62 protein-coding genes, 1 pseudogene and 1 riboswitch (1 of these 64 only partly in view) are annotated in these 57,371 nt (G+C 37.2%); of the genes and pseudogenes, 15 read left to right on the top strand and 48 right to left on the bottom strand.

The features are described from left to right. Positions 1 to 270 precede the first annotated feature (270 nt). From IGL90_RS03605 to IGL90_RS03535, 15 genes and pseudogenes are all read right to left on the bottom strand, one after another. On the bottom strand, positions 271 to 1,326 hold the full coding sequence (locus tag IGL90_RS03605; protein WP_010824482.1) for a lipoprotein: 1,056 nt from the start codon (positions 1,324 to 1,326) through the stop codon (positions 271 to 273). A gap of 177 nt (positions 1,327 to 1,503) precedes the next feature. Then, on the bottom strand, positions 1,504 to 1,809 hold the full coding sequence (locus tag IGL90_RS03600; RefSeq protein WP_002388873.1) for a hypothetical protein: 306 nt from the start codon (positions 1,807 to 1,809) through the stop codon (positions 1,504 to 1,506). A gap of 7 nt (positions 1,810 to 1,816) precedes the next feature. Beyond that, complete coding sequence (locus tag IGL90_RS03595; protein ID WP_016617980.1) at positions 1,817 to 2,101, bottom strand: hypothetical protein; 285 nt, start codon at positions 2,099 to 2,101, stop codon at positions 1,817 to 1,819. A gap of 19 nt (positions 2,102 to 2,120) precedes the next feature. Next, complete coding sequence (locus IGL90_RS03590) at positions 2,121 to 3,683, bottom strand: cutinase family protein (protein ID WP_048738197.1); 1,563 nt, start codon at positions 3,681 to 3,683, stop codon at positions 2,121 to 2,123. A gap of 24 nt (positions 3,684 to 3,707) precedes the next feature. Continuing rightward, complete coding sequence (locus IGL90_RS03585) at positions 3,708 to 4,103, bottom strand: hypothetical protein (RefSeq protein WP_048738194.1); 396 nt, start codon at positions 4,101 to 4,103, stop codon at positions 3,708 to 3,710. A gap of 35 nt (positions 4,104 to 4,138) precedes the next feature. Next, positions 4,139 to 4,322: pseudogene (locus tag IGL90_RS03580) on the bottom strand (hypothetical protein). Positions 4,323 to 4,397: 75 nt separating this feature from the next. Then, positions 4,398 to 4,778, bottom strand: a complete 381-nt coding sequence (locus tag IGL90_RS03575) for a hypothetical protein (RefSeq protein ID WP_048738191.1) — start codon at positions 4,776 to 4,778, stop codon at positions 4,398 to 4,400. A 12-nt stretch (positions 4,779 to 4,790) separates the two neighbouring features. Next, a complete protein-coding gene (locus IGL90_RS03570) occupies positions 4,791 to 5,075 on the bottom strand; it encodes a hypothetical protein (RefSeq protein ID WP_048738188.1) in 285 nt (94 codons plus the stop codon). Beyond that, entirely contained in the window at positions 5,068 to 5,478 is a 411-nt protein-coding gene (locus tag IGL90_RS03565; protein WP_048738186.1) for a hypothetical protein, read from the bottom strand. Before IGL90_RS03565 ends, IGL90_RS03570 begins: the two co-directional genes overlap by 8 nt. A gap of 78 nt (positions 5,479 to 5,556) precedes the next feature. Continuing rightward, a complete protein-coding gene (locus IGL90_RS03560; RefSeq protein WP_065420471.1) occupies positions 5,557 to 5,838 on the bottom strand; it encodes a hypothetical protein in 282 nt (93 codons plus the stop codon). Further along, positions 5,831 to 6,235 (bottom strand): hypothetical protein, encoded by a 405-nt coding sequence (locus IGL90_RS03555; RefSeq protein ID WP_048738183.1) that lies wholly within the window; start codon positions 6,233 to 6,235, stop codon positions 5,831 to 5,833. Before IGL90_RS03555 ends, IGL90_RS03560 begins: the two co-directional genes overlap by 8 nt. A 306-nt stretch (positions 6,236 to 6,541) precedes the next feature. Further along, positions 6,542 to 6,973, bottom strand: a complete 432-nt coding sequence (locus IGL90_RS03550; RefSeq protein WP_002355856.1) for a VOC family protein — start codon at positions 6,971 to 6,973, stop codon at positions 6,542 to 6,544. 144 nt (positions 6,974 to 7,117) lie between these two features. After that, positions 7,118 to 7,435, bottom strand: coding sequence for a nucleotide pyrophosphohydrolase (locus tag IGL90_RS03545; protein WP_002403727.1), 318 nt, complete (start codon positions 7,433 to 7,435; stop codon positions 7,118 to 7,120). Next, the gene (locus IGL90_RS03540; RefSeq protein WP_002358867.1) at positions 7,428 to 7,727 is read right to left on the bottom strand and encodes a hypothetical protein; all 300 of its coding nucleotides are present in this window, start codon (positions 7,725 to 7,727) and stop codon (positions 7,428 to 7,430) included. The genes IGL90_RS03545 and IGL90_RS03540 overlap by 8 nt, the downstream gene beginning before the upstream one ends. After that, the gene (locus tag IGL90_RS03535) at positions 7,708 to 8,670 is read right to left on the bottom strand and encodes a helix-turn-helix domain-containing protein (RefSeq protein ID WP_048738181.1); all 963 of its coding nucleotides are present in this window, start codon (positions 8,668 to 8,670) and stop codon (positions 7,708 to 7,710) included. The genes IGL90_RS03540 and IGL90_RS03535 overlap by 20 nt, the downstream gene beginning before the upstream one ends. A gap of 126 nt (positions 8,671 to 8,796) precedes the next feature. Between IGL90_RS03535 and proC the strand changes: the two genes are divergently transcribed. Next, entirely contained in the window at positions 8,797 to 9,612 is an 816-nt protein-coding gene (gene proC, locus IGL90_RS03530) for a pyrroline-5-carboxylate reductase (protein WP_002355848.1), read from the top strand. Between the two features lie 59 nt (positions 9,613 to 9,671). Here the strand turns inward: proC and mapP are convergent, their stop codons facing one another. After that, positions 9,672 to 10,496, bottom strand: a complete 825-nt coding sequence (gene mapP / locus IGL90_RS03525) for a maltose 6'-phosphate phosphatase (RefSeq protein ID WP_010777463.1) — start codon at positions 10,494 to 10,496, stop codon at positions 9,672 to 9,674. Between the two features lie 214 nt (positions 10,497 to 10,710). Then, entirely contained in the window at positions 10,711 to 12,879 is a 2,169-nt protein-coding gene (locus tag IGL90_RS03520; protein ID WP_048738179.1) for a PTS transporter subunit IIBC, read from the bottom strand. A 280-nt stretch (positions 12,880 to 13,159) separates the two neighbouring features. Between IGL90_RS03520 and IGL90_RS03515 the strand changes: the two genes are divergently transcribed. The 4 genes from IGL90_RS03515 to bopD are packed head-to-tail and all read left to right on the top strand — an operon-like array spanning position 13,160 to position 18,146. Then, complete coding sequence (locus IGL90_RS03515) at positions 13,160 to 15,454, top strand: glycoside hydrolase family 65 protein (protein WP_010707761.1); 2,295 nt, start codon at positions 13,160 to 13,162, stop codon at positions 15,452 to 15,454. Beyond that, entirely contained in the window at positions 15,447 to 16,115 is a 669-nt protein-coding gene (pgmB, locus tag IGL90_RS03510) for a beta-phosphoglucomutase (RefSeq protein ID WP_002355844.1), read from the top strand. The genes IGL90_RS03515 and pgmB overlap by 8 nt, the downstream gene beginning before the upstream one ends. Continuing rightward, entirely contained in the window at positions 16,105 to 17,112 is a 1,008-nt protein-coding gene (locus tag IGL90_RS03505) for an aldose epimerase family protein (RefSeq protein WP_002396469.1), read from the top strand. Before pgmB ends, IGL90_RS03505 begins: the two co-directional genes overlap by 11 nt. 23 nt (positions 17,113 to 17,135) lie before the next feature. Next, a complete protein-coding gene (gene bopD, locus IGL90_RS03500) occupies positions 17,136 to 18,146 on the top strand; it encodes a LacI family transcriptional regulator BopD (protein ID WP_048738178.1) in 1,011 nt (336 codons plus the stop codon). Between the two features lie 73 nt (positions 18,147 to 18,219). Here the strand turns inward: bopD and IGL90_RS03495 are convergent, their stop codons facing one another. From IGL90_RS03495 to IGL90_RS03475, 5 genes are all read right to left on the bottom strand, one after another. Then, complete coding sequence (locus tag IGL90_RS03495; RefSeq protein ID WP_002355840.1) at positions 18,220 to 18,429, bottom strand: hypothetical protein; 210 nt, start codon at positions 18,427 to 18,429, stop codon at positions 18,220 to 18,222. A 169-nt stretch (positions 18,430 to 18,598) separates the two neighbouring features. Continuing rightward, positions 18,599 to 19,120 carry a GNAT family N-acetyltransferase gene (locus tag IGL90_RS03490; protein ID WP_048738175.1) on the bottom strand — a complete coding sequence of 174 codons (522 nt, stop codon included), beginning with the start codon at positions 19,118 to 19,120 and terminating at the stop codon, positions 18,599 to 18,601. Beyond that, a complete protein-coding gene (tsaE, locus tag IGL90_RS03485; protein ID WP_002387026.1) occupies positions 19,113 to 19,607 on the bottom strand; it encodes a tRNA (adenosine(37)-N6)-threonylcarbamoyltransferase complex ATPase subunit type 1 TsaE in 495 nt (164 codons plus the stop codon). Before tsaE ends, IGL90_RS03490 begins: the two co-directional genes overlap by 8 nt. A gap of 141 nt (positions 19,608 to 19,748) precedes the next feature. Next, positions 19,749 to 20,732 (bottom strand): phosphate acetyltransferase, encoded by a 984-nt coding sequence (gene pta, locus IGL90_RS03480; RefSeq protein WP_002355836.1) that lies wholly within the window; start codon positions 20,730 to 20,732, stop codon positions 19,749 to 19,751. Between the two features lie 155 nt (positions 20,733 to 20,887). Continuing rightward, positions 20,888 to 21,568 (bottom strand): uracil-DNA glycosylase, encoded by a 681-nt coding sequence (locus IGL90_RS03475; protein WP_002363309.1) that lies wholly within the window; start codon positions 21,566 to 21,568, stop codon positions 20,888 to 20,890. A 133-nt stretch (positions 21,569 to 21,701) separates the two neighbouring features. Here IGL90_RS03475 and IGL90_RS03470 point away from each other — a divergent pair, with 133 nt between their 5' ends. Both IGL90_RS03470 and IGL90_RS03465 read left to right on the top strand, forming a co-directional pair. After that, positions 21,702 to 22,571 (top strand): Cof-type HAD-IIB family hydrolase, encoded by an 870-nt coding sequence (locus IGL90_RS03470; RefSeq protein ID WP_002383369.1) that lies wholly within the window; start codon positions 21,702 to 21,704, stop codon positions 22,569 to 22,571. A gap of 51 nt (positions 22,572 to 22,622) precedes the next feature. Beyond that, entirely contained in the window at positions 22,623 to 23,147 is a 525-nt protein-coding gene (locus IGL90_RS03465; protein ID WP_002355833.1) for an LURP-one-related/scramblase family protein, read from the top strand. A 184-nt stretch (positions 23,148 to 23,331) separates the two neighbouring features. Here IGL90_RS03465 and IGL90_RS03460 read toward each other — a convergent pair whose 3' ends face one another. The 3 genes from IGL90_RS03460 to IGL90_RS03450 all read right to left on the bottom strand — a co-directional run bounded on the left by IGL90_RS03460 (position 23,332) and on the right by IGL90_RS03450 (position 26,228). Further along, positions 23,332 to 23,895, bottom strand: a complete 564-nt coding sequence (locus IGL90_RS03460) for a GNAT family N-acetyltransferase (RefSeq protein WP_010825082.1) — start codon at positions 23,893 to 23,895, stop codon at positions 23,332 to 23,334. A gap of 96 nt (positions 23,896 to 23,991) precedes the next feature. Then, on the bottom strand, positions 23,992 to 25,212 hold the full coding sequence (locus IGL90_RS03455) for a 3D domain-containing protein (protein WP_161796755.1): 1,221 nt from the start codon (positions 25,210 to 25,212) through the stop codon (positions 23,992 to 23,994). A 248-nt stretch (positions 25,213 to 25,460) separates the two neighbouring features. Beyond that, a complete protein-coding gene (locus IGL90_RS03450) occupies positions 25,461 to 26,228 on the bottom strand; it encodes a putative ABC transporter permease (protein ID WP_002387023.1) in 768 nt (255 codons plus the stop codon). Positions 26,229 to 26,353: 125 nt separating this feature from the next. Here IGL90_RS03450 and IGL90_RS03445 point away from each other — a divergent pair, with 125 nt between their 5' ends. Beyond that, complete coding sequence (locus IGL90_RS03445) at positions 26,354 to 28,081, top strand: ABC transporter ATP-binding protein (RefSeq protein ID WP_002363303.1); 1,728 nt, start codon at positions 26,354 to 26,356, stop codon at positions 28,079 to 28,081. Continuing rightward, the gene (locus IGL90_RS03440; RefSeq protein WP_002355825.1) at positions 28,071 to 29,837 is read left to right on the top strand and encodes an ABC transporter ATP-binding protein; all 1,767 of its coding nucleotides are present in this window, start codon (positions 28,071 to 28,073) and stop codon (positions 29,835 to 29,837) included. Before IGL90_RS03445 ends, IGL90_RS03440 begins: the two co-directional genes overlap by 11 nt. Before the next feature lie 51 nt (positions 29,838 to 29,888). Here IGL90_RS03440 and IGL90_RS03435 read toward each other — a convergent pair whose 3' ends face one another. Both IGL90_RS03435 and mgsA read right to left on the bottom strand, forming a co-directional pair. Continuing rightward, on the bottom strand, positions 29,889 to 30,437 hold the full coding sequence (locus IGL90_RS03435; protein WP_048738172.1) for a folate family ECF transporter S component: 549 nt from the start codon (positions 30,435 to 30,437) through the stop codon (positions 29,889 to 29,891). 30 nt (positions 30,438 to 30,467) lie between these two features. Beyond that, positions 30,468 to 30,635: riboswitch (THF riboswitch) on the bottom strand. 66 nt (positions 30,636 to 30,701) lie between these two features. Further along, positions 30,702 to 31,124, bottom strand: coding sequence for a methylglyoxal synthase (gene mgsA, locus IGL90_RS03430; protein WP_002355823.1), 423 nt, complete (start codon positions 31,122 to 31,124; stop codon positions 30,702 to 30,704). A 185-nt stretch (positions 31,125 to 31,309) separates the two neighbouring features. On the opposite strand from mgsA, the gene IGL90_RS03425 reads away from it, so the two are divergent. Continuing rightward, complete coding sequence (locus IGL90_RS03425; protein ID WP_002355822.1) at positions 31,310 to 32,413, top strand: ABC transporter ATP-binding protein; 1,104 nt, start codon at positions 31,310 to 31,312, stop codon at positions 32,411 to 32,413. A 49-nt stretch (positions 32,414 to 32,462) separates the two neighbouring features. On the opposite strand, the gene IGL90_RS03420 is transcribed toward IGL90_RS03425, so the two are convergent. From IGL90_RS03420 to IGL90_RS03405, 4 genes are all read right to left on the bottom strand, one after another. Continuing rightward, entirely contained in the window at positions 32,463 to 33,080 is a 618-nt protein-coding gene (locus tag IGL90_RS03420; protein WP_002355821.1) for a hypothetical protein, read from the bottom strand. 127 nt (positions 33,081 to 33,207) lie between these two features. After that, positions 33,208 to 34,095 (bottom strand): 16S rRNA (adenine(1518)-N(6)/adenine(1519)-N(6))-dimethyltransferase RsmA, encoded by an 888-nt coding sequence (gene rsmA / locus IGL90_RS03415; protein ID WP_048738166.1) that lies wholly within the window; start codon positions 34,093 to 34,095, stop codon positions 33,208 to 33,210. A gap of 18 nt (positions 34,096 to 34,113) precedes the next feature. Further along, positions 34,114 to 34,698 carry a ribonuclease M5 gene (gene rnmV, locus IGL90_RS03410; protein WP_002368172.1) on the bottom strand — a complete coding sequence of 195 codons (585 nt, stop codon included), beginning with the start codon at positions 34,696 to 34,698 and terminating at the stop codon, positions 34,114 to 34,116. Further along, complete coding sequence (locus IGL90_RS03405; protein WP_002358846.1) at positions 34,695 to 35,465, bottom strand: TatD family hydrolase; 771 nt, start codon at positions 35,463 to 35,465, stop codon at positions 34,695 to 34,697. Before IGL90_RS03405 ends, rnmV begins: the two co-directional genes overlap by 4 nt. Positions 35,466 to 35,599: 134 nt before the next feature. On the opposite strand from IGL90_RS03405, the gene IGL90_RS03400 reads away from it, so the two are divergent. Together IGL90_RS03400 and IGL90_RS03395 are read left to right on the top strand one after the other, a co-directional pair. Then, positions 35,600 to 37,822 carry a HelD family protein gene (locus IGL90_RS03400; protein WP_048738164.1) on the top strand — a complete coding sequence of 741 codons (2,223 nt, stop codon included), beginning with the start codon at positions 35,600 to 35,602 and terminating at the stop codon, positions 37,820 to 37,822. Positions 37,823 to 37,942: 120 nt separating this feature from the next. Next, complete coding sequence (locus IGL90_RS03395; protein WP_002383359.1) at positions 37,943 to 38,548, top strand: hypothetical protein; 606 nt, start codon at positions 37,943 to 37,945, stop codon at positions 38,546 to 38,548. A 58-nt stretch (positions 38,549 to 38,606) separates the two neighbouring features. Here IGL90_RS03395 and IGL90_RS03390 read toward each other — a convergent pair whose 3' ends face one another. The 9 genes from IGL90_RS03390 to IGL90_RS03350 all read right to left on the bottom strand — a co-directional run bounded on the left by IGL90_RS03390 (position 38,607) and on the right by IGL90_RS03350 (position 47,690). Then, positions 38,607 to 38,882: a hypothetical protein gene (locus IGL90_RS03390; RefSeq protein ID WP_002361374.1), complete on the bottom strand. Its 276-nt coding sequence runs from the start codon at positions 38,880 to 38,882 to the stop codon at positions 38,607 to 38,609. Between the two features lie 99 nt (positions 38,883 to 38,981). Then, positions 38,982 to 40,991 (bottom strand): methionine--tRNA ligase, encoded by a 2,010-nt coding sequence (metG, locus tag IGL90_RS03385; protein WP_002355813.1) that lies wholly within the window; start codon positions 40,989 to 40,991, stop codon positions 38,982 to 38,984. A gap of 187 nt (positions 40,992 to 41,178) precedes the next feature. Next, positions 41,179 to 42,570 (bottom strand): amino acid permease, encoded by a 1,392-nt coding sequence (locus IGL90_RS03380; protein WP_002364708.1) that lies wholly within the window; start codon positions 42,568 to 42,570, stop codon positions 41,179 to 41,181. Between the two features lie 40 nt (positions 42,571 to 42,610). After that, a complete protein-coding gene (locus IGL90_RS03375; protein ID WP_002355811.1) occupies positions 42,611 to 43,474 on the bottom strand; it encodes a GRP family sugar transporter in 864 nt (287 codons plus the stop codon). Positions 43,475 to 43,621: 147 nt separating this feature from the next. Next, a complete protein-coding gene (sapS, locus tag IGL90_RS03370) occupies positions 43,622 to 44,647 on the bottom strand; it encodes a two-component system sensor histidine kinase SapS (protein WP_002358842.1) in 1,026 nt (341 codons plus the stop codon). A 13-nt stretch (positions 44,648 to 44,660) separates the two neighbouring features. Beyond that, positions 44,661 to 45,335, bottom strand: a complete 675-nt coding sequence (sapR, locus tag IGL90_RS03365; RefSeq protein WP_002355809.1) for a two-component system response regulator SapR — start codon at positions 45,333 to 45,335, stop codon at positions 44,661 to 44,663. 88 nt (positions 45,336 to 45,423) lie between these two features. Continuing rightward, entirely contained in the window at positions 45,424 to 45,648 is a 225-nt protein-coding gene (locus tag IGL90_RS03360; protein WP_002355808.1) for a hypothetical protein, read from the bottom strand. A gap of 274 nt (positions 45,649 to 45,922) precedes the next feature. Beyond that, entirely contained in the window at positions 45,923 to 46,795 is an 873-nt protein-coding gene (locus IGL90_RS03355) for a VOC family protein (protein ID WP_048738160.1), read from the bottom strand. A gap of 64 nt (positions 46,796 to 46,859) precedes the next feature. Beyond that, positions 46,860 to 47,690, bottom strand: a complete 831-nt coding sequence (locus IGL90_RS03350) for a LysR family transcriptional regulator (RefSeq protein ID WP_002358839.1) — start codon at positions 47,688 to 47,690, stop codon at positions 46,860 to 46,862. A gap of 112 nt (positions 47,691 to 47,802) precedes the next feature. Between IGL90_RS03350 and IGL90_RS03345 the strand changes: the two genes are divergently transcribed. Together IGL90_RS03345 and IGL90_RS03340 are read left to right on the top strand one after the other, a co-directional pair. Then, positions 47,803 to 48,831: a YeiH family protein gene (locus IGL90_RS03345; protein ID WP_002355805.1), complete on the top strand. Its 1,029-nt coding sequence runs from the start codon at positions 47,803 to 47,805 to the stop codon at positions 48,829 to 48,831. A 93-nt stretch (positions 48,832 to 48,924) separates the two neighbouring features. Beyond that, entirely contained in the window at positions 48,925 to 50,100 is a 1,176-nt protein-coding gene (locus tag IGL90_RS03340; protein WP_048738158.1) for a SulP family inorganic anion transporter, read from the top strand. 15 nt (positions 50,101 to 50,115) lie between these two features. Here IGL90_RS03340 and IGL90_RS03335 read toward each other — a convergent pair whose 3' ends face one another. The 3 genes from IGL90_RS03335 to IGL90_RS03325 all read right to left on the bottom strand — a co-directional run bounded on the left by IGL90_RS03335 (position 50,116) and on the right by IGL90_RS03325 (position 51,570). Beyond that, positions 50,116 to 50,631, bottom strand: a complete 516-nt coding sequence (locus IGL90_RS03335) for a GrpB family protein (protein ID WP_048738157.1) — start codon at positions 50,629 to 50,631, stop codon at positions 50,116 to 50,118. 17 nt (positions 50,632 to 50,648) lie between these two features. After that, positions 50,649 to 51,143: a GNAT family N-acetyltransferase gene (locus tag IGL90_RS03330; RefSeq protein WP_002368164.1), complete on the bottom strand. Its 495-nt coding sequence runs from the start codon at positions 51,141 to 51,143 to the stop codon at positions 50,649 to 50,651. Between the two features lie 67 nt (positions 51,144 to 51,210). Next, a complete protein-coding gene (locus tag IGL90_RS03325) occupies positions 51,211 to 51,570 on the bottom strand; it encodes a DUF1304 domain-containing protein (RefSeq protein ID WP_048738155.1) in 360 nt (119 codons plus the stop codon). Between the two features lie 67 nt (positions 51,571 to 51,637). Here IGL90_RS03325 and IGL90_RS03320 point away from each other — a divergent pair, with 67 nt between their 5' ends. After that, complete coding sequence (locus IGL90_RS03320; RefSeq protein ID WP_048738153.1) at positions 51,638 to 52,018, top strand: MmcQ/YjbR family DNA-binding protein; 381 nt, start codon at positions 51,638 to 51,640, stop codon at positions 52,016 to 52,018. Positions 52,019 to 52,161: 143 nt separating this feature from the next. On the opposite strand, the gene IGL90_RS03315 is transcribed toward IGL90_RS03320, so the two are convergent. The 5 genes from IGL90_RS03315 to IGL90_RS03295 all read right to left on the bottom strand — a co-directional run. Further along, positions 52,162 to 52,584 carry a hypothetical protein gene (locus IGL90_RS03315; RefSeq protein ID WP_010824467.1) on the bottom strand — a complete coding sequence of 141 codons (423 nt, stop codon included), beginning with the start codon at positions 52,582 to 52,584 and terminating at the stop codon, positions 52,162 to 52,164. A 114-nt stretch (positions 52,585 to 52,698) separates the two neighbouring features. Beyond that, positions 52,699 to 53,106, bottom strand: a complete 408-nt coding sequence (locus IGL90_RS03310) for a hypothetical protein (protein WP_104859636.1) — start codon at positions 53,104 to 53,106, stop codon at positions 52,699 to 52,701. A 232-nt stretch (positions 53,107 to 53,338) separates the two neighbouring features. Next, complete coding sequence (locus tag IGL90_RS03305) at positions 53,339 to 53,644, bottom strand: DUF6980 family protein (RefSeq protein WP_010824466.1); 306 nt, start codon at positions 53,642 to 53,644, stop codon at positions 53,339 to 53,341. A gap of 16 nt (positions 53,645 to 53,660) precedes the next feature. Next, positions 53,661 to 54,002 carry a hypothetical protein gene (locus IGL90_RS03300; protein ID WP_010824465.1) on the bottom strand — a complete coding sequence of 114 codons (342 nt, stop codon included), beginning with the start codon at positions 54,000 to 54,002 and terminating at the stop codon, positions 53,661 to 53,663. Between the two features lie 19 nt (positions 54,003 to 54,021). Further along, positions 54,022 to 57,371, bottom strand: the 3' portion of a protein-coding gene (locus tag IGL90_RS03295; protein ID WP_240466842.1) for a DUF6531 domain-containing protein. Its footprint extends 6,085 nt past the window's final position; only the last 3,350 of its 9,435 coding nucleotides appear in the window; the start codon falls outside the window, past its right edge; it ends in the stop codon at positions 54,022 to 54,024.

Here is a 57,371-nt window from a genome sequence, read left to right as displayed (position 1 = left end):
GGCGGATACTCTCTCCTAATTTTTCCTCTCTTTTTTTAGCTCAACGAGTCAATCCTTCAAACTATTCACATGAAACATACTAAGATTATTTTTAATTTTGCTTTCACAAACTCTTCCTCGGTAATTATTCCATTTATACGCAGCTTTTCTAATTCATTAATTTTTTTAATCATATCGTTTGGTATTTAGTGGATAAGAAGAAACATGAAAATAGAAGAACCTGAAATCAGGTTCTTCTATCACGATTCACTACTAAGTTAACGACTTCGACTATTTGACTTCCGTATAACCGTATCCTTCATAAAGTTTAATAACTGATTCTAATGAATACGTATCATCTTTTGTCGTAGAAATTTTTTCCATTTCTGCTACATTCACTTCATTTTTATCATTTAAAACAATATCAGAATATCCAATAATTGCTGTGAAGGTATCTCTTAACTTGCTATCCGTTCCTGTAGAATACTCTTTTATAGTATAGATGCCAATTAGATTACCATCTGTATTAGAACTAGAGTACCAACCGTTATCCTCATCTGAATTTTCTTTAGCAAATTGACGATACATTAATTTGTTTAATGTTATTTCATATTTAGAAAAATATTCAGAGTCTTTGTATTGTCTTTTGACTTCTTCATCAATCATCCGTTTAATGTCTTCTAAGTTGGCAATGTCTGTTGCTTCTTCAGCAACCTTTGCTAATCCTTTAACTTCAAATTCAGGGGCAAACTTCTTATCAAGTACATATCCTTCACTACTCAGCGCTTCTTCTAATTCCTTTGTTTTCTCAATTTTAGCTTTGTCACCATTTTTCAGTTTACCATCATTTTCAATCGTAAATGTTATAGTATTTAGTGGCGAATCAAATGTGTTATCAATTTGTGCCACACCTCGTCCGCTTACACCATTAAAATTAATTACTAAGTGTTTTTCTACATCCTCTGATGTTAATTTTTGTGGCTCTTCAAGTCCCTCGACTACAACTTCTTTTTCACCAGATTTTATTTTTTTCGTTTTCTTTTCATTAACTTTAGCTATGACTTTCACTTTATCGCCATTAGATAGCTTATCTGTTTTATCAAGCTTAATTTTAAAAGAATTATAAAAATCAGACATTTCTTCCTGTTCTTTTTCATCTAAAAAATCGGACTCTGAATCATACTTGAAAACATCCTTATTTAATTTTTCTGTATCAATAGTATAAGTAGCTGTTCCTTGAGTATCCATCCCCATAAATTCTACATCCACATACTCTGTTAAATCTTTAGCGGAACCACATCCACTTAATAAAAAAAGACTCCCTAAAAATAAAATTAACTTTTTCATTATTTATTCCCCAATCTAAAAATAATTATACCCTATCAAATATATAAATATTAAATTGTAAAAGCAACTGATTATTCAAAAAATCAGACAGATAAATGATTATGTCTGTTTGTTATTTATCCAAAGATATAAACAAAGACAGAATCACCTTTAAAGGCAATTCTGTCATTATTCTTTTTAGAGTTTATCCAATTCTTTTCGATATGTTCTCGTCCATTCACGTTCTTTTTCCTCTAATTGTTGTCTATAACGATTTCCTTCTTGACGTATCAGATGATCACTTTGTTCCATTGCATGGTAAAATTGCTGTTTGTGCCATTGATCATTTTTCGTTAAATAATTGACTTTATCTACCAATTGTCCAGTTTCTCTTCTAAAGTTTACTAATTGATTACTCAGCACTTCTTGTTGGCGGTGAATTTTATTTTTTTCTTCATAATATTGTTCTTCTAAATATTGCCGTTTTCTTCGCTGTTCATCCATTTGTCGGTCACTCTCCCTTGACAGGTGTTTTTAAATTTGGTCTCTGGCTTCCTTTTAAAAATTTTCCTGCTGATTCTGCACTTTTCCCCTGCAAAGCTCCGTTCAAGGCATTAGGTAGGGCGCTATTTGTTTGTTGAAACATGGCTTCTGAAAGTTCTGTCAAACTTGCGGTTGTGTTTTGTTTGGTTGTAGCAATTCGTGTTTTTTTAGCAGTAATTACTGTCTGGATTGCTACTCGTTCACGAGCTTTTTGTTCTATTTCTAATTTTTCTTGAAATTCTCTTTCATCCATAGGAAAACCCTTTCATTTATTATTTTTGAAATAAACTACTTCTTGCTTGTTGATCGTATGCTTGAATATTTTTAGCAACAGTTGTTAATTTTCCGCTAAAATCAGTTAATTTTTGCTTGTATTGCTTGGCTTGGTTGCTAGTATTTGTTGCTTCAGCGCTATCCCAAAGACGACTTTTTTCGTAAGGAGCAATCATTGCTTGGACTTCTGCATAGGATAGATACTGTCGGATATTCATTGCACTTTCACGAATTTCCTTTGAAACTGTCTGGACTTCATCTTCTGCTTCTTGGAGGATATTTTTCACAAGTAGTTCGTATTCTTTTCCAGCTTGCTGCGCTTGTTTTGCAACTAGTTCTGCTAATTCACTACGTAATTCAATCTTTTGACTACCTGAAGCACTGGCTAAACTTTTCTGAATACGACTCACTTTCCCTTGCCATTGGCTGGCAATTTTTGCTTCGTGAATGATTTTTTCATATTCTTTGATGATTTTCTGGCGATTTTCTTCAGATAGCAGACTTAACAAAAATTGGAGACTGTTTTTAGCTAAGGATTCACCTGAAGCATCCATGATTTTCCCTAAATATTTATCAATAAGTTTGGAAACTTTTACTCCTGCTGCAAAAATATAGCCATGTTCCTTTAGATTGGCTTCTTTGGGCGTACCATCAGGATTTAATTGATACTGACCAAAATCATGACTAGAACCGTATTTGTCCGTCAGATCAAAAGTAGTGGTGAACGTTTTCGGTAATAGATAATGCACCCGACCAATTTCATCTACCCCTTTTTTATTTCGATTCAACATGGAGACAATATCAAACGCATTCACATAATAATCGATTTTCCCTTGTTCTTCTAATTGTTGAAGATTTTCCTGAGCTTGTTGAGACATTTTATTAATGCTTTCTCGCGCATCAGGCCCTTGAAACAATACTACTTTATCAATTTTAGCGAGATCTGCTTGGGGGAGATTGGCCACCGCTTGAATAGAAATCATGGTTCCTAAAGAATGACCTGTAATCGACATAGTCGCATTTGGGGCTTTAACACTCATATCCATTATCTTTTGATGCATGGCTTCATTGGCTAATTTTGCTTGAGGCAAATAGGCATTAAATAACGTAAAGGAACCATTATTATTGACCCAGTCATTCAAATTATTCCCTGACCAACCTTTTTTCACGTCCATTGAAACGCCGTCACTACCGCGAGTGGCAAAATATGTATGCTGCGTTTTTGGACTCAAGGTCGGCGTATCTGTTACATAATAAGAATTATAGCCAGCTTTCTCATCTGTTAATAACCCTTTTTTATAAACCTTTTCCCTGCCTACCCAGTTTTTTTCTTTGATTGTTTTTATAGCGTTGTCGGGTTGGAGATAGACAGTACTGGCGTCATTTCCGTGGGCGTCTTTGGCGTTGGGAAAATGGAATGTAGCATGCTTTTTGGTTTCTATTTCTTTTTTCTTTTCAGGTGTTAATCGGTCATGAGGAAAAGAGTATTTTTGAGGTCTTCCATTATAAGCTCCTTGAGCTAAATCGGCATAGATATTAAAATATTCCTTTAAATTAGCCATTGTTGTCACTCCTTACTTAAATATTTAGTATCTTTCAAAATTTAATATTTTTGTCGGCTTCTTTAATGAGTCAACATCAATTAACAGTTCAAAGATTTCTGTATCATTATACAAACCAGTAATATCAATCGTATAAACTTCATAAGGAATTCCACCTGCATCTCGTTGATACGTACTGTAGTTTTCATAGTCAAAACTCACTTTTTTCACTTCAGGTTGTACTTTTTTATTTTCTGAAGTAATATAGAATTCCTGAGATTTAATGTACTCCGTCATTTCCTCCTCGTGCTCCTTCAAAAAAGCAATTTGTTTTTCTTTTTCTGTTGGTTCGTTCATTTTTTTCACTCCAATCATTCCAATTATGGCTACTGATATTACTGCGATTAAGATACCAAATTTTATTTGCTTTCTATTTTTCACTTTTTCACCTCCTTATTATGTATAGAAAAGAGTTTCTATATGCTTTTTCCGATTTGAATTGTTTTTACAGTATTATCAGGTTGGAGATAGACCGTGCTAGCATCATTTCCATAGGCGTCTTTGGCGTTGGGGAAATGGAATGTAGCATGTTCATTTAGCTTAAGATCTTCTTTTTGAACTTGTCAATTTAGCAAACATCAACCCTTCTTTTCGACCGATTTATGCTCCTTGAGCTAAATCAGCATAAATATTAGTATACTTTTCTAAATTTGCCGTTAAATTTCATCTCCTTAACTATGCAATATTTTTTATCTCAGTCGGATTTTTTACATTATCTGGAAGCACATATATTTCAAACCCATCTAATTTTTTACCAGTACCATCAAAAATAGATACTTCAACAGCTATAGTTTTTGGGCTAAAAGCCATACTTTGAACTTCAATCACTGATTGCCAATTATACGTAACTTCTTTAACATCATATTTTTTTAAAAGTACATGTTCACTGTCATACTTTACATACTCCGTCATCTCTTCTTCATGCTTTTTCAAAAAAGCAATTTGTTTTTCTTTTTCTGTTGGTTCGTTCATTTTTTTCACTCCAATCGTGCCGATTATGGCTACTGATATTACTGCGATTAAGATACCAATTTTTATTCGCTTTCTATTTTTCACTTTTTCACCTCCTTAATATGTATGAGGAAGAGTTTCTATGTGATTTATTTTTTCGATTTGAATTGTTTTTACAGTGTTGTCGGGTTGGAGATAGACTGTGCTAGCATCATTTCCATGGGCGTCTTTGGCGTTGGGAAAATGGAATGGAATAGCTTTATCTTTTTCTAAAACTCTTTTTTGTTTTTTTGTCATACCATTTACAAAGTTGTATCTAACTCCCACACTATTTTTTCGATTATGATATGAACTTTGTGCTAAATCAGCATAAATTTTATATGGACTGTCTAAACTATTCATTTTCTAATCCCTCCAATGCCTCGTCAAAATTATTGGTTGCTATTTCTTCCATTTCAGTAGGTCTTTGTATATTGTTTGGTAAAATTTGAATTGTTCCCCCGTCTATTTCATTGTTAGCTAGGTCATATAGCTCAATATCCACTATATACATGTTTCTAGTGAAAGCGCCACTATCTTCTATCCGAAATGATTTCCAATCATACTTGATAATATTTATATTACTTTTCGGATTTCTCCCTTTAATATACTCCGTCATTTCTTCTTCATGCTCCTTCAAAAAAGCAATTTGTTTTTCTTTTTCTGTTGGTTCATTCATCTTCTTCACTCCAATCGTGCCGATTATGGCTATTGCTGTTATTGTTGCGATTAAGATACCAAATTTTATTCGCTTTTTATTTTTCAATTTTTCACCTCCTTATTATGTATGGGGAAGAGTTGCTATGTGGTTTTTTCTATTTTGATTGTTTTTGATTGACTTTTCCTATGTTGATAATCCTTTTTTATAAACCTTTTCCCTACCTACCCAGTTTTTTTCTTTGATTGTTTTTACAGTGTTGTCGGGTTGGAGGTAGACAATTCCACTATTTGGGAGATTTTGACCTCCTTTAGTTCTATCTCCTTTTTCATCAATTACATCTAAAGAGTAATTAAATTCTTCTTTTTCCTTGCTATTTTGATATTTTGGAAAAGCGTTAGGTCTACCATTATAAGAACTCTCAGATAAACTTGCATAGATACAATTAAAGTTTTCTAAATTATTCATACAACATTCCTCCTATCCTAAAAGAATTATAACTTGTCATACTTTTAATACTTGGTAATTTAGTAGATTTATCAAATTTAAATTGTAAATAAAAGCTAGAATCATAAATACTATTGAATTTTCCATCAATCGTGAGTATTTTTCCAGCTCCTATAGGTGTTCCGTTACCAATAGTTCCAACCTCTACACTTTCCCAATCATATTTAACACTGTAAATCTTTGAATTTTGAGATTTTACATACTCCGTCATTTCTTCTTCATGCTCTTTCAAAAAAGCAATTTGTCTTTCTTTTTCTGTTGGTTCGTTCATTTTTTTCACTCCAATCGTGCCGATTATGGCTATTGCTATTATTGTTGCGATTAAGATACCAAATTTTATCCGCTTTTTGTTTTTCATTCATTTAGTCTCCCTTTGTATCTACATACAAGAATTAATCTTTCGCTTTCTCCTTTCATTCCATTGATTTATCAAGATTTTTACAGCCTGTTTTTCTTTGTTTACAGTTTATCAAAAATCAATCTGGCATTTTCTCAATTTTTTTTACGTTAGAGTAATTATTAGAGAATAATGCTGTATTTCTATGACACACTGACTTTCTATCTCCAATTTTTTACTGTCTTGTTGATCACTACAGGATCATTGGTATTTTACTTCTATTGTAAAATAAAAAAAGTGGTACTCATCTCTGAGCACCACTCCTTACTACATTTCTTTTTCTAAAATTTCTGTTCGCTCTTCAAAATTTAGTTCTTGGTTAATTTGATGTACCATCCACATGTAACCAAATGGATCAACAAATAACGAATTTTGAATAGCTCCTTCCATCATTTCTGTAACTGGTTGCATCTCAATGCACTTATTTGCTAAGGCTTTTTTATGAGTTTGCACAATATCTGCTACCGTGATATTGAACCAAATTGTATTGGGATGTTCTGAATCTGGTGCTTTTAAACCAAATTCTTCATTAGCATCTAACATATGGAACCGAGTATCATATAAGTTAAACACTACTTCATTCCTTCCAACAGGATACTTTGTCGCTTCAACTACATGAACCTCAAAGATTTCTTTATATAAAGCTAATGCCTTTAAACTATCACTAACAATAAAATCAATTTCTGTGCCTGTAATCATTGATTGTTCCTCCTTAAAATTTTTTGCAGCAGAAAGCTACTTTTTATTTCTGTTTTCCGCAAACCCTTCAGAATTTCTTAATACTGGCTATTTTCCACTTCGTTATTCTTTTTTAGAAGTTCTTCGATTCATTTGTTTCAACACTTATTTTTCTGGCACTGGATATTTCACCGCATTTTTCTTCAACTTTTCTTCGATAATTTCGTCCAAATCAAACCCTAAATTATCAGCCATCATGTAGGAGTAAATGAGAACATCAGCCAATTCTTCTTTGATTCGTTCTTCTTGTTTGATGCCTTCTTCTGCTGTTTTCCATTGAAAAAGTTCTAACAATTCTGCTGCTTCTAAACAAATTGAGAGCGCCAAATCTTTTTCATTATGGTGGGGGCGCCAATTTCTTTCATCTCGAAATTGATTAATTTTTGCCATTGTATCCATCTGTTCTCCTGCTTTCTTATTCATTTGATGGCAACTGAAACCCATCGAACGTTTCACCATCATAGTATTTTAATAACTGCTCTGTAGACAATAACGAGGAAGTTATTTCTTCCTCTTCAACAACTGCTTGATTCTCTTCTCTATATAACAAATAAGCCTGTAAAAGCTGTTGGTAAAGTTTTTTTCGTGAAGAGGCTTCCGCTGAAAGAAACGTTAATTCTTTTAAGTGTCCGCGATAGACAGGCAAATCATCAACAAATTCGATTGGTAATTCTACTACAGTTAACTGAAATTCTTCAAAGACTTCTTCGTACATCTGCCATTCCTTCTTTCTGTCGATATTGTTTTGGGGTCATGCCCATTTCTTCTTTAAAACGTTTATAAAAAAAAGCTTTGTCTTGATAGCCGATTCGTTCAACAATCGTTTGAATCGATAAATCTGTTTGCTTCAAGTAGTTTTTCGCCAATTGGATTCGGTAGGCTAAGACAATTTCCGTAAACGTTTTGTTTGTTTTTTCTTTTAAAAAATTCGATAAGTAATTCGGATGAAAATGAAATTTAGCGGCGACTTCTGCTAAAGTGACATGCGCAATCTGTTGCTCAATATACGCTAAAATCACCTCAACACGTTGATGATTCGACAAATAATTATCTTGCATCTTTAAAGCTTCTCTAGGCAGTTGACCTAGTTCCACCACTAGCAAAACAAAGGCCGCTTTGGTCACTTTATTATTAAAATAGGCCATTTTCACAATTTGTTTCAGTAATAATAGCGAATAGACGTGAACATCCGAATTTGGCGGGCTGGCAAAAACGAAATATCGAGGAATGTTTTCAAATTCACTGCTAGCAATTTCTGTAAAAAAACGATACATGACTGGTTCTTCCGCCAGCTGATTTAAGAGCGTATCAAGAAAATAGTGCTTTTTAAAATAAAATATAATCATAGACATTCCTTGCCCCTGATAGCTAACCGAGGTGGCCTCATTGACAATCATGACTTGGCCAGCCGAAAACGAACACCTTTGTTGATCCAAATAAGCATTGCCATCTTGCTCTAAACAATAGAGCATCCGAATAAATCCTTTCGGAACGTCAATGGTTTCCGAAGATGCCAGCATAAAGCCCGCAATTTCTCGATGTGGATTTTCCTTAAATTGCGCTACTTCATTCTCAAGAGCATTGGTAGTGGTTAAATAACAATCTAAGGTCTCTAAAAACTGATAAAATGCTGCATATTGCTCTTCTTTGCTTGCCAATTAATCACCTCATAATCCAACACTTTTTACTTTACTCCCTCTATTTTTTTCTTTGGCGTTTCCTTCTATACTAGATACATGGTAACACGAAAAAAGAGATTCAACAGTTTTTAGGAGGAATTTTTTATGAAAATTAGTTTTATCGGTGCTGGAAATATGGCATCCGCTATTGCCAAAGGTGCGCTAAAAAAGCAATTTATTGCCGCAGAAAACCTTTATTTTTATGATATTCAAGTCGAAAAAACCGCCGCTTTTGCACAAGAAATTGGTGCACACGCGGTTGCTTCACCACAAGAAGCCATTGCAGTAGCTGACTTAGTTATTTTAGCGGTGAAACCGCAATTCGTTCAAGCAGCTTTACTTGAAGCAAAAGAAGCAATTTTAGACAAGCAACCGTTAATTGTTTCCATTGCAGCGGGTACGACTATTGCAGAATTGTATCAACTGTTTGAGACTACCCAACCGCTTCGTCTCGTTCGTGTGATGCCCAATATGAATGCATTGATTGGCGCGGGTGCAGCAGCTGTCTGTGGTAACGCTTTTGCATCCCCTGAAGACATCCAGACTGTTTTATCGTTGTTTCGAGCAGTTGGCCAAGCTTGGGAATTAGAGGAACAGTATTTTTCGATTTTTACTGCTATTGCAGGTAGCACTCCTGCGTATGCTTTCTTATTTATTGATTCGATTGCCCGAGCAGCCGTTAAAAATGGTATGAACAAAGAGTTAGCCTTAGAAATTGCCACACAAGCTGTACTAGGCAGCGCTCAAACTTTGGCAAATAGCACAGAGAATCCTTGGACTTTAATCGACCAAGTCAGTTCTCCTGGTGGAACCACGGTTGCTGGGATTGTCGAATTAGAAAACAATGCGTTTATTTCAACAGTCATCAAAGGGATTGAGGCCACCATCCTTCGGGATCAAGAATTAGCCAAACAAGACTGATAAGAATAATTACATGAGCGAATAAATAAGAAAAAGCGCTGAAAATTCAGCGCTTTTTCTTATTTTAGTTGAATGAGTAAGCCAAAATGATCACTGACTATCGGTGTTTTCCTACCATCAAAAATTACTTCATATTTTCGTACGTGCCACTGTTTTGGAACAAATGCGTAGTCAATCCGCAAGGCTGCTTCATTTTCTTCCCAGCCATCTATTTTTTTCTCTACTGTCGCTTCACCGCTTGTCTCTTCCGCTACCACAAATGCATCTTGAATCGGCAAGTAACTATTTTCCACTAATTGATAGCCAGTTGTACCAGCTGGGTTGTTTAAATCGCCTAAAATGACTAACGGTTGTTGCCCCGTCGCTAAGTATTTCTCTAATTGTAGCCATTCATAGGCAAAACCTGTACAGGGTGTTTCCCACCAAGAAAAGTGACCAGAGACAACAGTAAGCGTACCTTTTGAACTCTCTGTCTCCGCTACTAAGATTTTTCTTGTTCGATAATTCGTTGGTTCTTGGCTTTCTGAAATAAGGAGAGCTTCACTAGTCAACAGACATTTCGAAAGTAGTGCGTTCCCTTCTTCATAAATAGCGTAACCAATGTGGCTCATTTCCCAACTCCAATAATAGTGTTGGCCTTTTTCAGCTAGATATTGAACGATTAGATATGCAAAATTATCTTCATGGACCGGTGTTTGGGTCGCCACGGGACAAAAAGTAGTTAACTGTTCTAACGGCACTTTCTTGGAAGCGACTTTCTGATTCACTTCTTGTAAGGCAATTATTTCACTTTCAGAAGATAAAATCACCTTGGCAATCTCCTCTAATTTTTTTAATGGTTCTTCTTCTAACCAGCTATGAGTATTGATTGTTAAAAGATTCATCTTTTCCCCTTCTCTTACATGTTATTAGGTCTGTGAGTGGGACAAAAATCACTTTGGATTTTTGCTTCACGCGCAAAACCTGATAAACGGCGGGAACAGAACCAACTCCTTCGGAAATAAGCCGAAATTATCCAAAAATTAAAAAGCAATTTCCGGAAATTCCTTCTTATTTCTCGGAGTTAAACGGTTCTGTCCCGACCTCATACCTAATCATTTAAATTTCAATCTGTCCGATCACAGTTCCCGCAGTGGTGGTTCCTAGTTGATTAATAACTACTTGTTCCACTTTGTCGCTGTTTGTAAAGGCGACAATAATCGTTGTTTCTTTGCCAGCTTGTTCAATCACATCCAAATTCATTTTAGCTAGTTTCGTCCCAGCTTTCAATGATTGTCCTTCTTTAACAAAAGATTCAAAAGCAGGTGTTGCCATTTCGACTGTATCAATCCCCATATGGACAAGTACTTCGATACCTTCTTCTGTTTGTAGCCCAATCGCATGTTTGCTTGGGAAAACACTTAGAACTTTCCCCGAAATTGGTGCCACCACCTCTCCTTCTAGCGGCTTAACTGCAAATCCATCCCCCATCATTTTTTGTGAAAAGACAGGATCATTGACTTGCGCCATTGGAATAACTTCCCCTGTCGCTACAGCCACGAAATCTTTTTTCTTACCTAAGAAATTCGTTGTTGGCACTCCTGCTGTACTTTCTGCTATATCTGGTTCTGGAATGTCAACGCCGGAAGCTAGTAAATCTTCAATATCGGATTTTAAAACATCAGCTTTTGGTCCATAAACGGCTTGAACGCCATTATCTTTCACAATCAAGCCCATTGCGCCTGCCCCTTTCCACGCCTCTTCCGAACCGACTTTTTCTCGATCCTTTACACTGACACGTAAGCGTGTCATACACGCATCAACTTCTTTGATATTTTGTTTACCACCAAGTAAGTAGACAATTTGCGCGATTTGCTGATCGACGACGCCTGAACCAGCCGCGCCAGATGCGATTTCTTCGCCGTTATCATTGTCGTAGTTTCCATTTCTTCCAGGTGTTGCGTAATTGAATTTTTTAATTAAGAAATTGGCTAAGAAATAAGTGACAACACCAAAAATGATGACCATTAAAACAAAATTGATTAAATCGCCACCTAAACCAGCTTTTATTGCTAGCGGTGTTCTTGTTAACAATTCAATATTTCCAAACGAATGCACACGCAATGGTAAAATATCAGCCATTGCAAAAGCAGCACCTTGGATCACGGAATAAATCACATAAAGCGGCACTGCAGCAAACATAAACATGAATTCTAGCGGCTCTGTCACACCAGTTAAGAAAACAGCTAAAGCAGCAGAAAAATACATTGATTTATATTTAGCTTTTTTATCTGCATCGACATTACGATACATCGCCAAAGCCATCCCCATTAAAATCCCTGAAGAACCAATCATTTGGCCTACTTTGAATCGAGCTGGTGTCCAATTTTCTAAGACAAACTGATACTTGCTCATATCACCAGCGCCTTTAAGATTCACTAAGTCTGTTGCCCAAGCCAACCATAAAGGATCTTGACCAAAGACTTGGGTTCCAGCTTGTGCGCCAGATAAAATTTCATACGTTCCACCTAATTGTGTATAGTTGATTGGAATCGTCAACATATGATGTAACCCAAAAGGTAATAACAAACGTTCCAACGTTCCATATAAGAATGGCGCTAAAATAGGTGCACTGTCTTGAGATTGCGCAATCCATAACCCAAAATTATTAATTCCCGCTTGAATATTTGGCCAAATAAGTGCTAATGCAATTGAGACAATTGTTGACCATAAAATAACGACAAATGGGACAAACCGTTTACCATTAAAAAATGATAGCGCATCTGGCAATTTCCGATAATTGTAATACTTGTTGTAAGCCATCGCACCGACAAAACCAGCAATAATCCCTACAAAAACACCCATATTTAATGCCGGGGCTTCTAAGACACTTGTAAAGAACCCCTTCACCATAATCTTCGTGCCAAATAAGGTATGCGTGAAAGCTTGTTCATCTGCCAACATTTCATTTGTTACACCAAAAATGGCTCCAGTAATACGGTTGATTAAAACAAAAGAAATCCCCGCTGCAAATGCTCCACCTGCACGATCTTTGGCCCAACTGCCACCTATTGCTAACGCAAATAGTAAATGTAAGTTGCCAATAATTGCCCAACCGATACTCTCTAGAACTCCGCCTGTTGTTACTAACAAGCCTAAATTAGGATCGATTAAAGGAAGCGATTTCCCAATACTAATCATTAAACCCGCTGCGGGCATTACTGCCACAACGACCATTAAAGCTTTCCCGAATTTTTGCCAAAACTCAAAACTAAACATTTTTTTCATTCCTGCCACTCCTTACGCAATCGGTTTCGTTATGTTGCCATTATATACTCCTGTTTCCTTTTTGTAAATGCTTTAATTTCAAAAATATTGTGGAAAACAACTCCCTACTACTTAATCCTTTTTTATTTTGTCTTTTAATAAAGCAAATAAAGCTCCTTCTAACCTACCTTTGTTTCAGCTTTTATTCATAAGATTACACTTTTTAAGCATTGACTATTGACTAATGCAATCGGTTGCGTTTATGATAGACCTATCAATAAAATCACTGAGGGGGATTCTCATGAAACAAATCAAACGTTTATTCCAAATTGATCCTTGGAAAATCCGTACTACACACTTAGATAAAGAAAATTTACGTTTACAAGAATCATTAACAAGCATTGGCAACGGCTATATGGGGATGCGGGGAAATTTTGAAGAACACTATTCTGGCGACCACCATCAAGGAACCTATTTAGCAGGTGTTTGGTATCCAGACAAAACACGTGTTGGTTGGTGGAAAAATGGTTATCCTGAATATTTTGGTAAAGTGATTAACGCAATTAATTTCATCGCAATGGACTTACAAATTGATGGACAAACAATTGATTTAGCCACTACACCTTACGAAGATTTTTCTTTAGAATTAGACATGCAAAATGGGGTCCTTTCTCGGCAATTCACCATCCAAACACCGAAGAACAAAGTGCGCTTCTCTTTTGAACGTTTTTTAAGCTTAGAAAAAAAAGAAGCAGCTTACATCCACTTAACAATTGAAATGCTGGAAGGTACAGGCACAATCACTCTTCACTCAAAATTGGATGGCGATGTTCAAAATGAAGACAGCAATTATGAAGAACATTTTTGGGAAGAAATAGCTATTGAAACACAAGAAACACTTGGTTTTGTTACGACTAAGACCATTCCTAACAACTTTGAAATAGAGCGTTTTACAGTGACTGCAGGCATGCGCCATTTCATCGATGGAGCCTCTGTTGTGCCTACATATACACAACAGCCCTTGGCCTTAACCGCAGAATTGACAGTGTCTTTAAACGAAGGCGAAACGACCGCCATCACAAAAGAAGTGCTTGTCGTTACCAGTCGTGATGTGCCAGAAACGCAACAAATCACACGAGTAAACGAATTATTTGCAGAAATGACTACCTTGTACCCTGAAGCAAAAGCTGGGCAAGCTGCCGCTTGGGCAAAACGTTGGCAATTAGCTGATGTTGTTATTGAAGGAGATGACGAAGCCCAACAAGGCATCCGTTTTAATCTGTTCCAACTTTTCTCAACCTACTATGGAGAAGACGATCGTTTAAACATCGGACCAAAAGGCTTTACTGGCGAAAAATATGGCGGTGCCACATACTGGGATACCGAAGCATATGCTGTCCCACTTTACTTGGCGTTGGCTAAGCCCGAAGTTACTAAAAATCTACTGAAATATCGCCACAATCAATTGCCTCAAGCCATTCATAATGCCCAACAACAAGGGTTAAAGGGTGCGCTTTACCCAATGGTTACTTTTACTGGTGTCGAATGTCATAATGAGTGGGAAATCACTTTTGAAGAGATTCACAGAAATGGTGCGATTGCTTATGCGATTTATAATTATGTCAACTATACAGGAGACGAAGACTATCTCAAAGATGCTGGTCTAGAAGTACTTGTAGCAATCGCTCGTTTTTGGGCAGATCGGGTCCACTTCTCCCAACGTCATAAACAATATATGATTCATGGCGTAACGGGGCCAAATGAATATGAAAATAATATCAATAATAACTGGTATACCAATACCATCGCTGCGTGGGTTCTACGTTACACCCGTGAGTCTTATTTAAAATTCCAAGAAGAAACAACGCTCAAAATTGCAGACGACGAATTAGCTAAATGGGCAGACATTGTAGAAAATATGTACTTCCCAGTGGATAATGAATTAGGCATTTTTGTACAACATGACACTTTCTTAGATAAAGATTTAATGCCTGTTTCTGATTTACCACTTAGTGAGCTGCCTTTAAATCAACATTGGTCATGGGATAAAATTTTGCGGTCTTGTTTCATTAAACAAGCCGATGTTCTTCAAGGAATTTATTTCTTCAATGACGCCTTTTCTTTAGAAGAAAAACGCCGGAACTTTAATTTTTACGAACCAATGACTGTCCATGAATCTTCCCTTTCACCAAGCATTCATGCTGTGTTAGCTGCTGAATTAGGTATGGAAGAAAAAGCAGTGGAAATGTATCAACGAACAGCGCGCCTTGACTTAGATAATTACAATAATGATACAGAAGATGGCTTACACATTACCTCAATGACTGGTAGTTGGCTAGCGATTGTTCAAGGTTTTGCCCAAATGAAAACGGACCATCAACAACTAAAATTTGCACCCTTTTTACCAGCGACATGGACAGCCTACTCATTCCACATTAATTATCGGAATCGTTTACTATTTGTTGAAGTTGCAGCAGACCAAGTGGCCTTCACTTTACTCGACGGCCCTGCAATTCCATTAACTGTTTACGATCAAAAATACACATTAAAAGATCGATTAGTTTTACCGATTAGAAAGGAAGAAGTTCATGTTTAAAGGCGTTTTGTTTGATTTAGATGGCGTTATTACTGATACAGCAGAATTTCATTACCACGCTTGGAAAAAATTAGGGAACGAAATTGGAATTTCCATTGACCGTGTTTTCAACGAACAATTGAAAGGTGTAAGCCGTGAAGATTCTCTGCAGTTACTGTTAAAATACGGAAAAAAAGAAGGCACGTTTTCTTCTGAAGAATTTGCCCAGTTAGCGCAACGGAAAAACGATTATTACTTGGAAATGATCCAAGCGATTACGCCTGAAGATGTCTACCCAGGAATTCTTTCTCTATTAACGGAATTACGTGAAGCCAATATTAAAATCGCCTTGGCTTCTGCAAGTAAAAATGGGCCTTTCCTTTTAGAAAAAATGCAATTGACGCCCCTTTTTGATGCCATTGCTAATCCAGCAGACGTTCAGGCAGGCAAACCCGCTCCAGATATTTTCATTTTAGCTGCGAAAGAAATTGATTTGACACCAGCAGAATGTCTTGGCATTGAAGATGCAAAAGCTGGGATTCAAGCGATTCTTGCTAGCGGAGCGCAACCTGTTGGCGTTGGCCGCAAAGAAGAGTTAGGCGAAGGGTTGCCCATCGTGCCAGAGACGAGCGCTTTAACGTTTGATTACTTAAAAAAAGTGTGGCTTGATCATGAAGGATAATCGTATCACCGTAACCGATATTCCAAACACAAACTTAAAAAAAATTACTTTGAAGAACGACTTTTTAGAAGTCGTTCTTCTCAATTATGGCGCGCGCCTCCATCAACTTTTGATGCCAAACAAAAATAATCATTGGGAAAATATCCTTTTATCGTATGATTCGTATCAAGATGTATTAAAGGATCAAAGCTTTTTTGGCGCCACTGTTGGACCAGTTGCTGGACGTATTCGTAATGGCCATTGGCAAAATGGAATATTAGAACAAAATAGCGACGGTCATCATATCCATGGTGGCTCAAAGGGGTGGTCTTTTCAATATTGGACAGTCGAGCCCTTTGAAAAAAAGGATATCATTGGCGTTGCTTTTCATTTAACCGACACCATTTCTGGCTATCCTGGACCAATTGAGGCCACCATCACTTATCAGCTAGAGGATAATCAATTACGAATGATCAGTACTGGACGAAGTAAACAGGAAACACTTTTTAATCCTACGAACCACGCCTACTTTAATTTATCTGGCGATGGAAAGTTAGACATTCTGTCACATTTGCTATCTTTGAACTGTCAAGGTATGTTAGAATTAGACGATAATAAGCTGCCTACTGGACGGATTTTACCAGCTTCTGAACTATCCATACGTTTTAATGAACTGACACCTATCGAAACAATCCTCCAACGCTATCCAACTGGGTTAGATGATGTTTTCTCCTTAGTTGGCTCTGACTTAAGACAGCCACAATTATGCTTACAAGAACCTACTTCTGGAAGAAAAATGACGATAGCAACAACGAACCAAAGTATGGTATTATTTTCTACGACTGGTTTTGAGGCTCCTTTTTCTATTAATGGACAAGCGATGCATTCAAACTATGGCTTAGCAATTGAACCACAAGAGTATCCAGACATTGTTCATCATCCTCAGTGGGGCTCTATTTTATTACCAGCTAATAAAAAGCAAACCTACCAAACGGTTTATCAATTTAACCTTCTATAATCACTAAGAAAGGCGTGGCAAAAATGGCAATTACAGTAAAAGATGTCGCTAAGAAAGCGGGGGTTGCAACTTCAACCGTTTCGCGTGTCATTAACGATCATCCAAGTATTTCTGAATCGACAAAAAAGAAAGTGCGAAAAGTCATGGATGACTTAGGCTATGTGCCAAATATGACGGCACGGAATTTGGGTAAACGAATTTCAAGTGCCATTGGCGTAATTTTACCTCCTTTAGATTCGAAAGAACGGTTAGGGAATCCATTTTATTTAGAAATTATGGAAGCCATCAACGAGGAAGCCCGTCTTTATGATATGACTACTGCTATTGCAACTGCCAAAAGTTTTGATGTACTATTGGAAAACGTTAAAAGAATGCATCTTCAAAAACAAGTGGACGGTTTTATTCTTGTGTATTCAGATAGTAAGGACCCCGTCATTGATTACTTATATGAAAACAACATTCCCTTTACTTTAATTGGTCAACCTTACCAACATGAAATGGAAATAGTTTACGTGGATAATGATAATCAATTATTAGGGAAACAAGCGACGGAATTTTTAATTGAAAACGGCCATAAAAATATTTTATTTGTGACCAATACAACGCATGAAAGTTTGTACTTTGAACGTTACTTTGGTTATCAAAAAGCAATGATGATGCAAGGATTAACTGTTTTACCAAGCGTTGCGTTAGAAAAACCTGAAGATTACATGGCTTTCGATGATATTCTTCATCAAAATAATGCCACGGCGTTGGTGGTGATTGATGATATCTTTGCTTTGCGGACGATGCAACTTGCGCAAATCTATGGTTATCAAGTTCCTGAAACGTTATCCATTATTAGTTTTAACAACTCAATCTTTTCAACATTGACACATCCTTATCTAACAAGCATTGACATCGACACGTCAGAATTAGGGCGAATGGCGATGAAAAAATTATATGAATTAATCCACGAAGAATTGACGAATGGTGTCCGTCTCGTTATTCCTCACAAATTAATTAAGCGTGAAACAGTTATTCCTATTCATTAAAAAAGAAGCGTAAGCAGTGTTAAACTGCTTACGCTTCTTTCTATGTGTACGCTCTTATTCGTATGTATTACTTTTATAAAATAACTTTTTGCGAAATTTTTTTCCAAAACGTTTCTTCTTTTGCATCAAATTGAGCTGGTTCCCCGTCAGACAATTTTTCATTTAATAATGATAATTTTTCTTGATGTTTTGCATACTCATCTTTTTTTATTAGCTCTAAACGATACGCACGATCCAAAATCGACTCTCGATAGTTAACATTCATTTTCGTCGCCTTCGCCATTTCTTACATTCCTTCCCAAAATAAATTTTCATTTTTTCGTTAAATTCTTCTATAATTATAACAAAAATATCAGAAAAATAAATATGAAACAAACGATAATTGCGAAAATTTTGTTTTTTCATGCGATTATCGTTCGATTATTTAAGAAATTAAAATTATTAACCAATAATTAATCAATCAGCAAACGCATTAAATGAACATCTAAAAATTCACCTTGGTCTGTTTTGGCGCCCCGAGGCATAATTGCTTCTGTTTCAAACCCTAATTTTTTATAGACATGAATCGCTCGTTGATTACGATCCTGTACCGTTAATTCCAAGCGACGAATAACATGACTTTCATGCGCCCAGCGAATAAGTTCTTCCATCAGGATACTGCCCAGTCCATAGCCCCAGTACTCTTTTAAAATACTAATGCCGATTTCACCAATATGCTCCATCCGCTTTTTAGAAGAAGCAGACACAGAAGCGGTCCCAATGATCGCTTCTCCCGCTAATGCCACCAATAAAACATTATTTGGCGATTCATAGAGTGTTGCTAGATTTTCAGCCAATTCTGCTGTCGACATAGCCATTCCTCGCTCATCCATTACCAAATAGGGCGTTTCACTCCCAATTTTTGACATCACAGATAGTAAATGATCCGCATCAGTAGGCACTGCTTCTCGAATAGAAAATGTTTGTTCAGTCATATTCGCGAGCCTCCCACGTTTTCAGAATCTCTGCTATTCTTTCTTCTGCCAATGGACCAGTTCCACGGAATTCAAGAACTCTCTTGTCAGCTTCTTGAGAATCTTTATTTAAAATAATTTCTAAATAATCTTCTGGCAATTCTTCTTCAATCAAGCTGCCCCATTCTACAACGGATAGCCCATCTCCTTCAAAATACTCATCTAACCCTAATTCATCCGCACCCTCTTCAACACGATAGACATCCATATGATATAACGGAAGTCGTCCTTGTGGATATTCTCGGATAATCGTATAGGTGGGACTTTTAATCATTTGGGAAATGCCTAATCCTAAAGCAATCCCTTTCGTCATTGTCGTCTTACCGGCCCCTAAATCACCAGTCAGGACAATTACATCACCAGCTTGTGCCTTTTGTCCAATGATTTTAGCAATTGCTTCTGTTTCCAATGGATTGTTCAGGACAATGTTCATTTTTTTACCTCCCATCTGCAAGAATCTATGTATGAAAGTATACCGAAAATTCAATAAGTTGACTAGTGGCAGCTTCAAAAAAATAAAGTTGAGGCCCAAGTGTCCTGGGAACCTCAACTTCTACTTTGCTTATTTATCATGCTTCGACATAGTTAATTAGTCGTTCATTAATGTTTGAGCAGCTGTAATGATTGATAATTTATAAACATCTTCTTCGTTTGCACCACGTGATAAGTCAGAAACTGGTTTGTTCAATCCTTGTAAGATTGGGCCAATTGCTTCAAAGTTACCTAAACGTTGAGCAATTTTGTAGCCAATATTTCCTGATTGTAAATCTGGGAATACAAAGACTGTTGCTTCTCCAGCCACTTTTGAGTTGGGCGCTTTTAATTGTGCGACAGAAGATACGTAAGAAGCATCAAATTGTAATTCACCATCAATCGCATATTCAGGTGCTAATTCTTGCGCAATTTTTGTAGCTTCAGCAACTTTTGTTACTTCTGGTGCTTTTGCAGAACCTTTTGTTGAAAAACTTAACAATGAAACTTTTGGTTCAATGTCAAATAATTCAGCTGTTTTGGCACTATCAACAGCAATTTCAGCTAATTCTTGTGCAGTTGGGTTCACGTTAATCGCGCAGTCTGAGAATAAATATCTTTCTTGGTCACGACCACGAATCATTAAGAAAGCACCACTTGTACGGCTCACGCCTGGTTTTGTTTTAATGATTTGTAACGCAGGACGAACTGTATCACCTGTTGAGTGGATAGCACCACTAACCATACCATCAGCAATACCCATGTAAGTTAACATAGTACCGAAATAGTTGACATCTTTTAAGATTTTTTCAGCATCTTCTTTAGTAGCTTTTCCATTACGGCGTTCAACAAATGCTTCGACCATTTCATCCCATTTTTCATAATCATTTGGGTTGATAATAATAAAGTTTGATGTGTTGATTCCACGAGCCATAGCAGCATTTGCGATATCTGTTGGATCACCAATTAAGATTGGTTCTACTAATTCATCAGATTTTAAGCGGGCAGCAGCACCTAAGATTCTAGGATCTGTTGCTTCAGGGAAAACAATTTTGATATTACGGCGTACGACTTTAAATTTTAAGCTATCGAATAATTCCACGATAAACCCTCCAGTTTTATATTTACAAAATCCATCATACACTATTCTCAATGAAAATAACAGTTTTTTCTAGCTGTATTAGTCAAAAAAACCAATAATCCGATAAACTTTTCACAAACTAACTCTTCTACACTATAACAGTTTGCACTGTTACATTACACTGTTTCAGGAAGTTGCCAATCAATCGGCGTTTCCCCTAAACGTTCTAGAGCGGCATTCGCTTGAGAAAACGGACGTGAGCCAAAAAAACCACGATGCGCTGACAATGGACTTGGATGTGGCGATTTGATAATCACATGCCGAGTCGTATCAATCATTTTAATTTTTTCTTGAGCAGGACGTCCCCATAAAATGAAAACAACAGGTTTTTCACGCTCATTCAACTTTTCGATAATGACATCTGTCAGTTGCTCCCACCCTTTACCTCGATGGGAATAGGCTTGACCTGCCCGAACGGTCAACACAGTATTTAATAATAACACGCCTTGTTTGGCCCAGCTTTCTAAAAAGCCATGGTTGACGGGTTGGTACCCTAAATCAGCTTGTAATTCTTTGTAAATATTCGCAAGAGATGGCGGCACTTTCACACCTGGCTGGACAGAGAAACTTAGTCCGTGTGCTTGATTGGGTCCATGATATGGGTCTTGTCCCAAAATTACTACTTTTACTTCTTCAAAAGGGGTTAGTTCTAACGCTGAAAATAAATGATACATATCTGGATAAATCGTTTGTGTCTGATATTCTTTTTTCAAAAATTCTCGCAATTCTTGATAATACGGTTTTTCAAATTCAGCAGATAAAACGGTTTGCCAACTATTGTGAATAATTTCTTTCATAATGCTCACTCCTTCGCTCTCTAAGCATAACGAATTTCTCCAAACCTGACAAGAAATTTCTGGGTACTTTCTCTTGGAAAAACGTGGTAAACTATAGGTAAGCTTTAAATAGATAATGAGGTGTAGAGAATCGATGATTAAATTAATTGCTTCAGATATGGATGGAACACTTTTAGATGCAAAAATGAGCATCACAAATGATAACGCTTCAGCAATTCGCGAAGCGGAACGTTTAGGAATCGAATTTATGGTTGCTACTGGCCGCGCATATACCGAAGCGAAACCCGCGTTAGAAGAAGCTGGAATTGACTGTGCCATGATTACTTTAAACGGCGCCCAAGTGTTCGACAAAGATGGACACTCACTTTTCACGGCTGGGATCGAAAAAGAAACAGTAACAGAAGTACTAACTATTTTGAGTCAACACAATGTTTACTATGAAATCTCTACAAATAAAGGTATTTTTTCTGAACATCAAGAAAAAAGAATTGAAAACTTTGCCGCTCATATTGCAGAATCCATGCCCCATTTAACTTATAAAGTGGCGATCGCCATGGCTTCAGCACACCTATCTTTATTGCATATTACCTATGTTGATCGTTTAGACGACATTTTAAAAGATGATTCGATTGAAGTCCTTAAAATTATTGGCTTCAGTATGGATGGGCCGAAAGTATTAGGCCCTGCTGGGATGGAAGTAGAAGAACTAGATGATTTGGTTGTTACCTCTTCTGCGCTTAATAATATTGAAATTAACCACCGCCTAGCACAAAAAGGGATTGCAGTTGCGCGCGTCGCTAAAGAACGTGGGATTCCCGCTGAACAAGTCATGACTATTGGTGATAATTTAAATGACGTCAGCATGATTCAATGGGCTGGGGTAAGTTTTGCAATGGGCAATGCCGAACTGGAATTAAAAGAATATGCTAAATATGAAACAGCCACTAATTTAGAAAATGGTGTTGGCGAAGCCATCCTGCGTGCAATAAGAGAAGATTTGTAATAAGCACTACCAGTTACAGCACTCATTTATATATAGAAAGGAGATCGTGTCGTGTCTGAATTTTTTATTCAAGAACAACAGTTAGGAAAAGTTACGCGAACCATCGTGAAAGACCAAGCAGGCCGTTCACTTTTTCTATTGGTGGGGCGCTGGGGTACACGAGGAGATGCGCTTTCTTTATATGCAATGAACGGAGAAATTTTAGCCAGTATTAAACAAGTTTCTTGGACTTTTGGTACACGATTTGAGTTATATCAGCGTTTTGAAAAAGTGGGTACTCTACGAAAACTGTTCAATTTGAATGCTGATTTCTATTATGTTCAAGGCCTTCACTGGGCAGTTGTTGGTGATATCAAAGCGCATCAATATTCAATTTATCAAGTCCATAAAAAAATTATGTCAATGGATAAAACCATGCTTTGTACAGGCGACTATTTTGTTTTAACTGTTGCCAATGATGAGGACGCACCGTTGTGCATCTGTATAGCAGCTGTCCTTGACTACTGGTTATATAATAAGAAAAAACAAAAAACTTCCGATGATTTTGGATTAGATTTTGATCCTTTAACGGATTAATGAAAAATAGAGCCTGGGACAAAAATCACTTTGGATTTTTGTCCCAGGCTTAAAAATTGATAAACGGCGGGAACAGAAGCAACTCCTTCGGAAATAAGCCGAAATTATCCAAAAATTATAGAACAATTTTCGGAAATTCCTTCTTATTTCTCGGAGTTAAACGCTTCTGTCCCGACCTCTATTTTTACACTTCTTTTTGCATATGATTGTATAAGTGACCACTAATAGTCATTGTTGTGACATCTTTAAAGCCTTTGCTTGCGTATAACTTTCTCGCCCCAGGATTGTCAAAATCAACATTTAGACCCAAGGCTTGCTTCCCACTAGCTTTAGCTATTTCAGGTAAAGCATCTAATAACTTAGAACCAATGCCCATTCCGCGGAAACGTTCATCCACAGAGATCGTGTCTAAATACCATTCATTAGGCAAGGTTTCTTCTTCAATAAATAGCCGAACATCTTCTGCTAAGCCATGTTTTTTAAAGACTTCTCTTAAAGGTTCATCAATAATCTTTTCATCTTCCGCAGGATAGCCGACAGCAATCCCTGCAACTTCACCTGCATGTTCATAAACTAAAATTCGTTGATAGCCATAGCGATAGGTTGGATACGCCGTTGCCTCTGCTAACAGGTCAATCATTTGTTCTTCTGAGACTTCTTCTAAAATTGGTAACTCCATATCTTTTAAAATAACTAAGACCAGCCGAGCAATCGCTTGACCGTCTTCTTTTGTTGCCGAGCGAATCATTGTAATTCTCCTTTACATTTAACTAAAAAAGAACTGGCTACTATCATTACTGACTTAGCCAATTCCTTTTATCTTGTCTTTAGTATAACAAATTTATTATTGAATTTCTACTGTAACCTGACGTCGTCCCCAAAGACGGCATTGGTCTACTGAATCAAAATGAACATCAATAATATTTCCTTGAATAGCGCCACCTGTATCTCCAGCAATAGCAAAGCCATAACCAGAGACTTTCACTAATGAACCTAGAGGAATTACACTTGGATCGACTGCAACTACATTGCTTTGTTTACTTAAGTCAATACCAGTAGCACTTAGATTACTTGCACCAGCTTCGCGCCAAGAATAAGCGGTTGATTCCATCTGAAGCACACGACCAGAGCCAGTTCCTGGTGTTGATGATTCGCCTGTCGATGATTCTGTCGTTGATGACGATTCGGATGAACTAGCTGAACTTGAAGATTCAGTGCTACTGCTTTCCGTACTTGTAGAAGAGCTTGATGCTTGACTGCTTGACTCTTCAGCAGCTTCGGCTTCTAGTTTAGCCGCCGCATCTGCTTGCGCTTGTTTGTCGGCAGCTGCTTGTTTCTTCGCTGCTTCTGCTTTGGCAGTTTCTGCCGCACGTTTTTTCTGTGCCTCAGCTGCTGCTTTTTCGCTGACTAAGCGTTGTTGCTCTTTCTGTTTGTCTGTCGAAATTTGAGCCAATAATTCTTCATTATTCGCCATTTTTTCTTTTAACTCAGAGACTTTATTATTCATTGAAGAAGCTTCAACTTGTAATTTCTCTTCATTTTGTTTTAAAGTTGTTTGCGTATTTTCAACTTTTTCTTGTAATGCAGCTAATTTTTCTTTTTCGCTAGTTAAGCTTTCAATCTTTTCCCGTTCAAAGTTTTGTAAAACGGTCATGGCGTAGGCCCGATTAAAGAAATCTGATAAATTTTCTGCATCTAATAAGGCTTGCCAAGTACGTTGGTCGCCATTTAATTGAATATCCTTCATACGATCGCCAACAGCTTCTTTACGACGAGAAATATTTTTTTCTGTTTTTTCTATTTCCTCTTTCGAAGTTTTCAACGTATCTTCCGCTTTCGAAATTTGCGTTTTTAAACGTTCGATTTCCGCATATTTAGCATTTACATCGTCTAAGGCTGAATTGATTTCTTTACTAATTAACTCCCCAGATTGTTTCGCTTGCGCTTCTTTTTCTTGCAACGAATCAAGTGATTCTGCTGCCGCAGCGACTGGAAGTCCAAAATTGATAAGCATCATTGTTGTTAAAAATGGTATCAACTTTTTAACCTTCACTAAATCCAACACCTTTCCTAACTTATCTAAAACACCTACTCATTATACTAGTCAGGAGGGCTTGTTTTATTTCAATCATGTTACAATTTATTACAATTTAAATGCAACTCTTTTTTTATCCTGCGTTTATTCATTAGTCCATTTCTATCTCAATTCTTTAAGAATTTCTTAAGACGGCTTAAAAACTAGCTTTTGACGATTTTTCTTTTTTTCATCCCATTAGACCATTGATTGAAATATTTTGTAATATTTTTTGTTAATTATTGGCCCTTTTTCTTCAAATCTTCTAAGAGATGCCGAACTTCTTTGGAATTTTTAATGTTTTTTAAAGTTAGTTTTGGGTAATTGTTAATAAAACGACGTTGTTGGAAATTTAACCGATTTTGGAAATGCTCTTTTTTGGTTCGTTCTTTTAACTTCTGCCAATCAGCTGTAGCGATTTCCATTTTTGTGTTCAACCGTTGCTTAAATTCTTGTTGGTTCGTTTCCAACGTTTGGCCCATCTCGGTAATAAGTTTTTTGAAACCTTGCATGTTCAGCAACGTATAAATTAAGTCAAGCCCCATTACAATCACTATGCAAAGGGCTAAGTAGTTGCCAAAGGTTGCTTGTAAAAAGCTGACAACTTTGGCGATTTCTGGTTGAATAACTTTGACAATCAAGACACAACCCAATCCCCAAAAAAGAGAAACCGGTAAAGCCACACGACCGTTTAAATTAAAAGGTACATCATGATAATCCCACCAAGAGGCATGGAACAGTTTTTCCAAGCCATAACTAGTGACATATTCTAAAATCGTCACTAAAACAGCCGATCCGACATACAATACCAAGAGATTGTTCTCAAAGGGTTCCACAAAATAGAGAACGCTTAAGACCCCAAATCCATAAATAGGACAATAAGGCCCTACCAAAAATCCTCGATAAACAAATTTTTTGGCTTTTAATGAACAATACACCGTTTCCCATAACCAGCCGATAAAGGAATAAATAAAAAATAACAAAATAACCTGACTCATTTTTTCCACGTTTCTGTCACACTCCACTTCTTTGCGCTTTTCTTCTATTTTAACAGAAGTTGAGAAAATGTAGCGAACAACTTTCTTTCATTGAAAGATTAGGCTACAATGAGAGCAGCAAAGGGAGGAATCTTATGTTTGGTTTATTGAAATACGCAAAAAATTATCGAAAACAAATTATCCTCGGTCCAGTCTTCAAATTTTTAGAAGCTTGTTTCGAGTTAGTCTTGCCCTTATTCATGGCTCACTTAGTCGATGTCGGTATTCGTCAAAACGACCGACAGACTGTCATAGAAATGGCCCTCTGGATGCTTGTTATGTCGTTAGTTGGTTTATTTTTTGTCATGATTTGTCAATATTATGCTTCAGTCGCTTCGCAAGGTTTTGGGACGGAGCTAAGAAATCAATTAATGAAGAAAATTAATCAGCTTTCACACAAAGAATTGAATAGTTTTGGTACAGATACCCTCATCACCCGGATCACAAACGATATCAATCAGCTTCAATTGGCTTTAGCGATGTTTATTCGGTTGGTCATTCGGACACCTTTTTTAAGTATCGGTTCTGTGGTCATGGCTTTTTACATTGACGTGCAGATGGGCTTTCTTTTCCTATTACTTTTACCAATTTTTAGCCTTATTCTCTTTATTATCATTAAAGTGACTGTGCCTTTATATCAAAAAGTCCAAGAATATTTGGATCGGTTAAACCGTCAAATTAGTCAAAATTTAAGCGGTGTCCGTGTAATCCGTGCGTTTGCTAGAAAGGAAACAGAGCAACGACATGTTGATAAGGCTTCCGATGATTTAGGCGATATTTACATTCGCGTATCGAATGTCTCTGCTTTATTAACACCTTTAACCACTTTGATTATGAATGTTGGAATTTTATTTTTACTTTATTTTAGTGGCTTAAAAGTTTCTTTCGGTTCCCTGCAACAAGGGGAAGTTTTAGCATTGATCAATTATATGAATCAAATGATGCTCGCTTTAATTGTTGCTTCTAATCTCGTGGTAATTTTTACGCGAGCCGCCGCTTCCGCAAACCGTGTCAATGAGGTTTTAACTGTAGAAAGCCAGTTAACAGATACACCAGAATCAGCAAAAACATCTCCACAATTTGGTGATATTACCTTTGACCATGTAGATTTTCGCTATGAACCAGAGGCCGGTTTGGCTTTGGAAAATATCAATTTCACGATTCCTAAAGGCTCAATTCTCGGCATCACAGGACCTACCGGCAGCGGGAAAAGTACCTTAACCCAACTCATTCCCAGATTTTATGATGTGAGTGCAGGAAACCTTTTTATTAATGGTATAAATGTGCGCGATTGGCCGCTCTTTACTTTACGCCAACAAGTGGCAAGTGTCCCACAAACTGCCGTCTTATTTACAGGGACTATTCGAGAAAACTTACAATGGGGCAAACCAAATGCAACTGATGAAGACTGTTGGGAAGCATTAGCTATCGCCCAATGTAAAGAATTTGTTGAACAATTAGACCAAGGGTTAGACACGCCTGTTAACGAAGGCGGAAAAAACTTTTCTGGTGGACAAAGACAACGGTTGACCATTGCCCGTGCCTTGATTAGGAAACCGCATTTACTTATTTTAGATGATTCCTTGAGTGCCCTCGACTATCAAACAGATTTGAATCTGCGCCGTGCTTTACAAAAAGAACGAGCAGAGACAACCGTTATTTTAATTTCGCAACGCGTGAGTTCGATTGCAACGGCGAATCAAATTTTAGTCCTAGATAGTGGAAAAGTCGCTGGCCTTGGCACCCACGAAGAATTACTTACTTCTTCTAAAGAGTATCAAGAAATCGTTGCGTCACAGGAGGAGGATACCCATGCAAACTAAAAAAATTCATTTTGGCGCCTTCTCACGTTTTAAGCCGTATTTACTACGCTATCCAAAAGAAATTATCGGCGCCTTAATCCTAGGAATTCTCAGTGGTTTTTCGACTGTCCTCATGACTTATTATATAGGTAAATCCGTTGATACAATGGTTGGTAAAGGACAAGTCAATGCTGCGCAACTCATCAAAATTTTAGGTTTATTAGCAGGGATTTTACTCGTAACCGTTCTAAGTCAATGGCTGATTCAACGTCTCGGTAATCGCGTGTCTTATTTATCGACCACACAGCTGAGAAAAGATGCCTTTGCCCATTTAAATCAATTACCGTTAAGTTATTATGACCAAACATCACACGGAAATATCGTCAGTCGCTTTACCAACGATATTGACAATATTTCAATGGCTTGCTCGGCTGTCTTCAACCAATTATTTTCTGGCATGGCCACCGTCGTTGTTGCTTTGCTCTTTATGATTCGGCTAAGTCCCCTGCTCACATTAGTGGTTCTTATCAGTACGCCGATTATTTTTATTGTAAACTGGCTTGTTGCAAAAGCTTCACAAAAAAACTTTGCTGCACAACAAACGATTGTTGGTGAAATTTCCGGCTTCGTTTCAGAAATGGTTGGCAACCAAAAAATTGTTAAAGCCTTTCAACAAGAACAAGCTACGCAAGAAACATTTGAAGCATTGAATCAAACGTTGTATGAAAAAGGACAGAAGGCTCAGTTTTCTTCCTCCTTAACCAACCCACTTTCTCGATTTATCGACCATTTATCTTATTTATCGATTGGATTAGTCGGTGGCTTGTTAGTTTTAAGTGGCAATCCTTTAGTCACAGTTGGTGTTATTTCCAGTTTCACCATTTACTCTAGTCAATTTTCTAAACCTTTTATTGAACTCTCAGGAATCACCAACCAAATCCAAGCAGCCTTAGCTGGATTGGAACGTACCTTTGATATGATGGATCAACCAGTTGAACGTCCTGATGCCCCGAACGCAATTGTTTTGAAAGAAGCGCGAGGCCGTGTTGAATTTAAAGACGTTGATTTTTCTTACACGCCGACGCGACCTTTAATCGAAAACTTTAATTTAATTGCTGAACCAGGAGAAACAATTGCCATTGTTGGACGAACTGGTGCGGGTAAATCAACATTAGTGAATTTGTTAATGCGCTTTTACGAGGTCGACCGTGGCCAAATTACGGTTGATACTCACGACATTACTCAAATTACTCGGGACAGCTTACGAAAAAGTTTTGGTATGGTTCTCCAAGATACTTGGCTATTCGATAGTTCCATTCGGGAAAATTTAACGTACGGAAATCCTGAAGCCTCTGACGAAGAAATTATAGAAGCCATGAAAAAAGCCCATATTTTTGATTTCGTCATGCGTTTACCTCAAGGACTAGATACCGAGATTGGTTCTCAAGGCGTTAAAATTTCTGAAGGACAACGACAATTAATGACTATTGCACGCACGATGATTAGTAATCCGCCGATGCTTATTTTAGATGAAGCGACCAGTTCAGTTGATACATTGACCGAGCAAAAAATTCAGGATGCTTTTTTACAAATGATGACTGGCCGGACCAGTTTTGTTATTGCCCATCGCTTAGCAACAATCAAAAGTGCTGAAAAAATTCTAGTTATGGATAATGGTCAAGTGGTTGAAATTGGCACCCATGACGAATTATTGCAAAAAGAACAGGGTTATTATCGTGACCTTTACGAAGCACAGTTTAATCAAAAAGCACAATAAAAAAGAGTCACTTTTCTGGGATGATGAAAAGTGACTCTTTTAATTTTAAATTTATTGATCTAATTCAGATAATGGCTTTCCAAATAAACGTTTAAAGGGAATTTTATTGCCTAAATAATAAGTGGCAATTACTTGAATAGGAAAGAAAATAACTGTTTTAATTAAGCGTGGCACCCACCAAGCAAAATTTGCTAGGTTGACTCCATACATTAAACTTAACCACAAAGGAGTTAAAATGATATTAATTAAAACGGTGACCAACAATGTCGCCAAAATCACTCGTTTCCATGTCATTTCTTTCTTATAATAGAAATAACCATAAATAGCACCAGCCAAAAAGGCATTTAAAGTAAACCCAGGAAAATAGCCTGCCTTTGGAAAAAGCAGCATTCCTACCACATCAGCCACCGCCGTGCCGATTCCAGCCCAAAAAGGTCCGAAAATCATCCCAATCAATGATTCTGGAATAAACGTGAAACTGATTTTTAAAAACGTTGTTTCATACGCAAAAAAGCGCGAAAAGACAACGACCACCGCAATGAGTACGCCCATTAACGCAATGGATTTTGTGCCAAATTTTTTCTTTGTCATTTTTAGCATCTCCTCTAAGAGCTGCTACATGACGAACCATGCAGCGAATGCGAAAACAAAACCGCGAACATTAAAAAGCTGAACGTGTTGTTCTGATGATAAGCAAAGTAAGAACCTTTACTTTCTAGCAACACACTGTTTATGTTCTTCGTCCAAAAGGCAACATCCCATCCTTTTAGCACTTAACGCTTTGTCTCCTACTCTGTTATTTTATTTGGACAAAAGTCCTCATAAAATATACCACAAAATAGTCAAAATAACCATTAAGGTTCTCTAAAAAGCTAACGGTCGACGATCGCCTTCATGGATAACCTCACGGAAGTCCGCAAACCCCGCCTCGACACCTCTCAAAAGAATTTCAGCACTGCCGATATTGGTTGCTAAAGGAATTTCATAGACATCACTTAGACGAATCAAAGCTGTCACATCTGGTTCATGCGGTTGCGCGGAAAGAGGATCTCTTAAAAAAATAACTAAATCAATGTTGTCTTCTGATATCATTGCGCCAATCTGTTGATCCCCACCTAATGGCCCCGATTTAAAGCAATGCACGGGTAAGCCAGTTGCTTCCATCACTTTCATGCCTGTCGTTCCCGTTGCATACAATTCATGTTTTTCTAAAATATGTTTATAAGCGGTTGCTAGTTTGATCATTAATGTTTTTTTACGATCATGAGCGATTAAAGCGATTTTCATGTTATCCAACTCCTGTCTTTGTTATATTATAACAAAAGTTTATCGATAAATCCGCTGAGAGTGTTTGCCCTTTGTCACCTTGACGAAAAAGTCTTCTTTTTCTTGTGCAACTCTCCCTTGCCGAAAGATAGCGTTTTCATTTAAACTATGAGTAACAAATCAAAAAGAAAAGAGTGACGTATCAAATGGTGGAAATGGCGCTTAGAAATGTGTATAAAAAATATGACAATGCAGAACATTATTCTGTTACAGATTTTAACTTAGAAATTACAGACCGTGAATTTATCGTCTTTGTCGGACCTTCTGGTTGCGGTAAATCAACAACATTGCGCATGATTGCTGGCTTAGAAGATATTACTGAAGGTGAATTATCAATTGGGGACAAAGTCATGAATGACGTTGCACCGAAAGATCGTGATATTGCCATGGTTTTCCAAAACTATGCGCTTTACCCGCATATGACTGTTTTTGATAACATGGCCTTTGGTTTAAAACTAAGAAAATATGATAAAGCTGAAATTAAAAAACGGGTGGAAAATGCTGCGGATATTCTGGGCTTAACAGAGTACTTACAACGTAAACCTGCGGCGCTTTCTGGTGGACAACGCCAACGTGTTGCACTTGGCCGGGCAATTGTTCGTGATGCCAAAGTCTTTTTAATGGATGAACCTTTATCAAACTTGGATGCAAAATTACGTGTAGCCATGCGTGCTGAAATCGCTAAACTACACCAACGTTTAGAAACTACGACAATTTATGTGACACATGACCAAACCGAAGCGATGACCATGGCTGATCGAATCGTAATTATGAAAGATGGCTTTATTCAACAAATTGGTTCACCAAAAGAAGTTTACAATACACCTAAAAATATGTTCGTAGCTGGGTTCATCGGCTCACCTGCCATGAATTTCTTCAAAGTTACCTTAAACAATGGGGTTATTTCTAACCAACATGGCTTAAAACTAGCAATTCCTGAAGGAAGAAACAAAGAGCTTGTTGAACATGGTTATGAAGGCAAAGAATTAATTTTCGGTATTCGTCCAGAAGATATTCATAGCGAACAAGTGGCTTTAACAGCAATGAAAGATGCGGTGATTAAATCTGAAGTCGTTGTTTCTGAATTATTAGGGGCTGAATCCATGCTTTATACAAAAATTGGTGATACAGAGTTTATCTCAAAAGTAGATGCTCGTGACTTCCACCATCCTGGTGAAATGATTGACTTAGCTTTTGATATTAACAAAGGACATTTCTTCGACCCTCAAACAGAAGAAGTCATTAAATAAAAAATCTCGAGGCATCCGTCACAATGACGGATGCCTCGATTGTTTCTCTTTATGCTAATTTAACCTTCTTCTTTATCACTTTGGGTTGTTTCGCTTCTGTAAAAGTTGGAATATCTACATGTTTACTTAAGGTACTTGCTAAAAAGTAGGCAATACTGAAATCCACCAAACTATGAATTAATCCACCAACGCCCATCAAAAGAAAAATAGAATACATGAAGCCGGCTGTATAATAGGTTCCTGGCAAGTTGCCCATTGTGTAAAATACAGAAACAACCACTAGCTCGGCAGCGGAATGAATCACTCCAATTCCCACGTTAAACAACTGTAATTTCCCATTTAATAAAGTGAATTTCCCCTCTTTATTAATTAAAATTTCTGGATGCTTTTGTAAAATCACTGCGCCAATGACTGCAAAAATCAAATGAGATAAGGCCCGCAAAGCAATAATCGGTGTTGCGGATAAGAAAAAACCAAAACCTGTTCCTAGACTAACCGCAATTGCCACCACTGGAGAAATAAACATGGCAATAAAAACTGGGACGTGACTTGCTAATGTAAAACTGGCTGGACCAATGGTAATTCTTGGCATAACCATTGGAATGATAATCCCCATTGCAATTAAAAGTGCTGAAATTGTTAAACGTTTTACTGAGTTTGTTTTCATTAAAACTGCCTCCTAAAGATGTCATGACACCTTTTTGTTTTTCTCAAGTGTAGCTGAACAGCCGCAATGTGTCAAGACACATAAAAGAACTTTCTGTTATTTCTCATAAATAACAGAAAGTTCTTTTTTATACTGGTTTATTTTTTTCTAAAGCATTACTTAAACGAGCGAATTCTTCTAAAGACAATGTTTCACCACGTCTAGAAGGATCAATTTCTGCTTCAGCTAGGCTCTCTTTTATCCAAGCCACCGTTTGTTCATCTTTCCCATAAAAATGCGTTAAGTTATTCCACAATGTTTTACGTCTTAATTGGAAACTGGCTTTGGTTAATTTGAAAAATTCTTTTTCATTGGTCACTGTCACTGCTGGTGTAGCACGGCGCGTCAATTTAATAATCGCCGAGTCAACATTGGGCTGCGGCACAAAAACCGTTTTTGGCACAATAAAGGCGACACTTGCTTCCATAAAATATTGGACAGCAATTGATAATGAGCCATAAGCTTTCGTTCCAGGTTTAGCAGCAATTCGATCAGCGACCTCTTTTTGCATCATCACAACCATTTCGGCTACATCTAAAGAAGATTCTAAAAAATGCATCATAATTGGCGTAGTAATATAGTAAGGTAGGTTAGCCACCACTTTAATCGGATACTTCTCTTGAAAAACTTGGTTGGTTGTCTCGACCAAATCAGCTTTTAAAACATCTTGATGCACCACTGTCACATTATCATAGCGACTTAAGGTATCCGCTAAGACAGGTATCAAGCGATCATCAATTTCAAAGGCCACAACTTGGGCTGCGTTCATTGCTAATTGCTCTGTTAATGCACCAATTCCAGGCCCGACTTCGACAACATTTGTCTGCTGATTAATTCCCGCTGTTTCTACAATTTTTCTTAAAATATTAGGCTCTGTCAAAAAATTTTGACCTAAACTCTTTTTAAATGAAAATCCATGCTTTTTTAATATTTCTTTGGTTCTGGATGGTGTGGCAATTTCTTTATAGTCCGTCACGCTTGTTCCTCCATGTAGTTATTCTTCGTTTGCAAGTTCTTTTAAAATACGTGTCATGCTTTCTTTCAATTCTGCTTCTGTAATCCGAAACATGCTTAACCGTTTGACTAACTGTTTGCTATTTGTATAGCCAATTCTTAGGTCATCTCCTAATAATTCACGGTATTTTTTTGCATTTGCTCCCGCTATTAAACCATATTCAACTAGTGTTTGTCTAGGAATTTCTTGATAGTCTTCACCAGCTTGAACAGGTGTTACGACTTTTTTTAATGCTTCAATAATTGCTTCATCACTAGCATGTTCAACCCCTAGGCTACCGCCATTTTTTTTAGGCACTGCGACTTTTCTTGATAAAAAAGCATGCTTTGCATCAGGGACAACTTCCATTATTGTTTTACGAATTTTTTCGCCCGAATAGTCTGGATCTGTAAAAATAATCACGCCTCTCGTTTCTTGTGCGTGTTCAATTTGTGTCAAAATTTCATCATTGATAGCAGAGCCAATCGTTTCAATCGTATCCGCTGCAACTACCTCTTGAATGCGGCGTGTGTCGTCTTTTCCTTCAACGACAATGATTTCTGCAACTTTCATTTTTTCCTTCATTTATCTATCCGAAACAAGCGATGAGCGTTGACTCTCGTTTGTTCTGCCACTTCTTCAAAGGTTAGTTGACGCAATTCAGCAATTTTTTCCACTACGTATCGTGTATAGCCTGGTTCATTCCGTTTACCACGATAAGGAACCGGGGCTAAATAGGGTGCATCTGTTTCCACCAACATTCGTTCAAGTGGTACCGCCATCGCCGCTTCTTGAACATCCAACGCCTTTTTAAACGTTACGACTCCACTAAAAGAAATATGCAAACCTAAATCTAAAAATTTCTTCATCCACTCGGCATCACCACTGAAACTATGCATGATTCCACCAATATCTGAAATTTTTTCATCTTTTAAAATTCGATAGGTATCTTCTAATGCCTCTCTCGTATGCACACTAAACGGTAAATTCATTTCCCGAGCAATCGCAATTTGACGGCGAAAGACTTTTTCTTGCACCTCTTTAGGATCCTCCATCCAGTAATAATCAAGACCGATTTCACCTAATGCGACAATTTTTGGCAACGTTAATTGTTCTTGTAATCGTCGTTCAACCTCTGGCGTATAGCTACCCGCTTCTGTTGGATGCCAACCAATGATACTATAAATATTGGCATATTCCTGACTAAGTAAAAGAGATTTTTCAATCGTTGGTTCATCAAAACCGACCACGGCCATCTCTGTAACACCCAATTCTTGGGCATGTGCAATCGTTTCTGGAATATCATCATTAAATTGTTCTGCATTCAAATGTGTATGTGTATCAAAAATCATTATGATTGCCTCCTTTATCTCCTCTCTACTTTATCATATTTCTTGAAAAATCTGAATGACTAGGCGACAAGATTCGCCATTTCCTCATAAACAGCGCTTGCATTTATGCTAAAAGTAACGTATACTATTCAGTCATGTTATTAAAAGGAGGAATCTCCATGACCGATGAAAAAATTTTTGAAAAACAGCATTTAACAACGGTTTATCATGAGCTGCAAGCGGCTAAAAAAGTTTACGAAGAGCAATTGGCGAACACAATGAAAGATGGCAAACATATGCTAGAGGAATTTGGTCGCGATTCTAAGCTGAATTTTGATAGTTATGCCGATAATCTAGAAACGTTTGCCATGTTGGAAATGAAGAACCGTGAAATTGATCAGTGGAACTTAAAAAATGAAGCAACGGCTAAAAATTTAGACAAAGTGAAACGCCTATTACAAGTTCCTTATTTTGGCAAAATTGGCGTGACTTTTGAAGACAGCCCTGAAGAGCCAGAAAACTTTTATATTGGCGTAAACGATTTTACTTCTTTAGAAGAAGAAACGCGCATTCACGATTGGCGCTCACCGATTGCTTCGTTATTTTATGACAATGTTTTAGGGAAAACAGCCTACACGGCACATCAACAAACCATTCCTGTACAACTTGATTTGAAAAGACAGTTAATTATTGAAAAAGATCAATTAATCAACTATTTTGACACAACCATTGCGATTCAAGATGATGTGTTATTGCATTCTTTAGAAGAAGATGCTTCTCCTTATATGAAGGACATTACGACAACCATTCAACAAGAACAAAATCAAATAATTCGTGACGAAACGCAGCCACTCCTACTAGTCAACGGGATTGCTGGTAGTGGGAAAACGTCTGCGATTATGCAACGGATTGCTTATTTACTTTATCAACATCGAGCAGAAATTACAGCGGATAATATTTTATTACTTTCACCAAATTCAACATTTATTGATTATATTTCTCAAGTTTTACCGAATTTAGGCGAACGAAATCCCTTGAATTTGACTCTTTTACAATTTTTGCGCTTCACTACCAAAGAAGCATGGCCAATGGAAGAAGAAACGGACTATTTCGAACGCATTACTCGCTCTGAGGCAACGGAGCAAGAGCACGTTATTCGTTCAAAAGAATTTGCAACGTTTCTTTTAAGCAATCCTGAAAAAGCAGTTGTGCAGCCACATTTTTTCCGTCCTTTAACTTTTAAAAAGCAGACCTTATTTACTTCAGAAACAATTTTTAAACTTTATCAAGAAACACCAGCTGACTTGAGTATTCGCCAACGAATTTCAGCCACAAAAGAAAAGTTAACCAGTCTTTGGACACGGTACTTATTAAAACAAGCCCATTCTAAAAAAATGTTGGATCAATTCCAAGATTTAACAGAAGCTGAACAAGTTCGTTATTTTGGCACAGTGATTACCGAAGATAATGAAAAACATCTGGCTGATTTTGCTTTAAAACGTTTGAAGAAAAAATATCGCTCTATCACTGCCGCTATTAAAAATGATGCTTGGCTAGATCAATGGGCCTTTTTTGAAACGTTTTATTCTTTATTCACTGAAAAATCGTATCAAAAAGAGACAGCTGTTTTCACAGCCGATGAAATTGTGGCCCTTATTTTGGTGAAACATGCATTTATTGAAAACCTCGCCAACCAGCAAATGGCTTTTATCCTAGTCGATGAAGTCCAAGATTATACAGAAGCCCAATTATTATTACTGCTGACACTTTTCCCTAAAGCTAGTTTTACTTTAGCTGGTGATGAAAATCAAGCCATTTTTAATACAGCCATTGAATTTTCTGAAGCCCATGATCTATTGGTTAACGAAACCAGCCGTTCTGTTGGAACCTATCAATTATTAAACAGCTATCGTTCAAGTAAAGAAATTACACGACTCTTCCAAACATTAGGCACTCAACCAGAGCAATTAACCATTGTGCCCATCCGGCATGATGGAGAAAAGCCGACATTTATTCCTTGTGACTCTGCGTCTGACTATCTTAAAGCAATCGTCACTTCCATTGCAACTTTTGATCCGAAAGAAAGCACCGCCATTATTACTAAAACTTTTGCAGAAAAAGAACAATTAACAAAAGAACTTAGTGCTTCTCTTTCATTGGAAGAGCATCCGTCACTGCAAGTTTTATCAATTGATATGGCAAAAGGTCTAGAATTTGATAATGTAATTCTTCATAACCCAAATGTTAATCGTTATTCCGACAATAAACGAGATAAAAAAATTCTGTATACTGCTATTTCTCGTGGAATGAAACGGGTCGTTTTACCTTATACCGGCACACTTTCCGAATGGTTTACACCTTACTTGGCAGCCCAGTAACTGAGACTTAAGGCGGATTTTATTTTTAGAAAAACCACTTATAATAGACGAGTAGGCACTGCTTTTTAATTAGCAGACCTACTCGTTTGTTGTCTCTTAAGTTGAGAGGAGCGTGAGAAGGTGAAACAATCACCTGATTTAGAAAACTTTTTAAAAACCTCTATCCAAAAAAATGTAACTATTGAGCGAAAACAACAAAACCAAACCATTTGGCACTGGCTACTGCTTATTTTATTTGGCTTGCTAACCTTTGGCTCACTGACACAGCAGTTACTCCTAATTGGCTTGTTTACACTTATTGCCGCTATTGTTAAAGGTCCCTTAATGCTCGTCTGGGGAACCATCTATTCGGCGTTAGTGGCTTTGTTTCCACCTTTTGCTTTAGTCCTATCTTTACTTTTTTTTATAATTAATTTAGGCACCGTTATGAAAAGTTGGCGGATTACTTTAACAAGTGCTTACTTTTATCTAATTCCTTTAGGTTTTAGCCTTTTGAAAACGACCGACTGGGTATCAACGCCTTATTTCCTGACAGGCTTGGCTTTGTTAAGTATTTTAGGGCTGCATTTTATATTAGAGTGGCTCTATAAAAATAATAGCTTAGGCCGTTTACTCACGTGGCAAATTATTAGTGTCCCTTTTTCACTCTTACTGATTATTTTACCAAGTCGCCTAACGAAAGGCCGTTTTGGTAAAAAACGAATACCTAAAAAAGTGAAACTCTAAAATAAAAAAGCCTAGGAAAAATCGCAAATGATTTTTTCTAGGCTTTTCTGCGATTCTTTTAATTTAAAAATTCGTTGATTTTCGATTTTAGGACGTCGATAAAACTGGAGAAAGAGAGTTCATTTGTTTGTGAATATGTCCAATGAGCCAATAACAGAAAAACTAAAATAACCAGTATCGCAACCACTAAAAAGGTTCTAATTCTTGCCCTTCTTTTTCTACGTTGAACTGTTAGCCGTGCTTGTTCCCTTACTCTCATAGCTTCTAAATAATACGGACGCCATTTAGGATCATTTTTTCGTTGCTCATAAAATTTAAATTTATGATAAGCCATCAAACTTCCCCCACATCAAATCACTTTTCTTCTAGTATACAAAAAAAGTAGTAAAGATAAAAGGTTACAATTCACCTTTTATCTTTACTACTTATGCTTTTATGCGATTCCTGCACCATTTGGCATTTCTTTTGGTGCTTCAACAATTTGAAGTTTCCCTTCTGGTGATTCAGCTGAAAGAATCATTCCTTGGCTAATTTGACCACGCATTTTTCTTGGTTTTAAGTTAGCCACAATGACTACTTTTTTGCCAATTAGCGCAGCTGGATCTGGATAAAATTCAGCAATACCTGAAAGAATTTGACGATGGTTTTCATCTCCAGCATCTAAACGGAATTGCAATAATTTATCTGCTCCTTTGACTTTTTTACAGTCAATAACTTCGGCAACTTTTAATTCCACTTTATCGAAATCATCGTACTTAATTTGTTTTTCTTTCGTTGAAACCAACGTTGTTTCTTCTGGATTCCATTTAATATCCTCTTCTGTAGCACTTTCGCTTTGGGACATTTTCTTTTGAATATACGTTACTTCTGTTTCAATTTCTAAACGTGGGAAAATAGGTGTTCCTTTACTTGTTACTGTTACGTCTGTTGGGAACTCACCAAAATGAATATTTTCCATGTTCATTGTTTCTGGATCTAAGCCTAATTGTTCGAAAATTTTCCCTGGTGTTTCTGTCATGACTGGTTGCAATAAGATTGCCACAATTCGTAAGCTTTCCGCTAAATGGATCATGACACTTTCTAATTCGTTGCGTTTCTCTTCTTCTTTAGCCAATACCCAAGGCGCTGTTTCATCAATATATTTATTGGCACGAGAAACTAGCGTCCAGATTTCTGCAATGGCCGTGTTAAATTCCATTTTTTCCATTGCTTCATGATATTTTCCAATAACATTCGCCGCAGTTGTCGATAGTTCACTATCAAATGGGGTAACTTTTGAAGCATAGGCTGGTACTTTGCCATCACAATATTTATTAATCATCGCAATTGTTCGATTCAACAAGTTTCCTAAGTCATTAGCTAAATCATAATTTAAGCGAGAAACGAAATCTTCTGGTGTAAAGACGCCATCACTACCAAATGGAATTGCTCGTAATAAATAGTAACGTAACGCATCTAGACCGTAGCGTTCTACTAACATTTCAGGGTAAACAACATTTCCTTTAGATTTAGACATTTTTCCGTCTTTCATCAATAACCAACCATGTCCAAAGACTTTTTTCGGTAATGGTAAATCCAAGGCCATTAACATAATTGGCCAATAAATCGTATGGAAACGCACGATTTCTTTCCCAACCATTTGCACGTTCGCAGGCCAATATTTTTGGAATAATGAATCATCTTCTGAGCCATAACCTAGTGCTGTAATATAGTTTGATAACGCATCAATCCATACGTAAACCACATGTTTTGGATCATTTTTTAATGGAATTCCCCAAGAGAAAGTCGTTCTTGAAACGGCTAAATCTTCCAATCCTGGTTTGATGAAGTTATTTAGCATCTCATTTTTACGAGATTCTGGTTGAATAAATTCTGGATGTTCTTCGTAATATTGTACCAAGCGATCCGCATATTTACTCATGCGGAAGAAATAGGATTCTTCTTTAACTAATTCGACTTCGTGACCACTTGGTGCTTTCCCACCAATGACATTGCCTTCATCGTCACGATATACTTCAGCTAATTGTGTTTCAGTGAAAAATTCTTCATCAGAAACTGAATACCAACCTTCATATTCTCCAAGGTAGATATCTCCTTGTTCTACTAAACGGTCAAAAATTTGTTGCACGGCTGCCATGTGATAATCATCCGTTGTCCGAATAAATTTATCATAGCTGATATCTAATGTTTTCCATAATTTTTGAACATCTGCTGCCATTTTATCAACGTACTCTTTTGGTGTCACATTCAACTCAGCAGCTTTTTTTTCAATTTTTTGGCCATGTTCATCCACACCTGTTAAATAAAATACATCAAAACCCATTAAACGCTTGTAACGGGCCATTGCATCGCAGGCGATTGTTGTATATGAATTCCCAATATGTAACTTCCCACTTGGGTAATAAATTGGGGTGGTAATATAAAATGTTTCTTTCTGTGACATACAGAAAAAACCTCCTTTAGTCATTTTCCTAAACCCTCAGGATTTACTCCTAAACAGTATACCATAATTAGACATTATTAAACTATATTTCTTGTCGGTTTTCTCTTGAAAATGAAGAAAATGCCAGAAAGAAAAGAGAGAAAGACCTGTCTAATTGACAAGTATTCCTCTCTTTTTTTGTTCATTTTTATTCTTTTGTCTCGAAACGAACGATACTATGGTGTCGTCCATAAAAGAAATAAATAGCCAAACCAATCACTACGGCTATGCCAAATACTTGCCAAGTAGCTAAAGACAATTGGAACATCAGAGCCGCACAAACCACGATTGAAATTAATGGTAGAACCGGCACAAGTGGTACTTTAAATTCACCTGCTTGCGGTTCTCCTTTCATTGTCCGTAATTTGATAATTCCTAAAGCGAGAAACATCAGATAAAAGAGTGTCACGATATTTGTAAGTTCAGCCAACATCTCCATTGGAACAACACCAGCAAAAACCATTGCTAAAAATCCAGCTACATAGGTTGCATTCTTAGGTGTGTGCCGCTTCTCATCGATTTTGCTCATAAACTGCGGCAATAATCCATCTTTACTAATCGCATAAATCACACGGGCTAAACTGTACATCATCGCAATCGTCACTGTTAATAAGGTTAAAATAGCACCAACTGAAATGATTGTCGCAATTGCGCCATGATTAATGAAGCGCATCGCAAAAGCCACCGGATCCTTGACCCCTAAATCCGTAAATGGAACAATCCCAGTTAAAACTAACGTAACAACAATATATAACAATGTTGAAATAATAATGGAACCAATAATCCCTTTTGGAATATCTTTTTTCGGATTCTTCACTTCCTCCGCGGCCATGCTAACCGCATCAAACCCTAGAAAGGCAAAGAAAACTAAGGCAGCACCACTGAAAACGCCTGAAAAACCATAAGGAATAAATGGTTGCCAGTTCGTTGGTTTTACATAAAAGATCCCAACGAGAACAAATAATAAAATAATCCCAAACTTCACGAAAACCATTAAGTTATTTAAACGTAACGCTGTTTTCGCTTCTAAAGATACCCAAAAAGTTACGGCTACAACGACCAACATGGCAATCAAATCAATATATGTACCATTTGTTGGATTATAAGCACCACTTAACGCTTGCGGCAAAGAAAAACCTAAGCTATCCAAAAAGCCATGGACATAGCCTGACCAACCTGAAGCAACGGATGAAACCGCCAAGAAAAACTCACAAATAATCATCCAACCAGTCATCCAAGCCACAATTTCTCCAAAGACCACATACATGTAGGCATACGGCCCACCAATGACCGGAATACGTGATGCAAATTCTGCATAGCATAAACCAGATAAAATAATCGCGGCTGCTGCTACCAGAAATGATAAGACGAGCCCTGGACCTGCATAGCGTTCCGCTGCGACACCTGTCACAACAAAAATCCCTGTTCCTACTACAGCCCCAATTCCTAGAAAAATTAAGTCCATCGTCTTAAGATTTTTTTTCATCCCACCACTGTCATTGACAGGCACAGTGATTTCTTTTTTTCTGAAAATAGACATGTGTTTACCCCCGTAAAAAAAATAAGCGTAAATAAACTATTTACGCTTTCATATACCCTAAAAGAATACCACCTAGAATAACAAAAATGCAACCAAAAATAACATAAAACATTTCTTTTTTTGATTTTCTTTCCCCTAAAAGGAAGATGCCCCCAAGAGTCGAAATAATAATCCCCATTTGTGATAAAGAGAAGCTAATAGCTAAGCCAATTTCACGCATGGTTAATAACATACAAATATTTCCTAAGCCCCAAAGCAGACCCGTCGTCATATTCATCCAAACAAAACGATCAACTTTGACTTTTTTGAAGGCAAAGAAACTAGCCCCCACTAACATACCAATACTTTGTGGCAAAATAATTCCCCACGGATCTAAACCAGTGGCATTAATAATGATGGTATAGACGCCATACCCAACTGTTGAGAAAATCAACGCCCGAATCCCTTTATTAAAATCTAACATACTGTTTGAGGTTTTCGGTTGACTATCATCATCTTGTCGAGCTGTTAAATACACCCCAAAAACTAAAAAGGCTAAAGCGATAAAGCCCACAACAAAATCTTTTGTTTTTGTCCATTCATGGAAAAAAACAGCCCCTGCAACGGTATTAACAACTAACTGCATCCCAGTTGAAATTGGTAAGCCAACTGAAACGCCCATATATTTCATGCTATGAAATTGTTGATTCTGTCCCAAACTCCAGAATAAACCAGATATAAATCCAACAATTAATGTGGCTGTCGTCAACGTAGGCTGGATGACAAAAAAGACAACAATTGAAAATAGTAATGCGCCGATTGTCATACCTAACGTTTGTTGATTGGCGCTTCCACCAATTTTACCGCTGACTAAACCAATACTGCCCCACGCAATCATGGGCACTAAAGCGATAAGTAAACTCATAATATTCTCCTAACAAATTTATTTCATTTCATTCTAACAATAAAAACGTTTTCTAAACAACTAAGAAGAGTAAGAGAAGTTAGCAAGAAAGTTTTAATAAATAAAAAAAGGCCTATCACCTCTTTAGTTTGCTGATAGACCTACTTTTTATTTCACTTCATTATAATAACTGAGGGAAGGGAAAAACAATGTCATCGTCGTACCTTGCCCTTCTGTCGATTCGACTGTTAAATCATGACCTAACTTTTTCGCTAAGCTATGGGCCAAATACAGGCCAAGACCAGTCGAATGCTGTTCACTTTTCCGCCCGTTTTCACCAGTAAATCCTTTATCAAAAATGCGTCGTTGATCTTGCATCGGAATGCCAATCCCAGAATCTTTTAAAGATAAATAAATACCTTGTTTATTTTTGGAAATTAGGACCGTAATCGTGCCGCCTTCTGGCGTATACTTGACTGCATTACTTAATAATTGGCGGAAAATAAAAATGACCCATTTTCGGTCGGTTAAAACCGCTTCATCTTCCCCTTCAATTGAGAATTGCAATCTTTTTTGGATAAAATAATTTGCTTGCGTACGAACAACAGATTGCACAATTTCTTTTAAAGAATATTCTTGGAGTAAATAATCTCGAGAAAAGCTGTCCAGTCTAGCATAATATAGGACTTGCTCGACATATTCATCAATTTTCCCTAACTCATTTTCCAATAGATAATATTTTTTCTCTGGAATATCATCTTCGACAGATTGTACCAGTAACGTGATAGCCGCTAGGGGGACTTTGATTTCATGAACCCAAGAGTCAATGTAATCTTTTTGGTCCTGTTGGTTGTTAATTGCTTGCTGCATGGTTTGTTGGTGCTCTTGCAATAAACCGTTAATATACGTTTGGACAAGTAGTTCTTCTTCTTTTTCTGCTGTATTCAAATATTCTTGTAAAGAAGGCGGCTCTTTTTCCGTTGCCAACGAAAGCCACCACTTACGTTTTAAATAATAATCAATTGTTAAAAATAGCGATAAAAAAACACTTTGCAGTAAAAAGATATAGCCAACCACTGTCCAATCTAAGCGGACATTAGGAGCCAACCATAAAATAAAACAAGTTAAGAACAGAAAAAATAACCAACCAATTAGTAATAACCAGCGATCTTTTAAATACTTTAGAATGGTCATTGTCTACTCCTATCTAGGGCACCATATAACCGACGCCCACTTTGGTTTCAATATAGCCAGCAATCCCCGCTTGCTCAATTTTTTTTCGTAAACGATTGATATTTACCGTCAACGTATTGTCATCCACAAAACGTTCATCGTCCCATAAAGCGCGCAATAGTTTTTCACGTGTTAAAATTTTTCCGTGCTTTTTCATTAAAAGATACAGTAATCGGTATTCATTTTTACTTAAATCGATCATTTCGCCTTTGATTTCCATTCGTCCATTGTCCACATTTAAAGTAATGCCATTATGTGAAAGCACTTCACTATCCGTATCGGAATAGTTATAAGAGCGGCGCAACAAAGCATTGATTTTAGCAATTAAAACATCTATCTGGAACGGTTTTGTAACAAAATCATCCGCGCCCATGTTCATCGCCATAATCATATCCATATTGGTACTACGACTCGAAATAAAAATAATTGGTACTTTAGAAACTTCACGAATTTTTTGACACCAATAGTACCCGTCGTACACAGGTAAATTAATATCCATCAAGACTAATTGAGGATTCTCCTCTTGAAAATCATCCAATACATCATTAAAATCGGTTGTTCCAATCGTTTCAAATTGCCATTTTTGTAATTCCTCGCTAATTAATTCTCGAATGGTTGTTTCATCTTCGACAATCATGATTTTAGCCATGCAATCCCACCTCTTTTATTTCTAAATTTTCATCTTTCTTATCCTAACAAACTTCATTCTTTTTGGATATAGGACTTTATGATGATTTTTACACTATTTCAAAAATAGGCGCTAATAATTCCCATTCTGATAACATGATGAATTTACCAACAAAAGCAAAAATACCATCTAATAATAACACAGACATATTAATTCCTAATACAATAGAAGCTTTTTCGACAATTGGCATGGACTTTTTATTTTTCAAAATAAGATATAAAACAAAGTTCGTTCCATAAGTAAAAACTGTTAACAACACAATTAACTCAATCATTTTACCACTTCCTATTTTGGACTTTTCATTTTTCCTTCAATAATTTACTACTCTTAATTATAGCATAATCTTATAAAAAAATCGGCAGAGTCCTAACCCTTAAGATAAACAACAGAATAGAAGCAGCCTCTTTGGAACTCGCAAGAATCGAGCCTTTTTTAAGAGTTGAAGGTCTTGATCCTTAAAAGACAAGCCCTTCAACTCTAGTATGTTCCATGTATTGGAATTGATACCAACGTAACGAAGTGTAGTCGATCAGACAACCTCAGTTTTTCTAATGATTATATTTGTCATACACTTCTTTTAACTGGTTTAAATCTATTTTTTTCATTTGGTACAATTTTTTGGTCACTTCATTTGCTCTAGCTGGATTTGAGTCAGATAAATAACGTTTCAGTTCAGGATTGCCTGTTTGCCAACTGACCCCAAATTGATCTTCCATCCAGCCACACGGCCATTCTTTCCCTTTAGCAGTCACTTGTTGCCATAGCCGATCTATTTCCTCCTGATTTTCACAATCAATATAAATGGAGAAGGCCATGGTAAAATCAAAGTCATGTTTATCTCGTGCATCCATTACTCGAAACGGTTGCTCCTGTAATGTGAAAAGTGCTTGCGCAATATTCCCATCTTCATATTCAACTTTTTCAATTATTTCGCCTGGACCGAAAATCGCCAACCATTCTGATAGAGCTTTGGCTGCTTCGCCATATTTTTCATTAGCAAACATAAAGGTTGGTACAATTGTTTGTTCTTTTCCTGAAAAAGACACTTGCCAAGAGACACCAAATTTGTCCACTACCCAACCATATAAAGGACTAAAAGGATATTCCCCAAAAGGCATCAATATCTGTCCATCTGCTGTTAAATTTCTCCACAACGTTTCTGTTTGTGATAATGTTTTACATTCAACAAAAAATGAACTAGCTGGCGTAAAGGAAAATTCTGGTCCGCCATTTAAACCAATGATTGTTTGGTTCGCCAAGGTAAATTCAATGGTCATTAATGATGTTCCTTGAGGTTGGTGCTCCTCATTAACGTAGTTCGTTTTACTTAGAATCGCACCTTTTTCAAAGATTGTTGTATAGAAGTTAGCAGCTTCTTCCGCTTGTGTGTCAAACCATAAACATGGTGAAAATTTAGGCATTGTGGTTCCCTCCTTCGTTTTCTTTAGTGTAGTCAAAGATTGATAAATAAACAAAGAGAACGTTTTAGTATTTATTCATTTCCGTCTGATAGAATCGATAAATTGCTTGTTTTACTTCTTGAAGCAAGGAGGATTTTAAATGTCCCCGTGTCAAAAAATAAAAGGAACGCCAGTACTTTTCACCTAACGTTTGGAAGGGGATTTTTTCAGTAATCGCTTTTCTTGAAAGCAACGATTGCCCCATGCCCAATTCCAACATTTTAACAATCATTTCATTATTTTTAACTGTCATGAGTGTTGGGCTTTGATTACTTTCTTCTAAATACTGTTGGGTATAATGAAAGACCCCAGAATCCTTTTCACGTACCAACCAATTCTGATTGGCAGGGTCCCCAGCTAAAACCAATTGATCCTGAATAATTTCTTCACGAGAGGCGCCTTTCGTAATTAATGGTTTTTCGATAAAGCCAAAATCAACTTGATGTTTTTCAACTTTTTCCACTACTTCTTCTGAATTGTTCATTTCTAAAACAAAATTGATTGTTGCATACTGTGTCTGTAAATGCTGCATCAGTTGCGGCAAATAATAAACTGCAAAAGTATTAGACGCAGCAATTCGGCAAGTTTCTTTAGGTAATCTCGCCTGATGAAGAGCTGTTAATGTTTCTTGCCAATCATCAGCTAAATTTAGCAAACGATTATACAAGACTTCTGCTTGCCTAGTAGGGACTACATCTTGTCGACCATTTCTTAAAAACAATGAACAGCCTAATTCTTCTTCTAATTGTTTGATTTGATTAGAAACGGCTGGTTGTGAGATATATAGGCAGGTAGCTGCTTTGGAAAAGTTCATTTGCTCATACACAATTTGAAAAGTCTTTAATAATTTAAACATAGGCATCCTTTCGATAACTTTCTATTATAAATATTATTTTAACTATTTATTTCTCAAATGTAAAAAATTTCGTTATACTGGAAGTAATGAACAAGAAAGAGAGATTTTTTCAATGAAAAATTCAGAAAATGATTATATCCAATCTTTATTCCAAATTCTTCCCGGCTTGCTAACAGCTTTCCTTGTCGCCTGCCTTAGCAAGTTTCTTGCCATCTGGTTACCTAGCTTAGGCGCCGCAACGATAGCTATTTTACTAGGAATCTTTTTGGGAAATACCTTTGTTCGCGGTGCCAATTTAAATCGCGGAACCAAAGTAGCCGAAAGTAAATTACTAGAATTTTCTGTTGTTTTATTGGGAACCACCGTGACCTTTCAAACGATTGCCCAAATTGGCTTACAAGGTGTCGCATTTATTCTCATTCAAATGTCGCTGACCATTATTTTTGCCTATTTGATCGGTAAAAAACTGGCTTTTTCTGATAATATGTCTTTATTGATGGCTGGTGGTAATGCCGTTTGTGGATCCTCTGCCATTGCTTCGATTGCTCCAGCAATTCAAGCAGATGAGGAAGAAAAAGGCCAAATCATTACTTTAGTAAACTTATTAGGTACCGTTTTAATGTTGACCTTACCCATTTTAAGTGGGATTCTCTATGGTACCAATTTGTTGGCTCGTAGCGCACTAATCGGAGGGACTTTACAATCAGTTGGTCAGGTTGTCGCCAGTGCCAATATGGTCAATGAGAACGCAGTTCAACTTGCGATGCTCTTTAAAATTATGCGGATTGTCCTACTCGTAGCAGTTGTCTATTTATTTGGACGTTTCAAGCAAAGTAAGACGGCAGAATCAGAGGCTGAGTTGGTAGAAGTCACCAAAAAAAGTAGCGCCCTACCTTGGTATGTAGTTGGCTTTTTCATTGCCTGTGTCTTTAATAGTTTGATTCATTTCCCCGTCGTGATCAGTGAGACTGCTCACTTCTTTAGTTCTTGGTTTGAAATTACTGCCTTGGCAGCAATCGGGTTACGACTCGATTTTAAAAAGTTTTTCCAAGAAGGCAAACGTTTCTTAATCTATGGTTTATCAGTAGGAACTGTTCAAGTCGTCCTAGCCATTTTGTTGTTGGCACTGTTACAGTTCTAATAAAAAAGTTTGACGTTAACACGTCAAACTTTTTTATTTCAGCTTATTCATGCTATTATGAATAAGGTTTTATTAACTTAAAGGAGTTTTTCGATGTTATTTAGTATTAAAAAAAGCGAATGGTTAGGCAATGAACGAAATGATCTCTTTGCCGGTCTCGTTTCTTCTGTCGCCATTTTACCAGAAGTAATCGGGTTTGCGATTATTGCTGGTGTTCACCCGCTTTCTGCAGTGTTTGCTTCAGCTGTTACTTTACTTGTGATTACTTTTACGGGCGGCCGTCCGGCAATGGTTTCGGCGTCTGCTGGCTCAATGGCCTTAGTCCTTGCAGGCTTAATTCAAGCACATGGTTTGTCATACATGCTTGCTGCGACTATTTTAACAGGCTTTCTACAATTTATTTTAGGTTATTTAGGTATCCATAAATTAATGCGCTTTATTCCCAAGACAGTGATGTACGGATTCGTCAATGCGTTAGCCATTTTAATTTTCATGGCGCAAGTACAACAATTGCCTCATCAAACACTGTGGTCCTACGGCATGATTATCTGTAGTATCTTACTTATTTATCTATTACCTAAGTTTATTACAATTGTGCCTCCTGCGTTAATTGTTATTTTATTCATGACTATCCTGTCCTATTTTTTAAAAGGTCATTTGCAAACGATAGGTGATCTTGGTAAAATGAGTCAATTTCATCCAGCGATCCGTTGGCCTAATGTACCCGTCAACTTAGAAACGTTGTGGATTATTTTACCTAGCTCTGTTGCCTTAGCAATGGTCGGATTAATTGAATCTTTATTGACGATCCCCATTGTGGACAAAATGACAGCGAGCCAAAGTGATAGCCAACGAGAAGTTAAGGCGCAAGGATTCGCTAATATAATTACCGGCTTTTTTGGTGGCCAAGCTGGCTGTGCGATGATCGGGCAAGCGGTCATTAATGTTAAATCTGGAGGACGAAAACGGCTTTCTACTTTGATTTCAGGTATTACCCTCCTTCTATTCATTTTTGTTTTTAAATCCGTGATGGTAGCCATTCCTACAGCTGCATTGATTGGGATCATGATGACAGTGGCAGTCGACACCTTTGATTGGGAAAGTTTACAGCTTTTCCGAACTTTTGAAATTACTGAAATTGTTATTTTACTCGTGACAGTGGGTGTGATCGTCTATACGCATAATTTAGCGATTGGAATTATTCTAGGTGTTCTTTTAAGTGGTCTTCTTTATCATTTTTTCAAAAAAGAACCAAAAAAAAGTTGCTAGCTTTAGCAACTTTTTTTATTTTTCCCAATATTTCTTCAACGCTTCTTTTTCTATTTTCTTAATGAACGCATCCTTGCCATCCATATATTTATCAATGCTATCGGGGTGTGCTTGGGCCAATTGCTTTTTTAATGTACCATAGGTTGTAGCAATTGACGGATTTTCTCGTAAATAATTTCGAAAAGCAAGATGGCGCAAAATTTCTTGCGTATTGTCAAACTGATAAATATGCACATGATGTGTTCTTTTTATCGGGCCTTTTCGTAAATAACGACGTCCTGATAGTCCAAATTCCCCCATATATTCATAACCGATTCTTTCAAATTCCCCTTGTAACAGGTCTACTTTTTCAATTTCTTCAACAATGACCAAAAAATCAATAATTGGTTTGGCTGCTAAATTAGGCACAGATGTGCTACCGATATGTTCAACTTTAAGAAAATTTTCCTTTAGAATCTGTTTCAACGCTTGGGCTTCTTCTTCAAACTGTTCCACCCAGGCTGGTTGGTATTCAGTAACGATTACCCGCATGATTTCTTCCCTCTTTTCTATATCCGTTTCATATGTAAAATAGGAAACGGATTTCCTTGAGGATCTTCCTTTGATTCACCAATTACTTGAAACCCTTGAGATTGATAGAACTTCACAGCCCCTTCATTTTGTTTATTGGCATCAACAAAGACAATTGATTCTTGCTCTATTAATTTTTTGATAATTTCTCCACCATAGCCTTTACGAAAATAGACTGGGTCAATAAATAACATTTCCAAAGTTTGTTGGTTTGTTCCACTAAAGCCCACGCATTTCTGTTCTTCATTTAACCACATACTTAATTGAACTTGTTGAAAATAATCAGGTAAAACTACTTCGATTTTATCAATATCTGCCTGACTCAAAAACAAATGGGTAGCTTCTACTGAAGAACGCCATAGAGAAATTAATTGAGGATAATCGGTTTTTTTTACTTCTTTTTGGTTCAGCATTTTTAATTCCTCCCTATCTAATAAACAAAGTATACCACATTTTGTCTCTCTCAATTCCATAAAAAATAGTCAAATCAACCGTGTTTTTTCTGTCGATTTGACTGTCTCTCTCTATTAACTCTGATGGCTAAACGAGTAAACTAATCAAAGCCACGATAGCTAAACCGCCTTGTGTTAAAATAATTTTTTTATCACTACTTAAGCTACCGTACGCCGCCACTAAAATAATATAAATCAATAAAAATTTTTTCATCTCCATCGTTGCTTGCGCAAAATAGACACTATAAATAAGTCCTGCACCGATTAGTCCATTATAGATTCCTTGATTTTTAAACAATGTAGTCACTGATTTTCTTTGTAACTCTTGCTTATCCATTTTAAAAACACGGCTTGTTGTCTCAGATGTTGGTACAATCGTTTCTAAATACATAATGTAGAAAAATTCTACAGCCACCAAGGTTACTAAAATTGTTGAAATTAATGTCATCTGCTCCCTCCTCCCATTCCTTTGAACGAAGTAATTTTATGTAATTTTTGCTATGATGTAAATAGATATGCCTAGCCTTAACGAAAGGAAGAAACCTATGACTTTTCAAGAAACTATTAGCGCCTATATCCAAGAACGTTATCAGATAACGCCCGATTTCCCTTTTGAAAAACACCCAGACTATCTCGTCTTTCGTCATCCTAGAAATGCAAAATGGTTTGCTTTAATTATGCCACTGGATGCACAACTGCTCGGCGCTACCGAGAATAAGCAGCTCACTATTTTAACCGTTAAACTTGCGCCTGAATTGATTGCCTTATTAAAGAACCAACCTGGCTATTTTCCTGCCTATCATATGAATAAAGAGCATTGGTTAAGTCTTTCTGAAGAAATTCCGCTCTCACAAATTTTTTCATTTATAGGTGAAAGTTACCAACGGAGTTATTAAAGGAACGTACTAAGAGTAGAGCCTGAGATAAAAATCACTTTGGCTTTTTGTCTCAGGCATAGAAAATAATAAAGGCTTGATATTTTGCCCCAACCTTGTTGATAGATAGCACTTTCCTCTGGATTTTTGATACTAACATTTGTTTAAGCATTCTCGCCAAAGACAAAATAGACGATCAGAAGCGTCAAAATGAAACCCACGACAATTAGTAGTACTCTTTTTCCATTTTTTTGAGCGGATTTATCTTCATGGAGTTCTAATACTGTGGCTAAACGTTTAAGTTCTTCCGTTGTAAAGGAACACTCTATTCGTAATAAATTAATTTTTTCAGGTTCAATATTTGTTCGTTCAGAGAGTTGCTCATTGGAGAAAGTTGAATTCTTGACTGCTTCTTTTATGTTTAGAAATTGTTTTTGTTTTGGAGCGACAAAAAAAGCGTGATACACATACGTGACTAGTGGAACGATTACAATAATTAAACTAGTTAACTCGAAAAAAACCGCGATGATTCCTAAAATTGCCATGATTAGTATAAAGCTAAACCCAATTATTTTATTCTTATTCATTTTTAACTCCTTTTTTTGCTAATTTGATTAATTTATTTGAAGTCTACTCAACCTATTTAATATAATTAATTCTACGACTAGTCTTGGAAAAATTTTCATTGATGTTCTTTCTGTTCAAATCCTTACAGGTCGCAGTAACTGCGGCCATCTCTGCCAATGCATAGCTGGTATTGCAGCAGCTGCTGTCCCTCCGCTGGCAACTCCTACAAAAGCATCGAGAACACCACTACCAGCAGTCCCTGCTGCAAAGGTTAATCCCGCTCCAACATATTCTGTTGCTGCTTGCGCTAAACCTGCTAGCTGTCCGATAAATACTCCTGTATTATAGGCCGGATTCTGCTTAATCCAGTCTTGTTCTAGCCATCTTGACAATCTCGAATTGATTGGTAGTATTATCCCATTATTGGATAATGACTGTTTAATAACGCCGGCACCAAAGGCGACCCCAGACTTCGCTTTCTCTACTACTTGTTTTCCTACTTTTTTCGCTGTCTGATAGAACTTCGGCAAAGTATTCTTCAAAGATTTGCCCCAGTTTCTCAGTAAGTTCTGGCCTTCTTTTGTCTTCGGTTTGCCTTTACTACCTGTTGCTTTTTGGTAGTCTGCGGTTGGTATCCTTAGCTAAGCAAGGGGAACCTAGCGGTTCTTTTCCTTAATCTATAAACGGTATCAGTAACGAAACAAACTGATACCGTTTATAAATATTAGACTTAACTATTTAGCCCAACAATAGATACAAGTGCCTCTATCTTAACTAAAGACTTTTCCACCATTTATCCGACTTAAAATCATTTGGAATGTTTTCCTCACTAAATTCTTCTACTCCTAAATTTTCTAATTCATCAAACCACAAATTTCTTTTTGAAATTGGCAGTTTTGTACTACACCAAGGACAATAATTTATTTCTATTGATGATTCTTCACCATCGTGAATTATTAGCCCATATTCATCATATTTCGGAATATAAACAATCAATACATCTGGATTTTGATATAATTCAGAATTCAATCCATTATCATCTTTTGTAAAATTATTCATATTTTCGCAACAATAACTCATATTTCCATGTCTCCTTTTATAGGATATTTAATTCTAAGAAAAATCCTTTTTTATCATTTGTTTCTGAAAGCAAGTAATATCGAGTTTGTTTTTTTAAAACACTTTTCAAATATGATGTTGCTCTTCCATATTCTAAAAAGTCAACTAATTCTTTAAAAAATATTCTTTCTTTTTGCTCTGTACTGTCTTTTAATTTTACGATAATTAAATATTGTTCTTCTTTTTGTAAATAGCTGACCTTTTTTTCTAGAATGTACTCTTCCCTACATTCTAAAAAAGAATCTATTTCGGACCAAATACCAATTTCATAACTACAGTCTAAATCACTTTTTAACATTTTAATTTGATTCAAATCCATATATTTACATCTCCTTAAACTATTTCGGAATATAATACCCGCCTTTTTTAGGGGAATGAACAGATATAATTCCTCCAGATTCATTTGTCACTACCTTATTTCCTCTTTTATCTACATATTCCCAAGTTTTCCGTCCAAATCCGTCTATTTTAGACTTCCGATTATTTTTATTATTTGTAATTATAGAGTCAATGACTTCTTTTGAAAAACCTCGTTCATTAGCTCGTTCAGCTCCATGCTCCGAAAAAGAATGTCCTCCTGGAGTTTTGTCTCCAGTCTTAATCTCCTTACTTGAACTACTCGAACTATAATTCCTAGAATTAAAATTATTCTGCAGTACCTTACTGGCATGCGCTCCAATTGCTGCAGTAGCCGCAGTAACTGCGGCCATCTCTGCCACTGCCATAGCTGGTATTGCAGCAGCTGCTGTCCCTCCGCTGGCAACACCTACAAATGCATCAAGAATACCACTACCAGCAGTCCCTGCTGCAAAGGTTAATCCCGCTCCAACATATTCTGTTGCTGCTTGCGCTAAACCTGCTAGCTGTCCGATAAATACTCCTGTATTATAGGCTGGATTCTGCTTAATCCAATCTTGTTCTAGCCATCTTGACAATCTCGAATTGATTGGTAGTATTATCCCATTATTGGATAATGACTGTTTAATAACGCCGGCACCAAAGGCGACCCCGGACTTTGCTTTCTCTACTACTTGTTTTCCTACTTTTTTCGCCGTCTGACAGAACTTCGTCAAAGTATTCTTCAAAGATTTGCCCCAGTTTCTCAGTAAGTTCTGGCCTTCTTTTGTCTTCGGTTTGCCTTTACTACCTGTTGCTTTTTGGTAGTCTGCGGTTAAACGTTGTTGGCGTTGGGCTGTTTGTATCGCTTGGATTTGTGCATAGCTTAGAGTACTTTGGCTACTTGGTGCACCGCTTGCGACGGGATAGCCGCTATAGTAGCTGTAGCCACTATAATTGGCGGAGGCTGGTTGCCAATAGTTAGTTCCTCCTCCAGAGAAATAATTACTTACGGTATTATAGGCAGTTCTCGCAAAGTTGGTGACGCCAGAATAAACCGAACTTGCGACTTGTTTGACACCGTTCCACACGCTACTCGCTACTTGCTTCACACCATTCCAAACAGTGCTGACAACTTTTTTCGCGGTATTATACACATTGCTAACGACTTGTTTTGCTTTATTAACTACTTTACTGGCCGTTTTTTTGATACCTGACCACACGTTTTGGAACCAATTTTTCTTATGTCCCGTTGGGTCGGTATAGTTGATTGGGTTGTTTTCGACATACGTGTAGCCGTTTTGGCTTAATGGATTATCTTCTTCCCCTTCGTAACTGTCTTGGGTCAGGAAGGTGCTACTGTGGCTGTCATAGTAACGAGCTCTGAGGTAATGATAACCTGTAATGTCCTGTGCTTCTCCAGTATACCCATAAGGATTGCCAGTGTCATCTTTTTCTGTTGGTCTGCCGAAAACGCTGTAGTGAGTCGTGTTGGTTATTTTTTCTCCTTGGACTAAACCGGTGACACTGCCACGGGCATCGGTCAAGTATTGATAATCTTCGTTCGTTTGATGATTGGTATAACTGAGTCGTTCATGGCCGTACGTGTACGTCTCTCGTGTTTTCTTTTCATCATCATACGTTTGCAGAACTTGGGTACTTTCTTGATTGACATCATTGACATAGTTGCGCACTTCGTAGTAATTGTACGTATCTTCCCTAGTTGTATAAGGGATTAACACGTCATTCACTTCGGAAGAATAAGTGACTTTCCCTTCACCAGGCCGCTTGCCTAAGCTTGGTGGATTGACTACAATCCCTTCTTCGTTCGCTCGATCTTTCGCGATTTTTTGATGGTAGGCACGTGAAATAGTATCAAAAGCCTCCAACCAAAGATCGCCAACGGTTTCTGGTAAACTTGAAAGTGCTTGGAGAACGTTGCCTGTAAATCCGTACCAGAAAAGAGAATTCTCTTCGCCGTTGGGACTAGTCGCTGGGGATTTACGGCGATCGTCTGGCACGTGTTTCGCTGCGACTTTGCTTTTTTTCTCTTGACGTTTAAAGAGTTGATAGGCGGTCGTTTTTTCTGTGCGACTCGCTGTGAAGACCCGATTATTTTCGCCGTCATAAAGTGCTGCTAATAGTAAGCCTTGATTATCTTTGACTGCTAGTAAGCGATTTTCTGTGTCATAAATATAGTCTAGTGTTTCATCGGTGCCACTTTGTTTCAGACGATTACCGTTCTTATCGTATTCATAAGTGATGGTCTCCTGATCGTTTTTCATACGCAACAGGCGATTGTTGTCGTCATAAGTGAACTCAGTTTTTACTTCTTGCCCAGCAATGGTTTCCGTACTGGTTAATTTATTGCCTGCTTGATCGTAAGTGTAGTTATACGTTGCAAGTTCCTGTTTTTTCTTCTTATCAAAAACGGTCATCTGAACGACTTGTCCTAAGCTATCGTATTCATAAGTTTGTACAACGGTTTTGCCAGCTTGTGTAATGACTTCTTCTGAAATAAAGGTATCGGCATTATATTCATAACGATAGGATGCCAGTTCTTTGCCTTTTTTGTTACGATGCACAATTTCTTCAACACGATTGTCCAAACGATAAGTTAGCGTTGAAGTCGTGCCATCTTTGCGCTTGATTTTGGTCATGTTGCCAGCATCGTCATATTCGTAAGTCGTCGTTTGGTTCTCTTTGTCAGTGACTTTGGTTAAACGGTCCAATTCATCATAGCTGTACTTGACTTCAGACTTGTCGGCGTAAGTCATTTTTTTGATGTTGCCATAATCATCATACGTGTACTTAATCAAGCTGCCGTCGCCTTGGCGGACACCAGTTATTTCGTCTTCGTCGTTGTATTCGTATTGGGTTTGTCCCGTTAAGTCATTCATGGAAATTCGACGTCCTTCTGAATCATAAGTGTACATCACGGTACCATCTGCTTTTTCTGAATAATTGACTTGCAGCAGTTGATCCAGCTTGTTGTAATCATAGGAAATCGTTTTGCCATTGGCTTGTTTGACACTTTCTAAACGATCGTCCGCATCATAGGTGTATTTTGTGGTGTCACCTAAGCTATTGACTTTTTCCACGACATTCGATAGTTCATCGTATTTATATTTGGTGACTTTACCATTGCCATTGGTCATCTCGGTAATATTGCCGACAGAATCATACGCGTAGCTGGTTGTCGCCGCTTTTGCGCCAGTTCCGGTAGTGGCTTCAAGTAGTTGATCTGCTTTGTCATAGCTGTAGCTAGTCACTCGTTGTCCGCCAGAAGTAACTTTAGTTAAATTGTTATTGCCGTCGTATGAAAATTCGTTGAAAGCCCCTTCACTTGAAA

It is taken from the genome of Enterococcus sp. DIV1307a (assembly GCF_050537425.1).
Taxonomy (GTDB): domain Bacteria; phylum Bacillota; class Bacilli; order Lactobacillales; family Enterococcaceae; genus Enterococcus; species Enterococcus faecalis.
This window is presented reverse-complemented; position numbering and strand designations above follow the sequence as displayed.

Bases quoted from the DNA above. Each gene is read 5' to 3' on its own strand.
- IGL90_RS03550 (WP_002355856.1), bottom strand. From the start codon at position 6,973: ATGATTACAGGCACAGAAATTGATTTTATTGTTAGTGATAGTTTAAAG.
- IGL90_RS03595 (WP_016617980.1), bottom strand. From the start codon at position 2,101: ATGGATGAAAGAGAATTTCAAGAAAAATTAGAAATAGAACAAAAAGCT.
- IGL90_RS03425 (WP_002355822.1), top strand. From the start codon at position 31,310: ATGGTGGAAATGGCGCTTAGAAATGTGTATAAAAAATATGACAATGCA.
- IGL90_RS03490 (WP_048738175.1), bottom strand. From the start codon at position 19,120: ATGACTGAACAAACATTTTCTATTCGAGAAGCAGTGCCTACTGATGCG.
- IGL90_RS03475 (WP_002363309.1), bottom strand. From the start codon at position 21,568: ATGAAAGAAATTATTCACAATAGTTGGCAAACCGTTTTATCTGCTGAA.
- mgsA (WP_002355823.1), bottom strand. From the start codon at position 31,124: ATGAAAATCGCTTTAATCGCTCATGATCGTAAAAAAACATTAATGATC.
- IGL90_RS03305 (WP_010824466.1), bottom strand. From the start codon at position 53,644: ATGAGTTATTGTTGCGAAAATATGAATAATTTTACAAAAGATGATAAT.
- IGL90_RS03495 (WP_002355840.1), bottom strand. From the start codon at position 18,429: ATGGCGAAGGCGACGAAAATGAATGTTAACTATCGAGAGTCGATTTTG.
- IGL90_RS03360 (WP_002355808.1), bottom strand. From the start codon at position 45,648: ATGATTGAGTTAATTGTGTTGTTAACAGTTTTTACTTATGGAACGAAC.
- IGL90_RS03545 (WP_002403727.1), bottom strand. From the start codon at position 7,435: ATGAATAAGAAAGCAGGAGAACAGATGGATACAATGGCAAAAATTAAT.
- IGL90_RS03460 (WP_010825082.1), bottom strand. From the start codon at position 23,895: ATGATTCGCTCGGCAACAAAAGAAGACGGTCAAGCGATTGCTCGGCTG.
- IGL90_RS03325 (WP_048738155.1), bottom strand. From the start codon at position 51,570: ATGACATTAATTTCAACAATTTTAGTAACCTTGGTGGCTGTAGAATTT.
- IGL90_RS03570 (WP_048738188.1), bottom strand. From the start codon at position 5,075: ATGAATAGTTTAGACAGTCCATATAAAATTTATGCTGATTTAGCACAA.
- mapP (WP_010777463.1), bottom strand. From the start codon at position 10,496: ATGAATCTTTTAACAATCAATACTCATAGCTGGTTAGAAGAAGAACCA.
- IGL90_RS03335 (WP_048738157.1), bottom strand. From the start codon at position 50,631: ATGCGGGTAATCGTTACTGAATACCAACCAGCCTGGGTGGAACAGTTT.
- tsaE (WP_002387026.1), bottom strand. From the start codon at position 19,607: ATGGGAGGTAAAAAAATGAACATTGTCCTGAACAATCCATTGGAAACA.
- IGL90_RS03300 (WP_010824465.1), bottom strand. From the start codon at position 54,002: ATGGATTTGAATCAAATTAAAATGTTAAAAAGTGATTTAGACTGTAGT.
- IGL90_RS03435 (WP_048738172.1), bottom strand. From the start codon at position 30,437: ATGCTAAAAATGACAAAGAAAAAATTTGGCACAAAATCCATTGCGTTA.
- proC (WP_002355848.1), top strand. From the start codon at position 8,797: ATGAAAATTAGTTTTATCGGTGCTGGAAATATGGCATCCGCTATTGCC.
- IGL90_RS03540 (WP_002358867.1), bottom strand. From the start codon at position 7,727: ATGTACGAAGAAGTCTTTGAAGAATTTCAGTTAACTGTAGTAGAATTA.
- IGL90_RS03515 (WP_010707761.1), top strand. From the start codon at position 13,160: ATGAAACAAATCAAACGTTTATTCCAAATTGATCCTTGGAAAATCCGT.
- IGL90_RS03600 (WP_002388873.1), bottom strand. From the start codon at position 1,809: ATGGATGAACAGCGAAGAAAACGGCAATATTTAGAAGAACAATATTAT.
- IGL90_RS03605 (WP_010824482.1), bottom strand. From the start codon at position 1,326: ATGAAAAAGTTAATTTTATTTTTAGGGAGTCTTTTTTTATTAAGTGGA.
- sapS (WP_002358842.1), bottom strand. From the start codon at position 44,647: ATGACCATTCTAAAGTATTTAAAAGATCGCTGGTTATTACTAATTGGT.
- sapR (WP_002355809.1), bottom strand. From the start codon at position 45,335: ATGGCTAAAATCATGATTGTCGAAGATGAAACAACCATTCGAGAATTA.
- IGL90_RS03340 (WP_048738158.1), top strand. From the start codon at position 48,925: ATGTTATTTAGTATTAAAAAAAGCGAATGGTTAGGCAATGAACGAAAT.
- IGL90_RS03315 (WP_010824467.1), bottom strand. From the start codon at position 52,584: ATGAATAAGAATAAAATAATTGGGTTTAGCTTTATACTAATCATGGCA.
- IGL90_RS03355 (WP_048738160.1), bottom strand. From the start codon at position 46,795: ATGCCTAAATTTTCACCATGTTTATGGTTTGACACACAAGCGGAAGAA.
- IGL90_RS03520 (WP_048738179.1), bottom strand. From the start codon at position 12,879: ATGAAAAAAATGTTTAGTTTTGAGTTTTGGCAAAAATTCGGGAAAGCT.
- IGL90_RS03470 (WP_002383369.1), top strand. From the start codon at position 21,702: ATGATTAAATTAATTGCTTCAGATATGGATGGAACACTTTTAGATGCA.
- IGL90_RS03390 (WP_002361374.1), bottom strand. From the start codon at position 38,882: ATGGCTTATCATAAATTTAAATTTTATGAGCAACGAAAAAATGATCCT.
- bopD (WP_048738178.1), top strand. From the start codon at position 17,136: ATGGCAATTACAGTAAAAGATGTCGCTAAGAAAGCGGGGGTTGCAACT.
- IGL90_RS03405 (WP_002358846.1), bottom strand. From the start codon at position 35,465: ATGATTTTTGATACACATACACATTTGAATGCAGAACAATTTAATGAT.
- IGL90_RS03560 (WP_065420471.1), bottom strand. From the start codon at position 5,838: ATGAATAATTTAGAAAACTTTAATTGTATCTATGCAAGTTTATCTGAG.
- IGL90_RS03350 (WP_002358839.1), bottom strand. From the start codon at position 47,690: ATGTTTAAATTATTAAAGACTTTTCAAATTGTGTATGAGCAAATGAAC.
- IGL90_RS03320 (WP_048738153.1), top strand. From the start codon at position 51,638: ATGCCTAGCCTTAACGAAAGGAAGAAACCTATGACTTTTCAAGAAACT.
- IGL90_RS03505 (WP_002396469.1), top strand. From the start codon at position 16,105: ATGAAGGATAATCGTATCACCGTAACCGATATTCCAAACACAAACTTA.
- IGL90_RS03345 (WP_002355805.1), top strand. From the start codon at position 47,803: ATGAAAAATTCAGAAAATGATTATATCCAATCTTTATTCCAAATTCTT.
- IGL90_RS03445 (WP_002363303.1), top strand. From the start codon at position 26,354: ATGTTTGGTTTATTGAAATACGCAAAAAATTATCGAAAACAAATTATC.
- IGL90_RS03375 (WP_002355811.1), bottom strand. From the start codon at position 43,474: ATGAGTTTACTTATCGCTTTAGTGCCCATGATTGCGTGGGGCAGTATT.
- IGL90_RS03380 (WP_002364708.1), bottom strand. From the start codon at position 42,570: ATGTCTATTTTCAGAAAAAAAGAAATCACTGTGCCTGTCAATGACAGT.
- IGL90_RS03330 (WP_002368164.1), bottom strand. From the start codon at position 51,143: ATGGAATTGAGAGAGACAAAATGTGGTATACTTTGTTTATTAGATAGG.
- IGL90_RS03400 (WP_048738164.1), top strand. From the start codon at position 35,600: ATGTTATTAAAAGGAGGAATCTCCATGACCGATGAAAAAATTTTTGAA.
- IGL90_RS03420 (WP_002355821.1), bottom strand. From the start codon at position 33,080: ATGAAAACAAACTCAGTAAAACGTTTAACAATTTCAGCACTTTTAATT.
- metG (WP_002355813.1), bottom strand. From the start codon at position 40,991: ATGTCACAGAAAGAAACATTTTATATTACCACCCCAATTTATTACCCA.
- IGL90_RS03440 (WP_002355825.1), top strand. From the start codon at position 28,071: ATGCAAACTAAAAAAATTCATTTTGGCGCCTTCTCACGTTTTAAGCCG.
- rnmV (WP_002368172.1), bottom strand. From the start codon at position 34,698: ATGAAGGAAAAAATGAAAGTTGCAGAAATCATTGTCGTTGAAGGAAAA.
- IGL90_RS03555 (WP_048738183.1), bottom strand. From the start codon at position 6,235: ATGAAAAACAAAAAGCGGATAAAATTTGGTATCTTAATCGCAACAATA.
- pgmB (WP_002355844.1), top strand. From the start codon at position 15,447: ATGTTTAAAGGCGTTTTGTTTGATTTAGATGGCGTTATTACTGATACA.
- IGL90_RS03590 (WP_048738197.1), bottom strand. From the start codon at position 3,683: ATGGCTAATTTAAAGGAATATTTTAATATCTATGCCGATTTAGCTCAA.